Raw genomic sequence first — 56625 nt, 5'->3', positions numbered from 1 at the left:
TGAACATCCGTTCCCTCCCTTACCATCGAAACTCATTGATGACTAAGTATATTTTTATTACAGGTGGTGTCGTGTCCTCGTTGGGCAAAGGCATCGCCTCCGCCTCGCTTGCGGCCATACTCGAGGCCCGCGGTCTCAAGGTCACTCTGCTCAAGCTGGATCCGTACATCAACGTCGATCCCGGCACCATGAGCCCGTTCCAGCACGGTGAGGTGTTTGTCACCGAAGACGGTGCCGAGACCGACCTGGACCTGGGGCACTACGAGCGCTTCGTCCGCACGACGATGACCAAGCGCAACAACTTCACCACCGGCCGCATCTACGAAAACGTCATCCGCAAGGAACGTCGTGGTGAGTATCTGGGCGGCACGGTGCAGGTGATCCCGCACATCACCGACGAGATCAAGCGCAGCATCAAGGCCGGCGCCGAGGGCTACGACGTGGCGATGGTGGAGATCGGCGGCACCGTGGGCGATATCGAGTCGCTGCCCTTCCTGGAGGCCATTCGCCAGATGGGTGTGGAGCTGGGGCACGACCACGTGCTCTACATCCACCTGACCCTGCTGCCGTACATTCCCACTGCCGGCGAACTGAAAACCAAGCCGACGCAGCACTCGGTGAAGGAGTTGCGTTCCATCGGTATTCAGCCGGACGTGTTGATCTGCCGCGCCGATCGCCCGATCCCGGAAGACGAAAAGCGCAAGATCGCCCTGTTCACCAATGTCGAGGAGCGCGCCGTCATCGCCGCCTTGGACGTGGACAGCATCTACAAGATTCCCGGCCTGCTGCACGAGCAGGAATTGGACAACATCGTGGTCGACAAACTGCGGCTGAATGCCAAGCCGGCTGATCTGTCCGAGTGGAACAATGTGGTCGATGCGCTGCAAAACCCCACGGGTGAGGTATGCATCGCCATGGTGGGCAAGTATGTCGACCTGACCGAGTCCTACAAATCACTGTCCGAATCGCTGATTCATGCCGGCATCAAGACGCGCACCAAGGTGCGTATCGTCTATATCGACTCCGAGGAGATCGAGAAGAAGGGCACCGACTGCCTCAAGGGTATGGATGCGATCCTGGTGCCCGGCGGCTTCGGCGAACGTGGCGTGGAGGGCAAGATTAAGGCGGTGCGCTACGCCCGCGAGAACAAGGTGCCTTACCTGGGCATCTGCCTCGGCATGCAGGTGGCGGTGATCGAGTACGCCCGCGATGTGGCCGGTCTGAAGGATGCCCACAGCACCGAATTCCGTCCCAACACGCCGCATCCGGTGATCGCCCTGATCACCGAGTGGACCGATGCCGCAGGCAAGGTGGAAAAGCGCAGCGCCGATTCCGATCTGGGCGGCACCATGCGCCTGGGCGGCCAACAGTGCCGTTTGGCCGCCGGCAGTCGTGTGCGTGGCCTGTACGGCAAGGACGTCATCGTCGAGCGTCACCGCCATCGCTACGAATTCAATAACGGCTACCGCGAGGCGCTGGAAAAGGCCGGCCTGCAATTCGCCGGGGCTTCCATGGACGGCAGCCTGGTAGAGGTGATCGAGCTGGCGGATCATCCCTGGTTTATCGCCTGCCAATTCCATCCGGAGTTCACCTCGACGCCCCGTGACGGCCATCCGCTGTTCACTGGTTTCGTCAGCGCCGCGCGCGAGCAGCGCGCAAGGACGGCCTCCTGATGAAACTGTGCGGTTTCGAGGCCGGCCTGGAGCACCCGCTGTTCCTCATCGCCGGTCCCTGTGTCATCGAGAGCGAACAGCTGGTGCTGGACATCGCCGGCCGTATGCAGGGGATATGCACCAAACTCGGCATGCCGTACATCTTCAAGGCCTCCTTCGACAAGGCCAACCGTACTTCCAGCGGCAGCTTCCGTGGCCCGGGCCTGGAGGCCGGTCTGCGCATCCTGGAACAGGTGAAGAAGCAGTACGGCCTGCCGGTCCTCACCGACGTGCACGAAGATACCCCGCTCCATGAAGTGGCCGCGGTGGTGGACGTGTTGCAAACCCCGGCCTTTCTCTGCCGCCAGACCAACTTCATCCAGAACGTGGCGCGTCAGGGCAAGCCGGTGAACATCAAGAAGGGCCAGTTCCTCGCGCCGTGGGATATGAAGAACGTGGTGGACAAGGCGCGCGCCGTGGGCAACGAGCAGATCATGGCCTGCGAGCGTGGCGTGTCCTTCGGCTACAATACGCTGATTTCCGACATGCGCGGTCTCGCCATCATGCGCGACACCGGTTGCCCGGTGGTGTTCGATGCCACCCATTCGGTGCAGCAGCCCGGTGGCCTCGGTGGCGCATCCGGTGGCCAGCGCCAGTTCGTGCCGCTACTGGCGCGCGCAGCAGTGGCCAGCGGCATCGCCGGACTGTTCATGGAGACCCATCCCGATCCGGACAAAGGGCTCTCCGATGGCCCCAACATGTGGCCGCTGCATCTGATGGAAGAATTGCTGGAAGGCCTACAGGCCATCGATGCCCAAGTGAAACAGCGCCGCTGGCTGGAGCAAAAGATTTAATCTCGGAGGACATGAAGCGTTCATGCGCCGAGTTCATCATGAGCGTACAGCGCACTCCGCGGTTCAAACCTTTCGATTATTGACTTAGAAGAAGAGAGCACCCATGGCTGAGTTCAAGACACAAATCACTGACATCCGCGCCCGCGAGATTATCGATTCGCGCGGCAATCCCACCGTCGAGGCCGATGTAATCCTGGCTTCCGGCCACATCGGCCGCGCCGCGGTGCCGTCCGGCGCCTCCACCGGTTCGCGCGAGGCCATCGAACTGCGTGACGGCGACAAGAAGCGCTACGGCGGCAAGGGTGTGCTGAAGGCGGTGGCCAACATCCACGGCGAGATCCGCCAGAAGCTGGTGGGCATGGATGCGGTGGAGCAGGCTGCCATCGACCAGGCGATGATCGATCTGGACGGTACCCACAACAAGGCACGCCTCGGCGCCAATGCCATCCTCGCCGTGTCCATGGCCGCTGCCAAGGCCGTGGCCAATGCGCTGGAGCTGCCGCTATACCGCAACCTGGCCACCGCGCTGGAGAACAAGGATCTGCTGCTGCCCACCCCGATGATGAACATCATCAACGGCGGCGCCCACGCCGACAACAGCGTCGACATGCAGGAGTTCATGATCGTCCCCGTCGGCGCGCCCACCATGGCCGATGCCATCCGCTACGGCGCGGAGGTGTTCCACGCGCTGAAGAATGTGTTGCACGACAAGGGGCTCAACACCGCCGTGGGCGACGAGGGCGGTTTCGCCCCCGACCTGCCGTCCAATGAAGCGGCCATCGAGATCATCCTCGAAGCCATCGACAAGGCCGGCTACAAGGCGGGCGAGGACATCATGATCGCCATCGACGCCGCCGCCTCCGAGTTCTACAAGGATGGCAAGTACGAGTTGGTTTCCGAGGGCAAGAGCCTGACCTCTGCCGAGTTCACCGACTATCTGTCGGCCTGGGTGGACAAGTACCCCATCATCTCCATCGAGGACGGCATGGCCGAGCAGGACTGGGAAGGCTGGAAGCTGCATACCGACAAACTGGGCAAGCGCGTGCAGTTGGTGGGCGATGACCTGTTCGTCACCAACACGGCCATCTTCCAGGAAGGCATCGACAAGGGCATCTGCAACTCAATCCTGATCAAGGTGAACCAGATCGGCACCCTGACTGAGACCCTGGCCGCTATCCGCATGGCCCAGATCAACGGTTACACCGCCGTGATCTCCCACCGTTCCGGCGAGACCGAGGACACCACCATTGCCGACCTGGCGGTGGCCACCAGCGTCGGCCAGATCAAGACCGGCTCCATGTCCCGTTCCGATCGTATCGCCAAGTACAACCGTCTGCTGCGTATCGCCGAGTCCCTGGGCAGCAAGGCGCGATACGCCGGGCGCGCCGCGTTCAAGCGGTAATCTCGACCGTCATCGCCCCGGCCGCTGTGCGGCCGGGGCGTTCCGGCCCCCATCATGAAGCGGCTCATTGTCGCCATTCTCGTCATCCTCCTGCTGGTATTGCAGTACCGTCTCTGGTTCAGCGACGGCGGCCTGGTCAAGATGTGGCAGTTGGCCGAGTCGCTGGAACAGCAAAAACAGGAAAACGCCCGCCTGCTGGAGCGCAACCGCGCGCTGGAAGCGGAAGTCATCGACCTCAAACAGGGCCTGCAGGCCATCGAGGAGCGCGCCCGTACCGAGCTTGGTATGGTGAAAAAGGACGAAACCTACTTCCAGGTCATCGACGATCCGAAGATGCCCTCCGGGGCCGAGCAGGCCAAACCATGAGCGTACCGCGTCACTGGGTGATCATCCCTGCTGCCGGCGTCGGTGCCCGCATGAAGGCCGACCGCCCCAAGCAATACCTGCCGCTGCGCGGCAAGACCGTCATCGAACACACCCTGGCCTGTTTCACACACCATCCTGCCATTGCCGGCATCGTGGTGGCGCTGTCGCCGGATGATCCTTATTGGCCTGAGTTGCATGTCCCTGCAGCGGTGCCGCTGCACTGCGCCGCCGGTGGCCAGGAGCGGTGTCACTCGGTGCTCCATGCGCTGCGCCTGCTGGCGCAGTATGCCGACGTCAATGACTGGGTGCTGGTACACGATGCGGCACGGCCGTGTCTCTCTCGCGCCGACATCGATAAACTGTGCGCGGAACTGCGTGATGATGAGGTCGGCGGTATCCTCGCCGTGCCGGTGCGCGACACCATGAAGCGTGCCGACAGGGAAGGGCGCATCAGCGCCACGGAAGATCGCCGTACGCTGTGGCATGCGCTGACGCCGCAGATGTTTCGGGTGGGATTGCTGACGCAGGCGTTGGAGCAGGCCCTGGCCGATGGCTTCGTCGTCACCGACGAGGCCTCGGCGCTGGAGCACGCCGGCTTGAAGCCGAAACTGGTGGAAGGACGCGCCGACAACATCAAGGTGACGCGGCCGGAGGATCTGGCGCTGGCGGAGTTCTTTCTGGGACGCTGAGGATCGTGCCCCCTCCCCGTAATGTGGGGAGGGAGCAGAAGCGCGAAACACCACTTACTGGTGCCGCCCGCCCGAACGATGCTGCGGTTGCTTGTTGCCACCCTGGCCAGCGCTGCGCCCGGCCGGCTTTTGCGCCGGACGGTTGCCACCGGGACGCTGGCCGCCGCGACCACCGCCACCGGGGCGTGGACCGCGACCATTCTGGATCGGCTCCGGCTTGGCGTTCAGATCAGGTTCGAAACCGGCGACGATCTCCTTGGGCAGTTCGCGCTTGATCAGCTTCTCGATACCCTTGAGCAGCTGATGCTCATCCACGCACACCAGCGATACCGCTTCACCCTCGGCACCGGCACGGCCGGTGCGGCCGATGCGGTGCACGTAGTCTTCTGCCACATTGGGAAGCTCGAAGTTGACCACGTGGGGCAGTTCGCTGATGTCGATGCCGCGGGCGGCGATATCAGTGGCGACCAGCACTTGCAAGTCACCCTTCTTGAATTCGCTCAGCGCATGGGTACGCGCCGACTGGCTCTTGTTGCCGTGGATGGCGAGGGCTGGGATGCCGCCCTTGCTCAGTTGCTCGGCCAGGCGGTTGGCGCCGTGCTTGGTGCGGGTAAATACCAATACCTGGTGCCAGTTGTGCTCGCTGATCAGGTGCGCCAGCAGGTCGCGTTTCTTCTCGCGATCTACCAGGTACACCTTCTGCGCCACGGTGTCGGCGGTGGCGTTGCGGCGTGCCACCTCGATCAGCGCCGGCTTGTCGAGCAGACCGTCGGCCAGGGCCTTGATCTCGTCGGAAAAGGTGGCGGAGAACAGCAGGTTCTGGCGTTGTTTCGGCAGCAGGGCGAGGATGCGCTTGATGTCACGGATGAAACCCATATCCAGCATGCGGTCGGCTTCGTCCAGCACCAGGATTTCCACGTGCGACAGATCGACGGTGCGCTGCTGCACGTGGTCGAGCAGACGGCCGGGCGTGGCCACCAGGATGTCGACGCGCTTCTTCAGTTTGTCGATTTGCGGGTTGATGCCGACGCCGCCGAACATCACCATCGAGGTGAGCTTCTGGTATTTGCCGTAGTGGCGCACGCTTTCCTCCACCTGGGCCGCCAGTTCGCGGGTAGGGGTGAGGATCAAGGCGCGCACCGGCGGGAAGCCGCGTGGCTGACTCTTGGGCGGGGTGTCGGTGAGGCGCTGCAGGATGGGTAGCACGAAACCGGCGGTCTTGCCGGTGCCGGTCTGGGCACCGGCCAGCAGGTCGCCGCCGGACAGCACGGCGGGGATCGCCTGCTTCTGAATCGGTGTGGGCTCGCTATAGCCGCGCTCGGTGACGGCACGGACAATGGTTTCGGACAGGCCGAGGGTGGTAAAGGACATTGCAACTCCAGCGGTAAACATCGGCCTGTCGCCGCCGGGAAAGGGGGCGCCAGTCATAGGCGGACGGATTAGGGTAAGCCAGGAAGGCAGCGGTGCGTAGACTGGGATAAAGCACCGCAGGCGCGCAGTCTACCAGATAATGTCGACCCGCACGGCTTAATTTTCGGCTGTTGGTATTGCGCGCTACAATGCGCTGTCCTGTCTGCAGCGAGCGCCTCACCATGACCCTACGTATCGGCCACGGCTACGATGTCCATGCCTTCATCACGGGCGATCACCTCGTGCTCGGCGGCGTCCGCATCCCCCACGGCAAGGCCTTCAAGGCCCACTCCGACGGCGATGTGCTGATCCATGCCCTGTGCGATGCGCTGCTCGGCGCGGCGGCGCTGGGCGATATCGGCCGCCACTTTCCGGACAGCGACACGCAATACAAAGGCATCGACAGCCGCAAACTGCTGCGTCATGTGGTGGCGCTGTTGCGTCAGCACGGCTGGCGCGTGGGTAACGTCGACGGCACCCTCATCGCCCAGGCACCGAAGATGGCGCCGCACATCGACGCCATGCGCGCCCACCTGGCGCAGGACCTGGAAGTCGCCATCGACCAGGTCAATGTCAAGGCCACTACCACCGAGCACCTCGGCTTTGCCGGGCGCGAGGAGGGTATCGCCGCCCATGCGGTGGTGCTGCTGGAATCTTTGTAATGACCTCATCACGATGACTGTCGCCAGCATTCCACACACGGCTGCTCTGCCGCACTGGGCCTATGCCTATGGCGGGCCGGCGGTGCGCGGCGTGCTGCGCAGCGTGCTGGAAGACTTTGTGGTGGAGGAGGATCTCGGTTACGCGCCGGATGGTCGCGGCGACCATGTGCTGCTTCGGGTGCGCAAGCGCGAGACCAATACCGAGTGGCTGGCGCGCGAACTGGCATCATTCGCCGGCATCAAGCCGGCGGACGTGGGTTTTGCCGGCCTCAAGGATCGCCACGCGGTGACTACGCAGTGGTTCAGCCTGCACTTACCCGGCAGTGAGCCCGCGTGGGACCGCTTCGAGTGCGCAGGCGCGCAGATATTGGAGACACAACGCCATCGGCACAAGCTGCAACGTGGTGAACTGCGCGGCAACCGCTTCAATCTGGTGGTGCGGCAACTGGAAGGGGATATCGCCGCGTTGAGTGACCGGCTGCTCCAGGTAAACGCGCAAGGTGTGCCGAACTATTTTGGCGCACAGCGTTTCGGCATCGACGGCGGCAACCTGGTCCAGGCCGAGGCCCTGCTCCGCGGGCAACGCCAGGAGCCGGATCGGCACAAGCGCGGACTGTATATCTCGGCGGCGCGTTCGCTGCTGTTCAATACCGTGCTGTCGGCGCGGGTGGCGGCAGGCAACTGGCAGACGCCGCTGGCAGGGGAGGTGGTGCAGGTGGGGGCTACGCAAAGCCTGGTCACCTGCGAGGCGCTCAGCGCGGCGATCGTCGAGCGGATCGCCCGTGGCGAACTGCATCTCACCGGGCCCCTGTGGGGCCGCGGCCAGCCGCTCAGCAGCGGCGCCGTGCTGGCCCTGGAGAAGGCGGCGCTGGCCGACTATGCCGACTGGTGCCGCGGTCTGGAGCAGGTGGGATTGCAGCAGGAAAGGCGGGCGCTATGTCTGCGGGTACAGAGTCTGGATTGGTCACTGGATACAACGGCCGCGACGCTGACGCTGTCGTTCTACCTGCCGGCTGGGGCCTATGCCACTACCGTGTTGCGCGAGGTGGTTCACTGCGCCGAATGAGCGCGTTACATGTCGGCCCGCTTGAGCAGCACATATACCGCCCCGGTGCCGCCGTCCATCGGCCGCGCTGAACAGAAGGCCAGCACCTCGTCGCGCTGTTGCAGCCAGTGATTGACCTTGCCCTTCAGCACCGGGCGGCGTTGCAAGGAACCGTTGCCCTTGCCGTGAATGACGCGTACGCAGCGGATGTCGCGCTGACGCGCAGCGATGAGAAAGGCGGCCAGTTGCTCGCGCGCCGCGGCGGCTGTGAGGCCGTGCAGGTCCAGCTCGGCACCAATGGCGTACTGGCCGCGGCGCAGCTTGCGTAGCACGTTGTGCTGCAAGCCGGTGCGGGCGAACAGCAGCTCTTCGCCAGTCTCCAGCAGTTCGGGGTATTCCGGATCGGACAGCATGTCCTGCAATACCTGGCGTTCGTCCTCCTGCCGCTTCTGCGGCAGCGGCGGGGGCGGTGGCGGGACCAGCGGCAGGCGATCGGACTGCAGTGGGCGCACGTCGGCCACGGCAGAGCGGAACAGCTCGCTTTCCTCGGGGTTCAGTGGTGCGGGTTTTTTGCGCATGATACCGGCAAGTCTACCAGACGGACCTGCCGCCCCAGCACCGGCTTGGGGTATAGTAGGCGGGCCCGATTCGACCGGTCTCCCAGTACACCACAATGAAGATACTCATCAGCAATGACGACGGTTACCAGGCCCCGGGTATCCGCTGTCTGGCCGAGCACCTGCGCACCATTGCCGACGTCACCGTCGTTGCGCCCGAACGCGACCGCAGCGGGGCCAGTAACTCCCTTACCCTGGAAAACCCCATTCGTGCCGTGGTCATGGACGATGGTGTGATCCGTGTCGACGGCACGCCCACCGACTGCGTCCATCTGGCCATCACCGGCCTGCTCGAAGAGGAGCCGGACATGGTGGTGTCGGGTATCAATGCCGGCTCCAACATGGGTGACGACGTGATCTATTCCGGCACGGTGGCCGCAGCGATGGAGGGACGTTTCCTCGGCCTGCCGGCCATCGCCATCTCCATGGCCAGCCACAAGCCACAGCACTTTGCCACCGCCGGCCGCGTGGCCGTGTGCCTGGTACGCCAGTTGCTGGCCAATCCGCTGCCCAAGGACACCATCCTCAATGTCAATGTTCCCGACGTGCCGTGGGAAGAACTGCACGGTCTCGAGGCCACCCGTCTGGGCCAGCGCCACAAGTCCGAGGCGGTGATACGGGCGCAGGACCCGCGCGGCCGCCCGATCTACTGGGTCGGTCCGGCCGGTGCCGAGCAGGACGCCGGGCCTGGTACCGACTTCCATGCGGTGCGCAACAAGCGCGTGTCGGTAACCCCCATCCAGGTGGATCTCACCCGCCACAACGCCATCGACAACGTGGCTGACTGGCTGCGGAGCTGCCCACTGTGATGCGTGAGACCACCGGCATCGGCATGACCTCGCAGCGCACCCGCGAGCGCATGGTGACGCGGCTGATGGAACAGGGGATACGCGACCTGCGCGTATTGGAGGTGATGCGTACCCTGCCACGCCATCTGTTCGTCGATGAGGCCTTGGCCACACGGGCCTACGAGGACACCGCCCTGCCCATCGGTAGCGGCCAGACCATCTCCCAACCCTATGCGGTGGCGCGCATGACCGAGGCTCTGCTCAATGGCGGCCGGCCGGGCAAGGTGCTGGAGATAGGTACCGGCTGCGGCTATCAGAGTGCGGTACTGGCGGCGCTGGCCGGTGAAGTCTTCAGCGTGGAGCGCATCGGCGACCTGGTGCGGCGCACGCGGGAACGCCTCCAACGCCTGCAGATCCGCAATGTACGCATCCGCCACGGCGACGGTTATGCCGGCTGGGCCGAGCACGGCCCTTACGACGGCATCCTGGTGGCCGCGGCGCCGACCCAGGTGCCGGCAGCGCTGCTGGAACAGCTGGCCGAAGGCGGCCGCCTGATCGTGCCGGTGGGCAACCGCGGCAGTCAGCAACTGCTGCTGGTCAGCCGCAACAACGGCGAATTGAAACAGGAAGTTCTGGAAATGGTCTCGTTTGTGCCGATGGTGCCCGGAGCCAGTCAATGAGGTTGCGATGAAGCTGTTTTCCGCCCTGTATACGCGCGTGATGCGCTGGTCCGCCCATCCGCGCGCCGATCGCTATCTCGCCACGCTCAGTTTCGCCGAATCATCCTTTTTCCCCATTCCGCCCGACGTGATGCTGGCGCCCATGGCGCTGGCGCGGCGCGACCGTGCCTGGTATTACGCCCTGCTCACCACCCTGGCCTCGGTGGCCGGTGGCGCGGCGGGCTATCTCATCGGCTATTTCGCCTTCGAGCTGGTGGAGCCGCTGATCCGCGAGGCGGGTTATTGGGAGCGTTACGAGCGTGCCCGCATATGGTTCGATGAATGGGGCTTCTGGGCCATCTTCCTGGCCGGATTCTCGCCCATCCCGTACAAGCTGTTCACCATCTCCGCCGGCGTCATCGCCATGAACTTCCCCCTGTTCGTGCTGGCCTCGTTCATCGGTCGCGGCGCGCGTTTCTTCCTGGTGGCGGGCCTGATGGTCTGGGGCGGGGAACCCATGGAACGCAATCTGCGTCTGTATATCGATCGCATTGGCTGGGTCGTGATCCTGGCCGCCCTGGTTGGATACGTTATCGTTGCCAATGGTTAGTCTCCGGTTTCAAAACACAGCCCTTGTCGTGCTGGCGGCACTCATGCTGCTGGCGGGCTGTGGTGAGTTGGGACCGCCGCCGAAAAAGAATTATGCCGCGTACCATACGGTGCGCCCGGGTGACACGCTTTACTCCATTGCCTGGCGCTATGGCTATGACTATCGCGAAGTCGCCGCCTGGAACCGGATCGGTCCGCCCTACAGCATCTATCCTGGCCAGCGCCTGCTGGTGGTGCCTACCTCCAGCGGTGCCGCGGTCGAGGATCGCTCCATTGCCACTGCGCCGGCCAGGCCCGCCCCTCCGGCACCGGCCACGCCCACGCCTCCCGCCAGGCCGGCCCCCCCCGCAAAACCCACATCCTCCATACCGATTGAAAAACCAGCGCCGCGCCCGCATCAGACTCCTATACGCTGGCAATGGCCGACGGCCGGAAATGTGAAACGCGGCTTCAATAACACCGCCAGTAAAAAGGGTATAAATATTGCGGGTCGATTGGGACAACCGGTGTATGCCGCCTCCGGTGGTGATGTGGTATACAGTGGTAGCGGTTTGGTGGGTTATGGCAATCTGGTCATCATCAAACACGACGATGTTTTCCTCAGCGCCTATGGTCACAACCGCAGGCTGCTGGTGAAGGAAGGAGAAAAAGTCAAACCCGGGCAAATGATTGCCGAGATGGGGGAGACCGCAAAGGACGGCGCGCTGCTGCACTTCGAAATTCGCCAGGAAGGCAAACCGGTAGATCCGATCAGGTACCTGCCGAAACAGAATCGATGAAGGACGAGGGTATGGGCAAGCACAATACCAATACGGATAGCGAAGAGGAGTTTGGCCTGGAGCAGGAAAGCGAGGCACTGCTCGAGACCGAAGAGGGCGAAGAGTTTGTCGCGGCAGAGGAAGATGTGGTTGCCGAAGACAATCCGCTCGACGAATACACCCCCATGGCTGTGCCTGAACTGGAGCTGGACGCCACCCGGCTCTATCTGGGCGAAATAGGCTTCTCGCCCCTGCTGACCGCCGAAGAAGAGGTGTATTACGCGCGGCTGGCGCAAAAGGGTGTAGAGGCCGGCCGCAAACGCATGATTGAAAGCAATCTGCGCCTGGTGGTGAAGATTGCGCGCCGTTACCTGCACCGTGGCCTGCCCCTGCTCGACCTGATTGAGGAAGGCAACCTCGGCCTGATCCGCGCCGTGGAGAAATTCGACCCCGAACGCGGCTTCCGTTTTTCCACCTATGCCACCTGGTGGATCCGCCAGACCATCGAGCGGGCCATCATGAACCAGACCCGTACCATCCGCCTGCCCATCCACGTCGTTAAGGAGATCAACGTCTACCTGCGTGCGGCACGCCATCTCACCCAGACCCTGGACCACGAACCCAGCCCGGAAGAGATCGCCGAGATGCTGGACAAGCCGGTGGATGAGGTGAAACGCATGCTGGGCCTGAACGAACGCGTCACCTCCGTCGACGTGCCGGTGGGGCGCGATGCAGACCGCTCCCTGCTCGACTCCATTCCGGATGAGAACAATCTCGACCCGGTGGAGTTGTTGCAGGACGACGATATGCGCGCCAAGATCGAGCAGTGGCTGGACGAGTTGACCGACAAGCAGCGTGAAGTGGTCGAACGGCGTTTCGGCCTCAACGGCCACGACGTTACCACCCTGGAAGACGTAGGCCAGCAGATCGGCGTCACCCGGGAACGGGTGCGGCAGATCCAGATCGAGGCCCTGAAGCGACTGCGCAAGATCATGGAGGCGCAGGGGTTTTCGTCGGATACCATTTGACGGGCCGCGGCGCTGCCCCCAAACCAGCCCCTCAGCGAGCACCGCCCTCCAGCAGGATCGCCGCGACCACCTGCCGTCCTTCCGCCACCAGCACGTTGAAGGTGCGGCAGGCCGCCCCCGAATCCATCACCTCGACACCAATGCCGCGCCCGCTTAAGGGGGCGAGCAGGGCGGGCGGGGGATAACGGAAGGTCGTCCCGGTCCCCAGCAGCACCACCTCCGGGTCCAGTTCCAGCAGACGCTCGAAGTGTTCTGCCTCCAGTTCCGCATAGACCTGGGGCGCCCAGTCGCGCAGCAGCCGTTGCGGGGCGATGGCAAAGCTGAGCGTGAGCACCTCGCTGCGGGGCTTGGCGCTGTCGCCGGAGGACTCCCCGGGGCCAATGACGGTGACCGTGCCGGCAGCGTAGGCGCGGATGGCATAGCCGCCGCCGAAGGTGTCCTGCGTGAACTTCATGAGCAAAAATCCTGAGCAATGACGCGCAATTAGTACACCGTACCGCGTGTTGACAGCGGAAAACCGGGCCAGTAATGTTAGCAGCTTTATCCGGCCCGGGGTTTCCCCGGCGTCAACCTGTGCGCGGAACCACGGCTTTGATAGAAGACTTCCAAAGAATCAAGCGTTTACCGCCTTACGTCTTCGCCATAGTCACTGATCTGAAGCAGAAGGCCCGCGCACGCGGCGAGGATATCATCGACTTCGGTATGGGCAACCCCGATCAGCCGACGCCGCAGCACATCGTCGACAAGCTGGTGGAGGCGGCCCAGCGCGGCGACACCCACCGTTACTCCGTCTCCAAGGGCATCCCGCGCCTGCGCAAGGCCATCTGCACCTGGTACAAGAACCGCTTCGCCGTCGAGCTGGACCCGGACAGCGAGGCCATCGTTACCATCGGCTCCAAAGAAGGCCTGGCTCACCTGGCCCTGGCCACCGTCGGTCCCGGCGATGCGGTGCTGGTGCCCAACCCGGCCTATCCGATCCATCCCTACGGTTTCGTCATTGCCGGTGCCGACATCCGCCATGTGCCCCTGCACGAGGGCGTCGATTTCTTCGCCGAGCTGGAAAAGGCCATCAAGACCTCCTGGCCCAAGCCGAAATTCCTGGTGCTGAACTTCCCTGGCAATCCCACTACCCAGTGCGTGGAGCTGGAATTTTTCGAGAAGGTGGTGGCCATCTGCCGCGAGCATCATATCTGGATCATCCATGACCTCGCCTATGCCGACATCGCCTTCGACGGCTATGTGGCGCCGTCGATCATGCAGGTACCCGGCGCCAAGGACGTGGCGGTAGAATTCTTTACCCTGTCCAAGAGCTACAACATGCCGGGCTGGCGCGTTGGCTTCATGGTCGGCAACAAGGCTCTGGTGGGGGCGCTGGGACGGATCAAGTCGTACCTGGACTATGGCACCTTCACGCCGATCCAGGTGGCTGCTATCGCCGCGCTGGAAGGACCGCAGGACTGCGTGCGCGAGATCAGCGATATGTATCAGAAACGCCGCGACGTGTTGTGCGAGGGGCTCAACAGCATCGGCTGGCAGGTCACGCCGCCCCGGGCCACCATGTTCGTGTGGGCGCAGATCCCGCAGGCCTACCGTCACCTCGGCTCGCTGGAGTTTTCCAAGCGCCTGTTGGAAGAGGCCAAGGTCGCCGTATCGCCCGGCATTGGTTTCGGCGATTATGGCGACGACCATGTGCGCTTCGGCCTGATCGAAAACGAGCATCGCACCCGCCAGGCCGTGCGCGGTATCCGCGAAATGTTTCGCAAGGACGGTTTACATTGAAACTCATCAAACCTACATCGAGCGCCACCGTGCCCCTGTTACGTCCGGTACATAAATCCTCCAAGTTGGCCAATGTCTGTTACGACATCCGTGGTCCGGTGATGGCGCGCTCGCGCCAGATGGAGGAAGAAGGCCATCGCATCATCAAGCTGAACATCGGTAATCCCGCCGCCTTCGGCTTCGAGGCGCCCGAGGAGATCATCCAGGACGTCATCTACAACCTACCGGCCGCCTCCGGTTACTCCGAGTCCAAGGGCCTGTTCTCCGCGCGCAAGGCGATCATGCACTACACGCAGGAGAAGAGGATCGCCAATGTACAGCTGGAGGACATCTACATCGGTAACGGTGTGTCCGAGCTGATCGTGATGGCGATGCAGGCGCTGCTCAACAATGGCGACGAGGTGCTGGTGCCGGCGCCGGACTATCCGCTATGGACCGCAGCGGTGTCGCTGGGTGGCGGCATCGCGCGCCACTACATTTGCGACGAACAGTCCGGCTGGCTGCCCGACCCGGCGGATATCCGCGCCAAGATTACCCCCAATACCCGCGCCATCGTCATCATCAATCCGAACAATCCGACCGGTGCGCTGTATCCGGTGGAGCTGTTGCAGGAACTGGTGGAGATCGCGCGCCAGCATCAGCTCATCGTCTATGCGGACGAGATTTACGACAAGGTGCTGTACGACGGCGCGATGCACACCTCCATCGCCTCACTGGCGGACGATGTGTTTTTCGTCACCTTCAACGGCCTGTCGAAGAACTACCGCGCCGCCGGTTATCGCGCGGGCTGGTTGGTGGTGTCCGGTGACAAGCGCCATGCCGGCGACTACATCGAAGGTCTGACCATGCTGGCCTCCATGCGTCTGTGTTCCAACGTGCCGGCGCAACACGCCATCCAGACCGCGCTGGGTGGCTACCAGAGCATCAATGACTTGGTGGCGCCGGGCGGCCGCCTGTATCGCCAGCGCCAGTACACCTGGGAGGCGCTCAACGCCATTCCCGGTGTGTCCTGCGTCAAGCCGCAGGGGGCCATGTATGCCTTCCCGCGTCTGGACCCGAAGATGTATCCGATCCGTGACGACCGCCAATTCATTCTCGAACTGCTGGAGGATGAAAAGGTGCTGGTGGTGCAGGGCACCGGTTTCAACTGGCCGGCACCGGACCACCTGCGTCTGGTGTTCCTGCCCGGCATGGACGAAATGACCGAGGCCATGGCGCGCATTGCGCGCTTCCTGGAACACTACCGCAAACGTTACGGCAGTTAACCCTTCAAATCACTAGCAGGACTTCAGGAATCATGAAACCCGTCAAGGTAGGACTGTTGGGACTGGGCACCGTCGGTGGCGGCACCGTCAACGTGCTCAAACGCAACGGCGAAGAAATCGCCCGTCGTGCCGGTCGTGGCATCGTCATCACCCACGCCGCTGCACGTGACATCAACAAGGCGCGCATCTGCGACACCACCGGCATCACCCTCACCACAAACCCGCGTGAGGTGGTGGACAATCCCGATATCGATGTCATCGTCGAACTCATCGGCGGCGACGGCCTGGCCAAGGAGATGGTGGTGCGCGCCATTGAGAACGGCAAGCATGTGGTCACCGCCAACAAGGCACTCATCGCCCGTCACGGTAATCAGATCTTCGCCCAGGCGCAGAAGAAGGGGGTGATGGTGGCCTTCGAGGCCGCCGTCGCCGGCGGCATCCCCATCATCAAGGCCATCCGCGAGGGCCTTGCCGCCAACCGCATCGAATGGCTGGCCGGTATCATCAACGGCACCGGCAATTTCATCCTCACCGAGATGCGCGACAAGGGCCGCGACTTTGCCGACGTACTGGCCGAGGCGCAGAAACTGGGTTATGCCGAGGCCGATCCCACCTATGACGTGGAGGGCATCGATGCGGCGCACAAGCTGACCATCCTTGCCGCCATCGCCTTCGGCATTCCGCTGCAATTCGACAAGGTATACACCGAGGGCATCACCCGCATCACACGCGAGGACGTGGCCTATGCCGAACAGCTCGGCTACCGTATCAAGCATCTCGGCGTGGCCCGCCGCACCGAGGCCGGCATCGAGCTGCGCGTACACCCGACCCTGATCCCGGCGCGCCGTCTCATCGCCAATGTCGATGGCGTGATGAATTCGGTACTGGTGAAGGGCGATGCGGTCGGTCCGACCCTGTACTACGGCGCCGGCGCCGGCGCCGAACCGACCGCCTCTGCGGTGGTCGCCGATCTGGTGGACGTGGTACGCACCCTCACTTCCGATCCCAATAACCGCGTACCGCATCTGGCCTTCCAGCCCGATGCCCTGCATGACATTCCCATTCTGCCCATGGACCAGGTGGAGACCGCCTACTACCTGCGTCTGCAGGCACAGGATAAACCCGGCGTGCTGGCCGACGTCACCCGCATCCTGGGCGACCTCGCCATCAGCATCGAGGCAGTGATCCAGAAAGAGCCGTCCGAAGAGGACAGCACCGTGCCGGTGATCCTGCTCACCCGCTGCGTGCGTGAAGAGAAGATGAATCAGGCCATTACGCGCATCGAGGCATTGCAGGCCATCACTGCCCCGGTGATGCGCATGCGTATGGAAAGTTTGAAATAACCGAGGTCACCATGACATTCCGCAACCGCTATACCGGTCTCATCGACCGCTACCGTGACCGCCTGCCGGTCCATGACGACACCCGCATCATCAGCCTGGGCGAGGGCAACACGCCACTGATCCGCCTGCACAACATTCCCCGGCTGATCGGCAAGAATGTCGACATCTACGTCAAGTACGAAGGTCTCAATCCGACCGGTTCCTTCAAGGACCGCGGCATGACCATGGCGGTGACCAAGGCAGTGGAAGAGGGCTCCAAGGCCATCATCTGCGCCTCCACCGGCAACACCTCCGCAGCTGCCGCCGCCTATGCGGCGCGCGCCGGCATCACCTGCTTCGTGCTGATTCCGGAAGGCAAGATCGCCCTGGGCAAGCTGGCCCAGGCGATGATCCACGGCGCCGTGGTGATCCAGATCAAGGGCAACTTCGATGCCGGCATGCAGCTGGTGAAGGAAGTGGCCGACGAGGCGCCGGTTACCATCGTCAATTCCATCAATCCCTATCGTCTGCAGGGCCAGAAGACCGCCGCCTTCGAGATCGTCGAAGAGCTGGGCACCGCGCCCGACTTCCACTGCATCCCGGTGGGTAACGCCGGCAACATCACCGCGCATTGGATGGGGTACACCGAGTACCGTGACCACGGCATCGTCAACAATGTGCCGCGCATGGTGGGTTACCAGGCCGCCGGCGCCGCGCCCTTCATGCGCGGCCACATGGTGGACAATCCTGAGACCGTCGCCACCGCCATCCGCATCGGCCATCCGCAGAGCTGGGACAAGGCCTGGCAGGTGCAGAAGGACTCCAAGGGTTGGTTCGATGAATGCACCGACGAGGAAATCCTCGCCACGCAGAAACTGCTGGCTGAGAAGGAGGGTGTGTTCTGCGAACCGGCCTCCGCCACCTCCCTGGCCGGCGCCCTGCGCGACATCAAGATCGGCAAGATCCCCGAGGGCAGCAAGGTGGTGTGCACCCTCACCGGCCACGGTTTGAAGGATCCCGACACCGCCATCAAGCAGAGCACCTCGCCCATGCTCACCGTCGAGGCCAAGCTCGCTGCTGTGAAGAAGGCGATCCTCGACAATATGGCGTAACGGCAGATACAAGAGGAAGGCTGCAAGTGATGGATTTTTATTTCACTTGCGGCTTTCCTCTGCCGCCATGAGTCATTCCCTCACGCTGTTACTCCCCCACGAACCGTCTTCTGCGCAGCAACGACTGCCGGCGCTGGAAGCCCTGCTGGCGCGCGGTGAGCGTCGCTGCGATCAGCCTGCCGACTGGCGGCAGCGTCTGCTGCAACTCTGTGGTGTGACATCAACGGCACAACAGGATTTGCCATTGGGGCCGCTGTGTGCTTTGGGCGACGGTGTGGCTTCCCACGACGGTTATTGGCTGTGTGCCGAACCGGTGCACCTGGTTGCCGATCAGGACAAGGTGTACCTCGCTGCCCGTGCCGATACCCTGATGGTAACGGCGGAAGAGGCCGCCGCTTTGGCGGCAGAGTTCAATGCCCTGTACCGTAATGATGGGTGGCAACTGCATGTGCCTGCACCGACGCGCTGGTATCTGCGCCTGCCGCAGCCCTGGCAGCTGCGTGCAGCATCGCCGCAGGACGCCCTGGGGTGCGATATACACCCCCTGCTGCCGCAGGGAACGGATGGCTTGCGCCTGGTGGCGGCACTCAACGAAACCCAGATGCTGTTTCATGGCAGCGTGGTAAATGCGCAGCGTAGCCGTGCCGGCCTGCCCGCCATCAACAGCCTGTGGTTGTGGGGCGGGGCGGTCATGCCGGCGGTCACGGTTCCATGGCAACGCATGCAGGGCGATGATTGCCTGCTGCGCGGGTTGGCCGCATATGCCGGTATACCCTGTGTGGCGTCGGAGGATGCGGCGAGCTGGCTGCGCGGCGAGGACAGCGGTGTCGTGTTGTTCGACACGCGCCGGGATGACCTGGCGCAACTGGAGGCATCCTGGTTCGCGCCGCTGCTGGAAGCACTGCGTCGCGGCCAGCTGCAACAACTCGACCTCCAGTTGACACAGACGCAATACAACTTCCAATTACAGCCACGCACGGTACGGCGTTGGTGGCGCCGACGGCGGCCAGTGGCGGCCTTTGCCTGACAGCAGTCGCACCGATGACCAACAAACAACGCCCCATCGTCCGTCGTGCGGTACCGGAGCAGTATCACGCACTGGCGCAGGCGCTGCCCCCGCTGGCGGCGCGTATCTGCGCCAGCCGCGGCATTGCGCATCCCGATGAGCTGGAGCACACGCTCGATCGTCTGCCGCCGTTCACACGGCTGCGTGGCATCGAGGCCGCAACCGATTTGCTGGCGCATGCCCTGGTGCAAAATCAGCACATCCTGGTCGTGGGCGACTTCGATGCCGATGGCGCCACCAGCACCGCGCTGGCCTTGCGCGCCCTGCGCATGTTGGGGGCGCAACAGGTGGATTTCCTGGTCCCCAACCGTTTTGAGTACGGCTACGGCCTGACCCCGGAGATCGTCGCCGTCGCCGCCGAACGCGCACCGGATCTGATCGTCACCGTGGACAACGGCATCTCCAGTCTGGACGGGGTGGCCGCCGCACGGGGACGCGGCATCAAGGTACTGGTCACCGACCACCACCTGCCGGCAGCGGAACTGCCCGCCGCCGACGCCATCGTCAATCCCAACCAGCCGGGCGATACCTTTCCCTCCAAGGTGCTGGCCGGCGTCGGCGTCATCTTCTACGTCATGCTGGCACTGCGCAACCGTCTGCGCCAGGACAACTGGTTTGCGCGCCGCGGCATCGCGGAACCCAATCTGGCCCAGCTGCTGGATCTGGTGGCGCTGGGCACGGTGGCCGATGTGGTGCCGCTGGATCAGGTCAACCGCATCCTGGTGGCGCAGGGGCTGGCGCGCATGCGATCCGGCAATATCTCGCCTGGCCTGCTCGCCCTGCTGGAAGTGGCCGGCCGTCAGGCGGCACGGCTGGTCGCGGCCGACCTGGGCTTTGCCATCGGGCCGCGTCTCAACGCCGCTGGCCGTATGGACGACATGAGCCTCGGCATCCGCTGCCTGTTGAGCGACTCGCTGCACACGGCACGACCCCTGGCGCAGACTCTGGACCAGCTCAATCAGGAACGGCGTGGCGTGGAGGACGAAATGAAGGAGCAGGCGTTGGCCGAGTTGCGCCGCATGCACCTGGAAGACAGCGCCGCGCTGCCGGTGGGCCTGTGCCTGTACGACCCGGCCTGGCACCAGGGTGTCATCGGCATCCTCGCCTCGCGTATCAAGGACCGTCTGCACCGCCCGGTGATCGTGTTTACGGACAGCGGTGATGAGGAAATCAAAGGCTCCGCCCGCTCGGTGCCGGGGCTGCATATCCGCGATGCCTTGGATGCAGTCGCCGCCCGCCATCCCGGCCTGCTGGTCAAATTCGGCGGCCATGCCATGGCCGCTGGCCTGACGCTGCGGCGCGAGGCGCTGGACACCTTCCGCCGTGCCTTCGACGATGAGGTGCAGCGCCAGCTCGGTCCACAGCCGCCGGCTTATGAACTCCTCAGCGACGGCGAGCTCTCGCCCGGTGAGGCCGAGCTGGAGCTGGCCGAGGCGCTGCGCTTTCTCAGCCCCTGGGGGCAAGGTTTCCCCGAACCCCTGTTTGACGGCGTGTTCGACATCGTTTCGCAGCGCGTGGTGGGGGAGAAGCATGTGAAACTGGTGTTGCGCTGGGCCAACCAAGCCGCCTCGGTGGACGCCATCGCTTTCCACGCCGATCTGGCGCGGTGGCAGGGGGTTACCGGTCAGGTCCGGCTGGCCTATCGCCTGGACGTCAATGAGTTTCGTGAGCGGAAGACCGTGCAGCTTATCGTGGAATATATGGAACCTGTTGTCGGACTGTGATTTAGGCGGCGGGAGGCCGAACACGGCCGCTATTGACCTATCGACGCGGTCAGGGTTATTTTGCGAAGCGCATCACATAAAAACAACGGTCGCTACAGACCGTGACAACACCATAAAAACACCACACAGGAAGGGAAGGCTATGCAAAACATCCTCAATATCGATATTTCCCTCATCATCAGTTTCGCCGCCATTCTGGTGATGATCTTTTGCCTGATTCAGGTCTATACCCTCAAAGCCAGGATCCCGGGCGGCGTCATCGGCAAGCGCTGGAACTTCCTGGTCATGCTGGTGGTGCTGTTCAGTGTCGGTTACCTGGCCACACCGTTCTTCGGCGCCCTGCCGGCCGAGTTGATGCGTCTGATTGCATCCCTGATCTTCTTCTTCGGTGCCATCTACGTGCTGATCACGGTAAAGCTTATTTACCAGATTATTCAGGAGCTGACCGACTAACATGGACCGCAGCGCGATCGTAGCCAAGACCCCCAAGGGCGAGGAGGAGATCCAGAGCCGTAAGTACGGCCTGGATCGAAACCTGCGCTATGTGTTGATCCTCATCGACGGCAGAACGTCGGTACAACAGCTGGTGGATGAAAAGGGTGCAGCCCTGCCGGATGTGCCGGGCAGTTTGCGGTCTCTGGCGGAGCAGGGCTTCATTTCCATCGGCGGGGTCAGCATGAGCGGCTCCGACGAGGCCTGTACGGTGCCCAAGGATCAGAATATTCCTGCCATCAAGGCCGCGCTTATCGCCATCGCCAAGGAAGTGCTGGGGGCCGATGCCGGCAAGATCGTCAGCAAGCTGGAGGCCGCCCCGGACAGCCCCGAGGGCTTACAGGAGGTGGTCAATAGCTGCAAGAAACTGGTGCGCCTGCTCATCGACGAGAAGAAGGCCGACGCGCTGATGGCGCGCTGCAGTACCGTTCTCAAAGGGCTCTGAACCGGGCCTGTTGCCGCCCCCCCCTGCGGTCTGAGCCGTTGTTTGGCGAGGAAGGCGCACTGTTTTGCGCCGTCGCCGCTGGCCAAACAGTTCACCCTGCAAGGGTGGCTGTAGTATCATCGCCGTTTTCGTTTTGCCGTCCTGGAACCATGCTGGAATTCAACACACTTTCCCGTAGCATCAAAGAGATGCAGGGGCGCCTAGACGCCCTGAGGGGGTATCTTTGACTTCGCTGTCAAAAGCGAACGTCTGACCGAAGTTGTCCGCGAGCTGGAAGACCCGGAGGTTTGGAACGACCCCGAGCGCGCCCAGGCGTTGGGACGCGAACGCGCCCAACTGGAAGAAATCGTCAACACCATCGAAGGCCTGGAACGCATCCTTGGCGACTCGGAAGAGTTGCTGGAAATGGCCGGCGAGGAGGGTGACGAGGCCATGCTCGGTGAAGTGGCTACGGACCTGGAAAAGGCCGACAAGCGCCTCGGCGAGCTGGAATTCCGCCGCATGTTCTCCGGCGCCATGGACCCCAATAATGCCTATCTGGACATCCAAGCCGGTTCTGGCGGCACCGAGGCGCAGGACTGGGCCAGCATGCTGTTGCGCATGTACCTGCGCTGGGGTGAGCGCCGTGGTTTCAAGACCGAATTGATGGAAGTGTCCGAGGGTGAAGTGGCCGGCATCAAGAGCGCCACCATCCACATCCAGGGTCCCTATGCCTACGGTTGGCTGCGTACCGAAACCGGTGTGCACCGCTTGGTGCGCAAGTCGCCGTTCGACTCCGGCAACCGCCGCCACACCTCCTTTGCCTCGGTGTTTGTGTCACCCGAGGTGGACGAGAATATAGATATCGAAATCAATCCGGCGGATTTGCGGGTTGACGTCTACCGTGCCTCTGGTGCCGGCGGTCAGCACGTCAACCGTACCGAGTCAGCCGTGCGTATCACCCACATTCCCACGGGCATCGTCTGCGCCTGTCAGAACCAGCGGTCGCAACACCAGAACCGTGATACCGCCATGAATCAGCTGCGCGCCAAGCTCTACGAGATGGAGCTGCAAAAACGCAACGCGGAAAAGCAGGCACTGGAAGACAGTAAGTCCGACATCGGCTGGGGCAGCCAGATCCGCTCCTATGTACTGGACCAGTCGCGCATCAAGGATTTGCGTACCGGCGTGGAAACCGGCAACACCCAGGCCGTGCTGGATGGCGACCTGGACGACTTCATCGAGGCCAGCCTGAAAAGTGGCCTGTAACATCTGTTGACCACGGAGGGCACGGAGTTCACGAAGGTATAACCCCGTCGTCTCCGTGTCCTCCGAGTCCTCCGTGGTTTATTTGGATCTATTGCTATGAGCGATATCGAACAGAAGCAGGACGAGAACAAGCTGATCGCCGAGCGGCGCGCCAAGCTGCATGCCTTGCGCGAACGCGGCAACCCCTTCCCCAACGACTTCCGGCGCAACGTGATGACCGGCGAGTTGCATGCCCGCTATGGCGAGTTGGACGAGGCGGCGCTGGAAGCCACTCCCGTGCGTGTCAGTGTGGCGGGGCGCATGATGTTGAAGCGCGTCATGGGCAAGGTGTCGTTCACCCACATCAAGGACATGGCGGGACAGATCCAGTTGTTTGTCCAGCGCGATGCCATTGGCACCGATGCCTATGACGACTTCAAGCGCTGGGATATCGGCGATATCGTCGGCGCCGAGGGCACACTGTTTCGCACCAAGGCGGGCGAGTTGTCGGTACGGGTGGACAGCATCCGCCTGCTCACCAAGGCGCTGCGTCCGCTGCCGGAAAAGTGGCAGGGGCTGAGCGATCAGGAGACACGCTATCGCCAGCGCTATATCGATCTCATCGCCAATGACGTATCGCGCAACACCTTCCGCATCCGCTCACGCATCATCCATCTGATTCGTGAATTCATGGTTGATCACGGCTTCCTTGAAGTGGAAACGCCGATGATGCACGTGATTCCGGGCGGCGCCAGTGCGCGACCCTTTGTCACGCATCACAATGCCCTCGACATGGACTTGTACCTGCGCATTGCGCCTGAGCTGTATTTGAAGCGTTTGGTGGTGGGTGGTTTCGAGCGCGTGTTCGAGATCAACCGCAATTTCCGCAACGAAGGGCTGTCGACCCGGCACAACCCCGAGTTCACCATGATCGAGTTTTACCAGGCCTATGCCGACTATCGTGACCTGATGGACCTCACTGAGGAATTGTTGCGTTCCCTGGCACGCGACATCCTCGGTACTACCACCATCACCTACCAGGGGCAGGAGTTTGATTTTGGTTCACCCTTCAAGCGCATGACCATGAAGGAATCGATCCTGGCCTACAACCCGAAGATCACGGCGGAACAGTTGGAAAGTCTGGAGGAGGCGAGCAAGATTGCGCGCGCCCTGGGGCAGGAGGTGAAGCCAAGCTTTGGCCTGGGCAAGGTGCAGACGCTGATCTTCGAGGAAACGGTGGAGCACAAGCTGATGCAGCCGACCTTCATCACCGCCTATCCCACCGAGATATCGCCGCTGGCGCGTCTCAACGATAACGACCCGACGGTGACCGACCGCTTCGAGTTCTTTATCGGCGGGCGCGAGATCGCCAACGGTTTCTCCGAGTTGAATGATCCGGAAGATCAGGCGGAGCGTTTCCGCAAGCAGGTGCTGGAAAAAGACGCTGGCGATGATGAGGCCATGCACTTTGATGCCGACTATATTGTGGCGTTGGAACACGGTCTGCCGCCCACGGCGGGTGAGGGTATCGGCATCGATCGCCTGGTGATGCTGTTCACCGACGCACCATCGATCCGCGATGTGCTGCTGTTCCCGCACATGCGGCCGATGTAACAATTTCCTACGTCAGCTTGCCAAAGAAAAAGCCGGTTCCCTCGCGGGAACCGGCTTTTTTAATTGGTGGTTCGATACTAAATATTCAGCAACTGCTGGGTTTCGCGGATCGCGTCACCCGTCTCGTCCATTTCGATTACATTCACATCCGGGCTGAGTCCCAACTTGGCAAAGGCAGGTACTACACTCAGGTCATGTTGACCCAAGGGATGGTCGGTGCCCAGATAGGCTTGCAGGTTGGCCACGATCACCACATCGACAAAGTCTGTCGCCGCCGAGTTGTAGCCGGTGTCTTCATGCTTCTCGGCGACATCCACCAACTCCGGCGGGAAATTCCAGGAACGCAGGATGGCGCCACCGACACGGGGATGCAGTTCCCGGATAACCCAGTCCAGTGCCTTTTCGTCCTGCAGCAGCTCCGGAAAATCCTCGGCCTTGGTGAGGATCGGCATGGCGCCGATATCGTGCACCAGACCGGCCAATAGGGCCTGCTCGGGATTCAGCTTGGTGAACTGACCGGCCAGGGCGTGGCAGATGGCCGCCACCTCGGTGCTGTGTTCCCACAGCTCACGCAGGCGCTTGTCGGTCACATCGGAAGTGGCCTGGAACATCTGCTGCATCACCATGCTGGTGGCGAGGTCGCGCACGATGCGCATGCCGAGGCGGCTGACCGCCGCATCCACGCTTTCGATCTTGCGCCCGGCGCGCATCAGCGGGCTGTTCGCCACCTGAATCAGGCGCGCGCTCAAGGCCGGATCGCTGACGATGGTCTTGACCAGATCGCCGATGGACGAATCCGGGTCATCTACCACCTCGCGCACCTTGAGTGCCACTTCAGGCAGTGTCGGCAATACCAGGCGGTTGTGTTCCAGGTCGGCAAGCAGTTCGTCGTAAAACTGGCGGCTGATATCAGTCACGGTTATTCCCTATTGTTATCTGGCATTAACTTCCGGTGTCCTGCGCCTCTACCGGAAAGGCGTAGGGCAGCGATTTGAACTGCAAAGGGGCACCGGCAGCATCGCCAATGCGCACTTCGTCATTATTCTCCAGCAATGAAACCTGCACCACCACCAGCAAATCGGCGCCACCACCGGGGGCAGGCTGGGCATCGACCACCTTGCCGGCCCCCTGACCGCTGTCGGAGTTGCTGCAATACAGTTCGGTGCCGGGGACCGGTACGGTATCACCGGCGATATGGGCCAGGTACATGCGTCGCTTCAGTGTGCCGAGGTACTGCATGCGCGCCACCACCTCCTGGCCGGTATAGCAGCCCTTGCGAAAGCTGACGCCGTTGACCAGCTGGAGGTTGACCATCTGCGGTACGAAGGCCTCGACATTGGCTGGAAAGACATTGGGCAGGCCGGCATGGATGTCGAGCAGGGCCCAGGCGGCGGCACCGGCCGGTTTGGCCACCGCGCCCAGGCGCTGCCACAGCGCCTTGATGCTGGCGGTATCGCCGTAGACTTCGGCACGCGGATGGGGACCAGCGACGCGAATTACGGTCAGGCCCTTGCCGTGAGCGACTTCATCGGCCGCCTGCGGCATACGATCCAGGTCCTGCGACAGCCGGGCGTAGGCGTGCGGGCCGGAGACACCGAGGCGCAGCAGGCTGTCGCCGGCATCGGCCAGGGTCACCTTGGACATCAGCACGTATTTGCGCAGGCGCTCCAGTGCCGGCTGCACCAGTTCCGCCGGCATGCGCAGATAATAGGCGCCGTCGCGCTGGAACAGGCGAAAGACATTGAACAGACGCCCCTTGGGGCTGAGATGGCCACTGAGCTGGCTGCGGTCGGCGGTCACCTGACGCACGTCATTGGTGAACTGTCCCTGCATGAAGGTGAGGCTATCCGGTCCCTCTACGCGCAGCAGGCCGAAGTGCGACAGATCGACGATGATATCCCCCTGCAGGGCCGCCGCCTGCTCTGCCTCGGGCGCGCCGAAGTGTTCCACCCGCCCCGCGGCGAGGGTGGCGCCTGATTGCTGGAGAAATGCCTGCCATTCGCTCAACATACCCGAGTCCTCATATGCTCGTGATGGCCCATCATAGCCAAATAGGCCTGTCTTGGTAATACCACAGTGAAACGGGAAACTTTCGGGGCTGTTATTGGGGCTCTGATATACTTCTCAACCCATGACGCCCCAGAGCAAACGCCCGGTTTTCTTCCATCTGCTGCAACTCCATCTGCCGGTGACGGCGCTGATGTCTATCCTTCATCGGCTGTCCGGCATCTTACTGTTTCTTGCCCTGGCCCCGGCCATCGGGTTGCTGGAGCGCTCGCTGGCCGATGCCGACGGGTATGCTGCCGTGCAGCAACTGCTGCAGGGCTGGCCGACGCATTTTTTCACAGCCCTGATGGTCTGGGCATTGGCCCATCACCTCGCCGCGGGGCTGCGCCTGCTGCTCATTGACGCCGAGATTGGGGGGGAGCGGGGCACCGCCCGTCGTAGCGCCTGGTGGGTCGGCGCCTTCGGGTTGCTGGCCCTGCTGCTGGGGGTGCTGTGGCCATGAGTCATCAGATCACCGGCCTGCGTGCCTGGATGCTGCAGCGGCTGAGCGCCCTGTACCTGGCCGGCTACACCCTGTGGGCGCTGATATATTTCCTGCTCCATCCGGTTACCGACCATGCCGCCTGGCGTGCGCTGTGGGCGCAACCGGCCATGGGCATCGGTGCAGCGCTGCTATTCATCGCCCTGCTGGTCCATGCCTGGGTCGGCATACGTGATGTGATCCTTGACTATGTGCGCGCCCCACTGCTGCGGCTCGCGCTGCTGGCCCTGCTATGGGGCTGGCTGCTGGTCCTGGCCGTGTGGCTGCTGCGCATCCTGATCGGAGTGATGAGATGAGGCCGCTCGTCACCCGCAAGTTCGACACCCTGGTCATCGGCGCCGGCGGCGGCGGCCTGCGTGCCGCGCTGCAACTGGCGCAGGCGGAGGCCAGTGTGGCGGTGGTGTCCAAGGTATTCCCCATCCGTTCGCACACCGTGGCGGCGCAGGGCGGCATCAACGCGGCGCTGGCCAATGTATTGCCGGACAATTGGCATTGGCACATGTACGACACCATCAAGGGCAGCGATTACCTGGGCGACCAGGATGCCATCGAATACATGTGCCGTGCCGCGGCCAATATCGTGGTCGAATTGGAGCACGCCGGCGTACCGTTTTCGCGCCTGCCCAACGGCCGCATCTACCAGCGCCGCTTCGGCGGCCAGAGCCAGAACTTCGGCGGCGAGCAGGCGGCACGTGCCTGCGCCGCGGCGGACCGCACCGGCCACGCCATCCTGCATACGCTGTATCAGCAGAACATCCGCGCTCGTACCCACTTCTTCGACGAATACTTCGCCGTCGATCTCATCCGCGACGAGCAGGGCTACATCCTCGGCGCCCTGGCGCTGGAGATCGAAACCGGCGAGCCTCTGCTCATCGAGGCCAAGACCACACTCATCGCCACCGGCGGTGCCGGCCAGCTGTTTCGCACCAACACCAACGCCCGCATCAATACCGGCGATGGCATGGCGATGGCGCTGCGTGCCGGTATCCCGTTGCAGGATATGGAGTTCTTTCAGTTCCATCCTACCGGCATACACGGCAAGGGCATGCTGATCTCGGAGGGGGTGCGCGGTGAAGGCGGCTATTTGATCAACCGGCACGGCGAGCGTTTCATGGAGCGCTATGCACCGCACGCCAAGGATCTCGCCAGCCGCGATGTGGTCAGCCGCGCCATCTACACCGAGGTGAAAGAGGGGCGGGGTTGCGGCCCGCAGGGCGACCATGTGCTGCTCAAGGTGGACCACCTGGGTGAAGCGGTAGTGGCCGAGCGCCTGCCGGCGATCCGCGAACTGGCCAAGACCTTCCTCCACATCGACCCGGCGCACGCGCCGATCCCGGTCTATCCCACCGCCCACTACACCATGGGAGGGATTCCCACCGATCGCCACGGCCGCGTGGTAGTGCCGGCGGGGCAGGGCGAAGAGGTCGTGCCGGGACTGTATGCGGTGGGCGAGTGCGCCTGCGTCTCGGTGCACGGCGCCAATCGCCTGGGCGGCAATTCGCTGCTCGACATCGTGGTATTCGGCCGCGCCGCTGGCAACGACATCATCGAATTCCTGCGCGAAAACCGCTTCCACCGTCCGCCCAATCCGGCCAGTGTCGAGCAGGCCCTGGCACGCCTTGCGCGCTGGGAGCGGCGTGGTGATGGCGAAAGCGTCGATGGCCTGCGGCGTGAGCTGCAACAGGTGATGGAGGATCACTGCGGTGTGTTCCGCAGCCGTGAGATATTGGAGCAGGGATTGGATAAGGTGTTGCAGTTGCAGCAGCGCCTGCAGCAGGCTGTGCTGCGCGATCACAGCCGGGTATTCAACACCGCGCGCATCGAGGCGCTGGAACTGGAAAACCTGATGGAGTTGGCGCTGGCCACTGTCACCTCGGCCCTGGGCCGCACCGAGAGTCGCGGTGCCCACACGCGGGTCGACTATCCCGGCCGCGACGACGAGCGCTGGCTGCGCCATACGCTGTTCTTCCGCGAGGGCCGCACCCTCGACTACAAGCCGGTACGCATGAAACCGTTGACGGTGGAGTCCTTCCCGCCGCAGGAAAGAACCTACTGAAGTAGCGCCCGCCATGAAATTTCTCATCCATCGCTACAATCCGGACACCGACGTCGCACCCTATATGCAGCCCTTCGCGCTGCGCGATGTGCGGCCGGGTATGATGCTGCGCGATGCCCTGCTGGAAATGAAGGCGTCACAGGATGAGAGCCTGAGCTTTCGCCATTCCTGCGGTGAGGGCGTGTGCGGTTCGGACGGACTCAACGTCAACGGCCGCAACGTATTGGCCTGTGTCACGCCGCTGGCGGAACTGCGCGAGCCGGTAACGGTGCGGCCGCTGCCCAAGCTGCCGGTGATCCGTGATCTGGTGGTGGATCTGAGCCAGTTCTATCACCACTACCGTTCCGTAAAACCCTATCTCATCGCCCACGATCCTGAGCCGGAAGTGGAGCGCCCGCAAACGCCGGAGCAGCGTGCCCAACTCGATGGTTTGTATGAGTGCATCCTGTGCGCCTGCTGTACCACGGCCTGCCCCTCGTTCTGGTGGAATCCAGAGCAGTTCCGCGGCCCGGCGGCGCTGTTGCAGGCCTGGCGTTTTCTCGCCGATAGCCGCGATCATGCCAAGGCGCAGCGTCTCTCCGAGCTGGATGGGCCTTACCGCCTGTTCCGCTGCCACACCATCATGAGTTGTGTTGACGTGTGCCCCAAGGGACTCAATCCAACGCAGGCCATCGGGCGCATCAAGGCCTTGATGCTCACCCATCAGGTATGAGCGGCGCATACCTCATGAACCAGGCCGCGCCCGCAGAGCCCGAAAGCAGCAACTGCAAACAGCGCCGGCTCCACTGGCGTTGCCGGCGGGGAATGCTGGAACTGGATATCCTGCTGGAAGAATTCCTGCGCCACGGCTATGCGGCGCTGGCTCCCCGGCAGCACGCGGACTTCGAACGCCTGCTGGAGCTGCCGGATCAGGAGTTGCTGGAGTATCTGCTGGGGCACCGGCAGCCCATGGATGGAGACCTCGCCCATGTCATCGCATGCATCCGTCACACCGCTGTACCTTGAGCCGCAACCCTCGCACCGCCTGCTGCGCCTGCTGCGGGTAAGCCACCTGGCCAGCGCCATCCTGCTGTTAGGGATGGCACCAGACCATCTCTGGCCGGCCCTGCTGCTGCCGCTGCTCTGGTTCAGCTATCGCCATTACCGGCGCCGCTGCCTGACCCAGGTGCGGTTGGCGCGCGAAAGCGACGGCGGCTGGTTGTGGCACCGGGACGACGGCAGCGTCGTGCCGGTACGGCTGCTGCCCGATACCGTGCTCACCCCCTGGCTGGTGGTGCTCCGCGTAAGCGAGGAGGGTGGTTGCCGCCACAGCCTCACGCTGCTTGGTGACAGCCTGCCGGCAGAGCAATTCCGGGCGCTGCGGGTGGCGCTGCGACTGGAGCGGGTATGAGGGAATAACGCTCAGCGCAGCGGCGAGTTGTCCGGTGTCAGGATGGTGTCCTGCGGCTCGCCGGGGGCGGGGTCCGGGTAATCCAGGGTGTAATGCAGGCCGCGGCTTTCCTTGCGCGCCATGGCGGAGCGGATGATGAGATCGGCCACCTGCACCAGGTTGCGCAGCTCCAGCAGGTCGTTGGTGACGCGGAAATTGCCGTAGTAGTCGTGAATCTCACAGCAAAGCAGATCGACGCGGCGCTTGGCCCGTTGCAGACGCTTGTCGGTGCGTACGATGCCCACATAGTCCCACATGAAGCGGCGCAGCTCTTCCCAGTTGTGCGACACCACCACTTCTTCATCGGAATCGGTGACACGGCTTTCGTCCCAGGCGGGCAAGGCGTCCACCGGCGGCAGTTCACTCAGACGGGAGGCGATATCCAGGGCCGCGGCGCGGCCGAACACCAGGCACTCCAGCAATGAGTTGCTGGCCAGCCGGTTTGCGCCGTGCAGACCGGTGAAGGTGACCTCGCCGGCGGCATACAGGCCATGGATATCGGTACGGCCGTTGAGATCCACCATCACGCCGCCGCAGGTGTAGTGGGCGGCGGGCACCACCGGGATCGGCTCGCGGGTGATGTCGATACCGAACTCCAGACAACGGGCATAGACCGTGGGGAAGTGGCTCTGGATGAATTCCGCCGGACGATGGCTGATATCCAGATATAGGCACTCCACACCCAGACGCTTGATCTCGTGATCGATGGCGCGGGCCACGATGTCGCGCGGTGCCAGTTCGCCGCGCGGATCGAAGCGTTGCATGAAGCGCGTGCCGTCCGGCAACAGCAGCCTGCCGCCTTCGCCACGCACCGCCTCGGTGATGAGGAAGGACTTGGCCTTGGGATGATACAGGCAGGTGGGATGGAATTGGTTGAATTCCATATTGGCCACCCGGCAACCGGCGCGCCAGGCCATGGCGATGCCGTCGCCGGTGGAGATGTCCGGGTTGGAGGTATACAGGTAGACCTTGCTGGCGCCGCCGGTGGCCAGTACCACGGTGCGCGCACGGTAGACCTCCACCTTGCCCTTGTTGCGGTCCAGCACATAGGCGCCGAGCACCCGGTTGCCGCCGCGGCCCAGCTTGGCGCTGGTGATCAGGTCCACTGCAATGCGATTGGCGTGCAGGGCGATGTTGCCGCGGGCACGGGCCTGGTCGAGGAGGGTGGTTTCGATGGCACGGCCGGTGGCGTCGGCGGCATGGATCACGCGGCGGTGGCTGTGGCCACCCTCGCGGGTGAGGTGGTAGTCGTTATGGTGGTCCTCACCGTTCTCGCCGGTGAAGGCCACGCCTTCGTCGATCAGCCACTGGATGGCCTCCCGGCTGTGCTCCACGGTGTAGCGCACGGCATCCGCGTGGCACAGTCCGGCGCCGGCGTTGAGCGTATCTTCGATATGGGATTCCACCGAGTCATGGGCATCCAGCACTGCCGCCACGCCGCCCTGGGCGTAGTAGGTGGAGCCTTCGGAACTGACGGCCTTGGCCAGCACGGCGATCTCAAGCGAAGAAGGCAGATTGAGGGCCACGGTGAGGCCGGCGGCACCGCTGCCGATGACCAGGACGTCATAGTGATGCTGTTCGCCGTGCATGAAATCGCGCAAAGTGGCCTCGGGCAGGATGCGAAGGACGCTGGCCCTGGGAGGCCGGCTTGTTTATGATGCGCAACTATACGAAAAACGTAATGTTTTGGCGAACTCCCGGCAGCAAAGTCAGTCTATACCCGGTGTCCAGCAGGGTGTCGCCTCGAACGAAGGATGAAAGGGTAGGCCCCCATGGGCGTGCAACATGTTGATCAGGAACTCGTCGAGCGCGTCCAGCAGGGAGACAAGCGTGCGTTCGACCTCCTGGTGCAGAAGTATCAGCACAAGATCGTCAAGCTGATTTCACGCTATGTACGGGATCCGGATGAGTCGCTCGACGTTGCCCAGGAAACCTTCATCAAGGCCTACCGCGCCCTGGCCAATTTCCGCGGCGAGAGCGCGTTCTATACCTGGCTATACCGCATTGCCATCAATACGGCCAAGAATCACCTGGTTTCCCTGGGGCGGCGCCCGCCCGACACCGACATCGACGCCGCCGATGCCGTCCAGCTGGACATGGAGTCCTCCGGCTCCCTGCGCGAAAGCGACACCCCCGAACACCTGGCGCTCAAGGACGAGATCGAGCGCACCATCTTCCGTGCCATCGAAGACCTGCCCGAAGACCTGCGTACCGCCATCACCCTCCGGGAACTGGAGGGACTCAGCTATGAAGAGATTGCCGAGGCCATGAATTGCCCCATCGGCACGGTGCGTTCGCGCATATTTCGCGCACGCGAGGCGATAGATACGAAACTCAAGCCCCTGCTTGAGTGACTAAGCGTTATCAGGCGACAACCCGAACACGGCAAGACCCGAGGCGGTAGGACATGGCAAACCACACAAGTGAAACGATTTCGGCCCTGGTGGACGATGAACTGCGCGGTCCCGCGCTGCGCCAGGCACTGGAACGGCTGCGGCACGACACCGAGGCGCAGGGGGTGTGGAGCCGATATCATCTGATCGGCGACGCCCTGCACGCCAACCTCGCCTCGGCGCAGGCCAGCAGGCTGCACCTGCGGGTACACCAGGCGCTGGAGCAGGAGCCGACCCTGCTGGCGCCGCGCCGCAAACCGCGCCTGCCGTCTCTGGCCAAACAAGCCGCCGGTCTGGCCATCGCCGCCTCGGTGGCAGCCGTGGCCATCCTCACCGTCCAGCAGGATGACGTGCAGCCCGGCGCCGGTCCGGCCCCGCTGCAGATGGCGCAGAATGCGCGGCCGGCTCACGAGATGGTGCAGCTGGCCAGTACCGCCACTCCCGTGACGGTGGCGGAACAGGCCGCCCGTGGCCGGCTCAATTCCTATCTGGTGAACCACAACGAGTATTCCGTCTCTTCCGGCATGCAGGGCGTACTGCCCTATGTGCGTATCGTCAGCAACGAGAAGGCCAAGTGAAGCAAGCCGTTATCGCCCCCTTGGTCGGTGGCGTCCTGTTCGCTGCGACCCTGGCGTCGGACGTACTGGCCGGCGTACCAACCCAAAATCCGCGACTTTGGCTGGAGCGGATGTCACAGGCCGCCCACCAGCTCGACTACGACGGCACCTTCGTCTATTCGCACGATGGCCACATGCAGACCATGCGCATCGTGCACAGCAGCAACAACGGGACCGAAAAAGAGCGTCTGTTGAGTTTGAGCGGGCCGTCCCGTGAAGTGATCCGCGACAACGAAAAGGTCACCTGCATCCTGCCCGACGACAATGAGGTCGTGGTGGAAAACACCGGTCCCGCGCGCCGCCTGCCGCTGGATCTGCCGCAACGCCTGGAGACCCTGGAGCGCTATTACCGCTTCAGCGATGGCGGCGATGAACGCATTGCCGGCCACAATGCCCGCAAGATCGTCATCACCCCTCTGGACCGCTACCGCTATGGCCACGCCCTGTGGCTGCATCATGACAAGGGGCTGCTGCTGCGTTCCGAGCTGTATAACGAAGAGGGTGCGGTGGTGGAACAGCTGATGTTTACCGCCCTGGAGTTTTACGACACCCTGCCGCCGGCCCTGCTGGAGCCGGAAACCCGCGGCCGCGACGTGGTGTGGCAACGCAACCGGGAAAACCTGGAATGGCATGACGCCGCCGAACGCTGGATGGTCGGCGAACTGCCGCCCGGCTTCGTGCTGGAAAATCACCGTCACCACATCATCGCCGGCACCAATGCCCAGGTGGAGCACCTGCTGTTCAGCGACGGGCTGGCCTCGGTGTCGGTGTTCATCGAGCCGGAGGGCGAGGGGCGCGAAGGGTTCATCGGGGGCCTGCGCTTGGGCGCGGTCAACACCTACACGCGCAGCCATCATGGCTACTACATCACCGTGATGGGCGAGGTCCCTCCGGTAACGGCGCGCCGCATTGCCGAATCGGTCGCCCTGCGGAACTGAAACATGATCGAAGAGAGCGGACGGGTGATGCGCACGGCGGGAGATTCCGCCTGGGTACAGACCGAGCGCCGCAGCAGCTGCGGCAGTTGCTCTGCCCGCAAGGGCTGTGGCACCGGCGCCCTGGCCGGTCTGTTCGGCGCCCGTGGCCACGAGGTCGAAGTGCTCAATCCCATCGGCGCCGAGCCGGGTGACGAGGTCGTCGTAGGTATCAGCGAGTCGCTGCTGGTGCGCGGCTCGGCCGCCGTCTACCTGCTGCCCTTGCTTACCTTGGTGGCGGGCGCATTGCTGGCGGAAGGTCTGGCACCGCAGCTGGGCCTGGCCGGCAGCGATGCACCGGCCATCGTCGGCGGTTTGGTTGGTCTCGGCACAGGCTTTCTGTGGTTGCGCCGGCGCAACCGGCGCTGGAGCGGTGACCCGACACACAGACCAGTGATTCTGCGTCGTGCCACGCCCACGGCAACGGTGAATTTTCTTTCAGGAAAAACCCATGCGAATTAGTCCCATGACACGATCGACACTACACCTTTCCTGGCTGTTTCTCGTGCTCCTGTTTCTGGCCGGCAACGCCGGGGCGCGTGAGTTGCCCGACTTTACCGTATTGGTGGAAAAATACGGCCCCGCGGTGGTCAACATCAGCACCAAGCAGAAACCACGGGCGCAGCAGCCGCAACTGCGCCTGCCGCCCGGCATGCCCCTGCCCGAATTTCCGGAGGAGGGGCCGTGGGGCGATCTGTTCCGCCATTTCTTCGGCAATCCGGGCGAGATGCCCGAACCGCGGGAGCGCGAAGGCGCTCGCTCGCTGGGTTCCGGCTTTGTCATCGATGGTGACGGCTTCATCCTTACCAACAACCATGTGGTGGAGGGGGCCGACGAAATTCTGGTACGGCTGAGTGATCGGCGCGAACTGTTGGCCAAACTGATCGGCGCCGACAAGCGCAGCGACCTCGCCCTGCTCAAGGTGGAGGCCAGCGGCCTGCCGGTGGTCACGTTCGGCCAGGCCGACAGGATCAAGGTCGGCGAATGGGTCATGGCCATCGGCTCACCCTTCGGCTTCGACCATTCCGTCTCCGTCGGTGTGGTCAGCGCCCTGGGCCGCAGCCTGCCCAGCGAGAGCTACGTGCCCTTCATCCAGACCGATGTGGCCATCAACCCCGGCAACTCCGGCGGCCCGCTGTTCAATCTGGACGGTGAGGTGATCGGCATCAATTCGCAGATTTATAGCCGCACCGGCGGCTTCATGGGGCTATCCTTCGCCATCCCGGTCGACGTGGCCATGGATGTCGTTGCCCAGCTCAAGGATAAGGGTTATGTCACCCGCGGCTGGCTCGGTGTCCTGATCCAGGACGTGACCCGCGAGCTGGCCGAGTCCTTCGGCATGAAACGCCCGGCCGGCGCCCTGGTCGCCAAGGTGCTCAAAGACGGTCCGGCGGCCAAAGCCGGCATCGAAGTGGGGGATATCATCGTGGAATTCGGGGGTAAAACCATCGATTCTTCGTCGGATCTGCCCCCGATAGTAGGCCGCAGCCGTATCAATGCCGACACCAAGGTCAGCGTGATCCGCAACGGCAAGCGCCAAACGCTTACCGTGCGGGTGGAGGAGCTGCCCAAGGATGAGGAACTCACCCTGGCCGAGGGCAAGCCCAGCAGCAGCAGCGACAACCGCCTCAATGTCACCGTCACCGATCTGACACCCGAGCAGCGCAAGGAGCTGGGACTGGAGCAGCGCCAGGGGGTACTGGTACAACAGGTGGAGGCCGGGCCGGCGCAGGAAGCGGGTATCCGCCGCGGCGACGTGCTGCTCAAGCTGAACAACGTGGACGTGGACAATGTGGCACACTTCAACAAGCTGGTGCGCGAGTTGCCCAAGGGGAAGTCGGTGCCGGTCCTGATACAGCGCCGCAGCGGCCCCATCTTCCTCGCCCTGCGGTTGCCCAAGTGACGGCTGAGCGTAAATTGACGCTGTACCTGCGCTACGGCTGTTCGCTGTGCGACGACATGCTGCTGGCCCTGCGCCTGCTGCAGCAGGAATTGCAATTCAACCTGCATACCATCGATGTGGATTCCGACCCGCTGCTGGAGCAGCGCTACGGCGAGTGGGTGCCGGTGCTGACCTCCCCCCAGGGGGAGTTGTGCCACTATTTCCTGGATCAAGATACCGTCCGGCGCTATTTCGCAGCCCCCTGATTTTCTGTACAATTTCGCCCACTGTGGCGCCCGTTGTGGCGCCTCTTCGTTTTGTCCACGGATGGACTTATGCCGCGGAGGCCATGGAAGGCCGTGAGCGGCGCTTTCAACGGAACCCCCTTCAGTGAGCGACCTCGAGCACATTCGCAATTTTTCCATCATCGCCCATATCGACCACGGCAAATCCACCATCGCCGACCGTTTCATCCAGGTCTGTGGCGGCCTGACCGAGCGCGAGATGGAGGCCCAGGTGCTCGACTCCATGGACTTGGAGCGCGAGCGCGGCATCACCATCAAGGCGCAGAGCGTGTCCCTGGACTACAAGGCGCGCAACGGCGAAGTCTATCACCTCAACTTCATCGATACCCCGGGTCATGTCGACTTCTCCTACGAGGTGTCACGTTCGCTGGCCGCCTGTGAAGGCGCGCTGCTGGTGGTGGACGCCTCCCAGGGCGTCGAGGCCCAGACCGTCGCCAACTGCTACACCGCCATCGAGCAGGGCCTGGAGGTGATGCCGGTACTGAACAAGATTGACCTGCCGGCAGCAGAACCGCAGCGGGTGATCGCCGAAATCGAGGAGATCATCGGTATCGAGGCCAGCGATTCCGTTCTGGTCAGCGCCAAGAGTGGTCTCGGCATCGACGACCTGCTGGAGCAACTGGTCACCAAGATACCGGCGCCCAAAGGCGACCGCGCCGCACCGCTGCAGGCCCTGATCATCGACTCCTGGTTCGACAACTACCTGGGCGTGGTGTCGCTGGTGCGCGTGATGCAGGGCGCACTCAAGCCCAAACAAAAGGTCACCATCATGTCCACCGGCCGCAGCTATCAGGTGGACCGCGTCGGCGTATTCACACCGAAGATGAAGGACACCCAGGCGCTGGAGGCGGGCGAGGTGGGCTTCATCATCGCCGGCATCAAGGAGATCGACGGCGCGCCGGTGGGCGATACCATCACCCTGACCGATCGTCCCGCCGCGGTGCCACTGCCCGGCTTCCGTCCGGTGCAACCGCGTGTATTTGCCGGCCTGTTCCCCATCAGTGCCGAGGACTACGAAAATCTGCGCGAGGCGCTGGCCAAGCTGCGCCTCAACGATGCTGCCTTGTTCTATGAGCCGGAAACCTCGCAGGCGTTGGGCTTCGGCTTCCGCTGCGGGTTTCTCGGCATGCTGCACATGGAGATCATCCAGGAGCGGCTGGAGCGCGAATACGATCTGGACCTGATCACCACCGCGCCCACCGTCATCTATGAGGTGCTCACCACCAAGGGCGAGATCCTCAAGGTGGACAATCCGGCCAACCTGCCCGAGCCCAACTACATCGCCGAGATCCGCGAGCCGATCATCACCGCCAATATCCTGGTGCCGCAGGACTATCTGGGTAACGTGCTGACCCTGTGCACGGAAAAGCGCGGTGTGCAGAAGAACATGCAGTTCGCGGGCAAACAGGTATCTGTCAACTATGAACTACCGCTCAACGAAGTGGTACTCGATTTCTTCGATCGCCTGAAGTCGTGCAGCCGCGGCTTTGCCTCCATGGACTATCAGTTCAACCGCTTCCAGGTGGCCAACCTGGTCAAGCTGGACATCATGATCAATGGCGAACGGGTCGATGCCCTGGCGGTCATCGTGCACCGTGACCAGGCCCAGGTGCGCGGCCGTGAGCTGGCCGAGAAGATGCGCGAGCTGATCCCGCGCCAGATGTTCGATGTCGCCATTCAGGCGTCCATCGGTTCCCACATCATCGCTCGCACCAACGTCAAGGCGATGCGCAAGAATGTGCTGGCCAAGTGCTACGGCGGTGACGTGAGCCGCAAGCGCAAACTGCTGGAAAAGCAGAAGGCTGGCAAGAAGCGCATGAAGCAGGTCGGTACGGTCGAAATTCCGCAGGAGGCTTTCTTTGCCGTCCTGCACGTAGGTAAGAAGGGTTGAGCATGGATTTTCCGTTGATATTGGTGTTGGCCACGGCAATCACCGGCGTGGTGTGGTTGCTGGACATCGTGCTGTGGGCACCCAAGCGCCGTGCCAGCGCCGCCGCCGCCGGCGCCGGCGCCAAGGGGGATGCGCTGACCGAGGCTGTTGGTAAGGCCCCCTACCTGGTCGACCTGTCCCGCTCCTTCTTCCCGGTGATACTCATTGTCCTGCTGATCCGCTCCTTTGTGGTGGAGCCGTTCCGCATCCCTTCCGGTTCGATGATGCCGACCCTGCTGGTAGGCGACTTCATCCTAGTGAACAAGTTCTCCTATGGCCTGCGCCTGCCGGTGCTCAATACCCGTTTCCTGGATCTGGGTTCGCCGCAGCGCGGCGAGATCATCGTGTTCCGCTATCCGGAAGACCCGCGCGTCGACTACATCAAGCGCGTCATCGGCGTGCCGGGCGATACCGTTGCCTATCGCAACAAGGTGCTCTATATCAATGGGACCGAAGTGCCGCAGAAATACGTAACCAGTTATGTGGGCGCCGGCTCGGGCGCGGTGATGACCGGCGCCAACGTGCGCGAAGAGACCCTCAACGGCAGCAGCCACCAAATCCTGGTGGTCCCGGAAGGTTTCGAACACGGCTTTGAATACACCGTGGGTGAAGGACAGTATTTCGTTATGGGCGACAATCGTGACAACAGTCGGGATAGTCGCTTCTGGGGCACGGTTCCGGAGGGCAATCTGGTAGGCAAGGCCTTCTTCATCTGGATGAATTGGGATACGGCCGCCGGCCGCATTGACTGGGGCCGTATCGGCAGCAGCGTCAAATAAGGAGCGTAGGACATGATGAACTCGATTGCTGTGAGACGGCAGCAAGCCGGCATGACACTGATCAGTTGGGTGGTCGTGTTTGCCATTGCAGGTGTCATTGCCGTTACTGGACTCAAGCTGTTCCCGGTGTACATGGAACACTTGAGTGTCAACTCGTCCATGGACTCCCTGGTCTCGGATCAGGGCTTACGCGGTGCCGGTCCCGGCGAATTGCGCGAGGCATTGGTGCGACGCCTGGATATCAACGACGTCAAGCGCGTAAAGCGCGAAGACATTACCATTCAGCGTGACGGCAACATCTATCGCGTCAACGTCGCCTACGAGGTGGTAGTGCCATTTGTCTATAACATCAGCTTCCTGGTCAGCTTCGACGATACGGTGGAGGTTGCTGCCCGTTGAAGCCGTTGGACACGCTCTGCCGTAACCTCGGCTATAATTTCCGTGACCCGGGGCTGCTGGAAATGGCGCTCACCCACCGTAGTGTGGGCAGCCACAATAATGAGCGGCTGGAGTTTCTCGGCGATGCCGTGCTCAGTTTCGTCATCTCGGCCGAGTTGTATCGTCGCTTCGGCAACGTCAACGAGGGAACCCTGAGCCGCCTGCGCGCCTCGCTGGTGAAGGGCGATACGCTGGCCCTCATCGCACTGGACCTCAAACTGGGGGATTGCCTCAATCTGGGCTCCGGGGAACTCAAGAGCGGCGGCTACCGCCGCGAGTCGATTCTGGCCGACGCCCTGGAGGCGATCTTCGGCGCCGTCTATCTAGACAGCGATATCGAACGTGCCCGGCAGTTGATCCTTGAATTGTACGAAGAGAAGATCGACGCCGTACAGCCTGCCGCCAATCTGAAGGATCCAAAGACCCGTCTGCAAGAGTTTTTGCAGGCCCGCCGTTTACCCCTGCCCACCTATAGCGTGACTGCCATGGAAGGGGAGGCGCATGAACAGACCTTCACCGTCAGTTGTACGGTGGAGGGCTTGAGCGAACCCACTATCGCTGCCGCAGCCAGCCGCCGCAAGGCCGAGCAGGCCGCCGCAGAACTTGCCTTGCGAGCGCTGGAAAATGCCTGAATCCAAATCCTTTCGTTGTGGCTATGTGGCCCTGGTCGGCCGCCCCAACGTGGGCAAGTCGACGCTGATGAACCACCTCATCGGCCAAAAGATCAGCATCACCTCCAGCAAGCCACAGACCACCCGCCATCGCATCATCGGCATCAAGACCGAAGCCGACTATCAGATAGTGTTTGTCGACACGCCAGGCCTACACCTCAACGCCAAAAAGGCGGTCAACCGCTACATGAACCGCACGGCCAAGAGCACCCTGACCGATGTGGACCTGATCATCTTTGTGGTCGAGGCGACCCGCTGGACCGAGGATGACGACAACGTGCTGCGCCAGCTGCGTACCGCCGAGGTACCGGTGGTTCTGGCCGTGAATAAGATCGATCACATCAAAGACAAGGCGGAGTTGCTGCCGCTGTTGCAGGGGCTGGCGAAGAAGATGGATTTCGCCGCCCTGGTGCCGGTGTCCGCACTGCGCCGCGGCAACCTGGACGAGTTGGAACGGGTGGTGGCACAACACCTGCCCGAGAATGAGCCGTTTTACGCCGAAGACCAGATCACCGATCGCAGCTCGCGCTTTCTTGCTGCCGAGATCGTGCGCGAAAAGCTGATGCGCACCCTGGGCCAGGAACTGCCCTATGAATTGACGGTGGAGATCGAGCAGTTCAAGGAGGAGGATGGCATGCTCAATATCGCCGCCGTGATCTGGATCGAGCGCGACAGTCAGAAGCCCATCGTCATCGGCAAGGGCGGCAGCGTGCTGAAAAAGGTTGGCCAGGCGGCGCGCACCGACATGGAAAAGCTGTTCGACAGCAAGGTATTTCTGCAGCTGTGGGTCAAGGTAAAGGAAGGCTGGTCCGATGACGATCGCGCCCTGTCCAGTCTGGGCTACACGGACGAGTAAGCCGCATAGTATGCGGTTAACTCCGCGAATGAACGCAAATGATGACGAAAGATCAAGAGCGTAAGGCCACCGCGCTGCCTCCCACTGGATGAACGTTGGTATCCCGGCAACACTATGGGTATTTGCGTCCATTCGCGTTCATTTGCGGACTGACAGAGGTTTTCAAATCAATGCGGACCGAGCTGCGCCCTGCCTACATCCTGCACCGCCAGCCCTACCGCGAAACCAGTCTGCTGCTGGAGGCCTTCAGCCTCGATGCCGGGCGTGTTGGCCTGGTGGCGCGTGGTGCGCGCAGCGGCAAGGGCGCGGGACGCGGTCTGCTGCAAGCCTTCGTACCCCTGCTATTGTCCTGGTCCGGGCGCGGCGAGCTCGCCACGCTCACCGGCGTGGAGGGCCGCGGCGGCCTGCCGCCATTGGCGGGGCGCGCCCTGATCAGCGCCTTCTATCTCAACGAACTGCTGCTGCGCCTGCTGCAACGCCACGACCCGCACGAAGAGCTGTTTCATGCCTACGAGCTGGCCCTGCAACGGCTGGCGGCCGTGCCGCAACAGCCGGAGTGGACGCTGCGTCTGTTCGAGAAGGCGCTGTTGCAGGAGCTGGGCTACGGCCTGTTGCTGGAGCATGAGGCCCACGGCGATGTCATGATTCAACCTGCGCTGCGCTATTGCTACCATGTGCACCAGGGGCCCATGCGTGAAAATGCCACCGAACAGCCTGGCCCGTGTGTTCATGGCGCCACCCTGCTGGCACTGGCGGCGGAAGAGGGGGCCGATGAGCGTGTGCTGGCCGAGGCCAAGGTTTTGATGCGCACCATCCTGGCCCAGCATCTGGGCACCCGGCCGCTACGCAGCCGCGAACTGTTTCGCCAGACCTATGCCGGCCGGGCCGATTTGCTCGCGGCACATCAAGAGGATGAAGAACTGTGAATGCGTTGTATGAAATCCTGCTCGGCGTGAACATCGACCACGTCGCCACCCTGCGTCAGCAGCGTGGTACGCGCTATCCCGATCCGATCCAGGCGGCCATCGAGGCCGAACAGGCCGGTGCGGACAGCATCACCCTGCATCTGCGTGAGGATCGTCGCCACATTCAGGAGCGCGATGTGGAGCTGCTGGCCGGTATCCTGCAGACGCGCATGAACCTGGAGATGGCGGTCACCGAGGAGATGCTGACCATCGCCGAACGCATCAAGCCGGTGGACTGCTGCCTGGTACCGGAACGGCGCGAGGAGTTGACCACCGAGGGCGGCCTCGATGTCGCCGGTCAGAAGGAGCGCATCCGCGAGGCCTGCCAGCGTCTGGCCGACGCCGGGGTGCGCGTGTCACTGTTCATCGATGCCGATACCCGCCAGGTGGAGGCGGCCGCGGCCTGCGGCGCGCCGTGCATCGAGATCCATACCGGCCATTACGCCGACCTTACCGAGCGCGATGCGGTCGCCGCCGAACTGGCGCGCATCGAACGCGCGGTGGCCATCGGCCAGCAGGTGGGGCTGCGCGTCAATGCCGGCCACGGCCTGCACTATCACAACGTCGCCCCCATCGCGCGCATGACCGGCATCCACGAACTCAATATCGGTCACGCCATCGTCGCCCGTGCCCTGTTCACCGGCTTCCAATCTGCCGTGGCCGAGATGAAGCGCCTGATGGTGGAGGAGCGCCGGCAGGCGCTCATCGGCAGCCACTGCGGATGATTTACGGCATCGGTACCGACATCGTCGCCGTGGCGCGCATGGCGCGCGCCCTGGAGCGTCATGGCGAACGCTTTGCCGTCCGCATCTTGGCGGCAGAGGAAAAGGCGGCTTATCGCAGCGCCGTGCATCCGGCACGCTTCCTCGCCAAGCGTTTTGCCGCCAAGGAGGCGGCAGCCAAGGCCATCGGTACTGGCTTCCGCCACGGCCTGTCGTTGCAGGACATCAGCGTCTCCAACGACGAGGCGGGCAAGCCCCTGCTGCATTTCAGCGGTCGCGCGCTGGATCTACTGGAGGCGCGTGGCATAGGTGAGGGCTTTCTCAGCCTGGCGGACGAACACGACTACGCCGTCGCCTACGTGATCCTGATGCGCCGCTGAAAAATGCGGACGTGTACACTGTGTGCCGCTGTGGCGATACATTCTTACTGACCGAGACAGCCTCATGACCCAACAACGATTGACCGTCATCGGCAGCGGTTTTGCCGCCATCACCGCGCTGCGTGAGCTGCGCAAGCGCAACCCGCAGGCGCAGATCACGCTCATTGCTCCGCGCGCCGAGTTCGTATTTCTGCCCAGCCTGATCTGGATCCCGTCCGGGCAACGCCGGCCGGAGGACCTGGTTGTGCCGCTGGACAATTTTCTGCACCGCCTGCGCGTCGAGTTGCAGGTCGCCGAGGCCACCGGCCTGAAGGACGGTGGGCGCACCGTAGTGACCAGCAACGGCGAGGTCGGTAACGACGGTCTGATCATTGCCAGCGGCGGCCGCTTCATCAAGAAACTGCCCGGTATCGAACACGCCATCACCCCGTGCGAAGGTATCGCCGCAGCGACGGCGATCCGCGAACGCCTCAACGCCATGTCGGGCGGCACCATCGCCATCGGCTTCGGCAGCAATCCCAATGAACCTTCCGCCATGCGCGGTGGGCCGATGTTCGAATTCCTGTTCGGCATCGACACCCTGCTGCGCCAGCAGGGACGGCGCGAGCACTTCAAGCTGGTATTCTTCAATCCCGCCGCCGAACCGGGCAAGCGTCTCGGCGCCAAGGCCGTGGGCGGCCTGCTGCGCGAGATGCAACGCCGTGGCATCGACACCCATCTCGGTCATAAGCTCAAGGGCTTCACGCACAACAGCGTGCAGACCGAAGGCGGCGAGTTTGCTGCCGACCTGATCCTGTTCATGCCGGGCATGACCGGTAATGCCTGGTTCGACAACACCGATCTGCCGCGCTCACCGGGCGGCCTGCTGCAGGCCGATGAATTCTGCCGCGTATCCGGCGGCGAGCGCGTCTATGTAGCAGGCGACTCCGGTAGTTTCCCCGGCCCGGACTGGATGCCCAAGCAGGCGCACATGGCCGATCTGCAGGCCAAGGCCGCCGCCGCCAATCTCAGCGCGGAGTTGCGCGGTGAGCCGGTGCAGGCGCGCTTCAAGATCGAGCTGATGTGCGTGGTGGACAGCCTGAACAAGGGCATGCTGGTGTGGCGCACGCCGACGCGCAGCCTGGTGTTGCCGGCGTGCCGCCTGTGGCACTGGGCCAAGCGTCTGTTCGAGCGCTGGTATCTGTATCAGCTGCGTTGAAGCAACGATATAGCGCAAAGGTCCATCGATGCACATTCCTGCCTTTTCCATCGCTGCCCTGCCGCGCCTGGTGTTTGGTGCGGGCCGCCTCAGTGAACTGCCGCAATTGACTGTAGAGTTTGGCCGTCGTGTGCTGCTAGTCACTGGCGGCAGCTCATTCCGCAGTTCGCCCCACTGGCAAGGCTTGTTGCAAGGGCTGGAGCAGGCCGGCATGTCGCACGAGGTGTTTGCGGTCAGCGGCGAGCCTTCGCCAGAGATGATCGACACGGCGGTAACGCAATTCGGTTCCGCCGGCGTGGAGGTGGTCATCGGTATCGGCGGCGGCAGCGTGCTCGACGCGGCCAAGGCCATCGCCGGACTTCTGCCCAATGGCAATTCGGTGTTGGATCACCTGGAAGATGTGGGACGCGGCATTCCCTATAACGGTCCGTCGCTGCCGTTCATCGCCGTACCCACCACCGCCGGCACCGGCAGTGAGGCCACCAAGAATGCGGTCCTCAGCCGTCACGGCCGTGACGGTTTCAAGAAATCCTTCCGGCACGACTGCCTGGTGGCCAAGGTGGCGCTGATTGATCCGCAGCTGCTGGCCGCCTGTCCGCGCCACCTGATGGCGGCGCAGGGCATGGATGCCTTTACCCAACTGTTGGAATCCTATGTCTCGCTGCGCGCCAATCCGTTTACCGACGCGCTGGCTTGGAGCGGTTTGGAGGCCGTGGCCGGAGGTTTCTGGGCAGCGTGGGAGGGGGGAGACTCGGCGCAGGCTGCCGCCGGTCGCAGTGCCATGGCCTACGCCGCACTGCTGTCTGGCATCACCCTGGCCCAGGTAGGTCTCGGTTCGGTACACGGCCTCGCGCAACCGCTGGGCTCGTTGTTCCCCGTGCCGCACGGGGTCGCCTGCGGCACCACGGTGGCGGCCGCCACCGCCGTCAATGTGCAGGCCCTGCGCCAGCGCATGCCCGAGTCGGCGGCCCTACCCAAATATGCGCGCGTCGGCCGCCTGCTCAGCAACGATGCCACACTGGATGACAATGCGGCGACTTCGGCCCTGGTTCAGACGTTGGACAACTGGAGCATCCGGCTTGAGCTGCCGCGCCTCAGCCATTTCGGCATCGCCGCGACAGACATCCCGGCCATTGTCGCCGCCTCGCGCAACAACAGCATGAAGAGTAATCCGGTTGTACTGGCCGACGATGAGATCGCCGCCATCGTGCGGCAACGCTTGTAGGCTTTGTCTTAAGGAAGGTCTGAATAAGTTCATCCTGGACTTCTCAGCCCACGCGAATCGAAAAATGCGATTTTCGATTCGCTTCATTTTCCAACGAGTTATCGTCGCTGGAAAATGGCGGCACATTCCTGTGCCGCGGAAGCTCTGAACTTATTCAGAGCTTCCTTAAGAATGCCGGTAGTAGAAGTACTGCCACTCGAAGCCGCTGACTTCACGCAACACCTTCAGCAACGCCTCCGACGGCACCGCCTCGCCCTCGAATATCCCCCACACGCGCAGGAACAGGCGGCCGAAACCGGCACATTGCCGCCAGCGCAGCATCGGCAGCGGATACTCCTCGCCGCATAGCGGACAGCGCCAATTCTGCTCCGGCTTTGCCCGCCAGTCCTCCACCAGCGCCGGCCAGGTTTCGACGCGGAACCCGCAACCGGGACAACGCGGCGTCTTGACGTTGCTGCCACCAATGAAGCGCAGCTCATCGCTGGGACCATCGATCTGGATATGGCAGAACTCATCGCCAGTGGCGCCTGGCTCGCCCAGCGCCACCACCGGCGAACAACCGAGAAAGGTCAGCAGTTGGAGAAAATGCTCACCAGGACGGTAGTGCTGCTGTCCATTGAACATCAGTGGCGCACCGATGAATCCACACTGTTCCAGACGGTAAAGCAGGGTGCGCTTGTCCGGCAGCGTGGGCTGCAGCGTAGCCGGCAGAAGAATCAGTTGATTGACAGTCATCAGCGCATTGTACCGGACAACCAGGCATCGCAGCGCTGCTGCTGGGGAGCATCCGGGGCTTCAAGATCGGCGAGATAACAGGTATCAGCTGCGGCGGTTTGCAATACCACGGTGAAGGTCATCAATTCGTCGCGGCGGAAGGCATGGACCTGCACGCTGTCACCGGGCGCGTAACTGGTGATCACCCTGTCCAGGCTGCCGTTGCTTACCCGCAACCCGTCAACGGCAATCACTACGTCGCCTGCCGCCAGGCCGGCCTGCTGGGCAGCGCCGCCGTCGAACACATTGAGCAGTTTGGCGCCGCCGGCGTCATCGCCTGTGCGCACGCCGAGGACGATGCGGGGCTTGCCGTTCTTTCCGCCCGGCTTGCCACCCTTATCGCCGCTGCTGTCAGCCGGGCGTAGGCGGTAATCGATGCCACAGGTGGCAAGCAGTTCTGCCAGCGGCAGGTCGTCGGTACCGCGCAGCGCCTGGCGGAAGAATGCGGACAAATCGACGCCGGCCACTTCGCTGATCAAGCGTTCCAGCCCCTCCTCGGTGACACCCTGGGTCGCGTGGCGCTGCCACAGTGTGCGCATTACATCATCCAGTGACACGCCGCCGTCACCGGTATTGCGCAGGGTCAGGTCCAGCGCCAGGGCGATGAGGCTGCCCTTGGTGTAGTAGCTCACCACCGCATTGGGCGCATTTTCATCCTGCTTGTAGAACTTGGTCCAGGCATCGAAGCTGGAGTCGGCCACTGGCTGTTTGAGGCGGCCGCTGCCGCGCAGCACGCGGGTGACGGTCTGTCCCAGTAGTTCCAGATAACTGTCGCGGCTGATGAGGCCGCTGCGCACCAGGGCCAGGTCGTCGTAATAGGATGTGACGCCCTCGAAGAACCACAGCAGCGGCGTATGTACCTCGCGGCTGAGGTCGTAGGGCTGGAATACCACCGGCTTGATGCGCTTGATATTCCAGGTATGGAAATACTCGTGACTACACAGGCCGAGAAAACTGCGATAGCCCTCGCTCACCGCGTCCTCACCAGCACGCGGCAGGTCGTCGCGGCTGCACAGCAGGCTGGTGGAGCTGCGGTGTTCCAGTCCGCCATAACCATCGCCGGTGATCATCACTTGGAACAGATAGCGCGACATCGGCGCCGGTTCACCGAACAGGTGGATGTGGTATTCGCACACGGTCTTCAGATCGCGCGCCAGGCGCGCCTGGTCAGCGCGATGGCGGCCGGTGAGGGTCATGGCGTGCGGCACGCCGCAGGCCTCGAATTCGATGACATCGAAGTGGCCCATTTCCACCGGGTGATCGATGAGCTCGTCGTAGTCAGCGGCCTGATAAGCGCCGAAACCCCACAGCGCGGCGCCCGCCCGCGGCAAGGTGGTCGCCACGCGCCACTCGGCATAGGCGCCGCCCTCAGGCGGCAGGATCTGCACGCCGCAGGGCTGCCCGTCCTGGCCGTGCACACGCAGGAACACGCTGCTGCCGTTGTAATAGCCGTGGGTAGTGTCGAGGTGGGCGCTGCGCACCGACAGATCCCAGGCATAGACCTCGTAGCGTATCTCCAGCGGCCCCTGGCACGGCGCGCACTGCCAGGTCTGCTTGTCCAGCTTGCGCACCGCCAGCTCGGCGCCATCGCAGTACGCCTTGAGCCAGACGATATTGCGGGCGAAGTCGCGGATCATGTAGCTGCCGGGGATCCAGGCAGGCAACGACACCACCTGACCGTCGGCGGCCGGGCGCTGCACGGTGAGCGTGATCTCGAACAGATGGGCCTCGGGAGAGGAGGGGAGGATGCGGTAGTGGATGGCGTGAGTCATGGTCGATGTTGTTGTCTTGCGCAGGAGCGACTTTGCCTCGTTCAGGCGCCGACGACACTCGACGCCCTGCATCGCGGCAGGGCCGTTCCTACGGGTAAGGGATTATTCGACGGTATCGATGCGGATGTAGGTACGCATGCGCTGCACGTCGCGTTCCTGCGTAGAGTGGAGAATGCCGCGACTGCTCTCCTGCCGCTCATTCACCACGCCGCCCAGCTCGATCCACTCGCCGAGACGGCCGCTCACCGAAGTGTTCAGGCTGGAGGTCTCGATGGCGCCGCCACCGGTCGCCGCCGGCCGGGCACGAAACGGCCGCACGTCGACGATGACGCGTTCGCCGCTGATGCGCGGCCGCACCTCGAAGCCGCTGGAAACATCCTTGTATTCGATGCTTTCCTGCACCACCACACCACCACCGGATTGGGTCACACTGCGCTGCGGCACCGGCATCTCCTGGCCACTCTGGATGCGCGCCCACTGCCCTTCCAGCACGCGCAGACGCTGATCGCCACTGTCATCACCACGGCGCTCGGTGCGGTAGGCGCGCAGGCGCGGCGCACCGCCTTCGCCGATGATGACCTTGCCGCTGTCACCGCCGATCTCGCCGCGCGCCTCGATCCCCTGGCGCTCCTGCTCGCTCAATTCGCCACGGCGCACGGTGATCACCAGGTTGCGCAGCGCCGCATCGAGCTCGCGCACCATCTGTTCGATCTCCTTGAGGTTCTCCGGCGTGCTGCGCACCAGCAGGGTATAGCCGGTGCCGCTGATGCCGCCGCGCGGGTCCAGCATGGGGCGCAGGATGGTGATCATCTCCTCGGCACTGCGGTTCTGCAGCTTGAAGGTTTTCAGTTCCGTTTGCGCCGGTGCGGCAACGGAAAAAAGGAGGGCGAGCAGCAGGGTGATGAGGCGCAGTCGGTTCATGCTTTGCGTTTCAATTGGCTTTACAGATGCAACCGGCGCAGCTGCGAATCCTGCTGGCTGCGCTGCCACACCTCGTTGAAGAAAGTGACGAGGTCGCGCGCCGTGAGGCGGTCGCTGAAATTGGCGACCGCCTCGTAGCGGTCCGCCAGCTGGCGCGAGATATAACCGGTCTCATCGGCGACGAAGAAGGCGCGGGTGATGTCGGCATATTCGGCCACCGGCTTGCGGATTTCGATCTTGCTGCTCAGACGCTGCGCCAGGGTGACCAGGCGATGGCCACGGCGCACCGCGCTGGAGGAATCCTGCACCAGTATCTGGATGCGGGCGTACTGGCTGCCACGCGCCAGGCGTGATGCGGCCTCCTCGAATTCGGGGGTGTCGAAAATGGCATGGTCCAGATCATGGGTGAAGAGATGCAGGCTGCGCACCGCCTGCTGCGCCATGGCCAGGGCAACGGCCTGATGATCGCCGGCGGTCTCCAGCGACAGCAGTTCATTGGTCTCGCCGAGTTTGTGATGCTGGATATCCTGCATGGTGTTCTCCGTGCGCGTCTCTGTTGCGCTCCATCATAGCCCAATGCCGCCGCAAATAAGAACGCACACTTGTCCCTGGCTGGTGCCGGCCCTACAGAGCCAACCGCATGTTGCGGTGGGGGATACCGGCATCCATGAACTCATCGCCGAACGCTGCGAAACCGAAGCGCTCATAGAATGTGAGGGCATGGGTCTGGGCTGCTAGTTCCACCGTGGCAAAACCGGCGTTGCGGGCCGCTGCCAGCACCTGGCGCAGCAGGGCAGTTCCGACGCCGCGGCGGCGCCAGAACTGCAGCACCGCCATGCGGCCGATATGGCCGTCGGGCAACAGGCGGGCGGTGCCGATGGGATGCCCCTGGACATCTTCGGCCAGGAAGTGCCGGGAGACCGCATCCCACTCGTCCCATTCCAGTGCTGCCGGCACGCCCTGTTCCTGCATGAACACCACGCGGCGGATATGTGTCAGCGCCAGGCGGTCGTCATCCCAGTCGGCAACGCGGATGGTGAAGAGTGGCTTGGGCATAGGAACAAAGCATGGACCCGCGGGACGGGATTGGCCAGCGATCCACCAAAACAGGGCCGTGCCAGACGACGAATCAATCCTCCGGGAAATACAGCGCCCCGAGGTTGTACAGGTCGGTGAGCAGCTCCAGCAGGTCCTTGTCTTCCAGGTAGGGCATCAGCTCCTTGTAGCGGAACACGCGCTGGCCGGCGAGCATCTGCGCCACCTTGGGGCCGTCGCCGTACATCTCGTATTCCTCGCCGGCCACGTACAGGCGGGTGACGCCCGCCGCGTCGGTGTAGTGGGCGTAGCGGGTGTATTCGCTGCGCCACAGCTCGCCGTGTTTCTTGAACATATCCTTGAACTTCTTCGGCCGCAGCTCCTCTTCCGGCTCGGGCACGTAATGGCCGGGGCGCACGTCGGTGATGTAGGAGGCGAACCAGCGGTCGATGCTGTCATCGTCCATGGGGATGGAACGGATCAGTTCGCGGAAGGCCTCGCGGGCGTCGAGGGCGATCTCGCCCGGCCACTGTTGGGGCTTCAGATCCGGATCGCGGTAGAAGGCATCGAGATCGAAACGGTTCAGCGCGTCATTGCAATACCCGGAGACGATCGAGCCGACGGTGGGCGCCCGGTAGCCGACCGAGATGGTGATGCAGTCGCTGTCCAGCGCCACGCCGTGGTGCGCCACGCCCGGCGGCAGGTACAGCATGTCGCCCGGTGCCAGCACCCATTCTTCTTCTGCCACGAAGTTCTTCATGATCTTGAGCGGCAGGTCGGGTAGCAGGTCGTCGTCGGTGGGTTCCTGGCGGTTGATCTGCCAGCGGCGGCGGCCAGCACCCTGAATCAGGAACACGTCGTAGTTGTCGGCGTGCGGGCCGACCGTGCCGTGCTCGGGCGCGTAGCTCACCATCACGTCGTCCAGGCGCCAATTGGGCAAGAAGTTGAAACGATCCTGCAACAGGGCGAACTCGGGCACATGCTTGTTGATCTCCTGCACCAGCACCGTCCAGTGCGTGGCGGGCAGGGCAGTGAAGCGCTCCTCGGCGAAGGGGCCGTGCTCCACCTGCCAAGGCGTCGCGCCGCCCTGTTCCATGATCAGGCGCGATTCCACATCTTCCTCGCAGGCGAGGCCGGCCAGTTCCTCCGGCGTGATGGGGCACTGGTAGCCGGGCAGGGCCTGACGGATCAGCAGCGGCTCCTTCTGCCAGTATTTTTCGAGGAACTCCTCGACCGACAGCCCGCCGAGCAGGGTTTTGACGTCGTTCATTCGGGAACTCCTTGTCGCAGAGGCGCAGAGACGCGGAGATTATTGGCGATAGGAAACTGCCTGCTTACCCCTGCCGCAGGCTGCATTGAACAAGCGTTCATATTCTCTGTGTCTCTGCGTCTCTGCGGCAGGTTTGGAAGTCAAATCTTTTTGGCCTGCGTTACCGCATTGCCAATGTACGACGCCGGCGTCATGGCCTTCAGCCGTGCCTTGGCCTCGGCCGGGATGTCCAGGGTATCGATGAAGGCCTGCATGCCGGCCTGGTCGACGCGGCGGCCGCGGGTCAGTTCCTTCAGTTTCTCGTAGGGCTTCTCGATGCCGTAGCGGCGCATCACGGTCTGGATCGGTTCGGCCAGCACTTCCCAGTTGGCGTCCAGGTCGGCAGCGATGGCCACCGGATTGGCCTCCAGCTTGCCGATGCCGCGCAGGGTGGCGTTGTAGGCGATGAGCGAGTGGGCCACGCCGACGCCGAGGGTACGCAGCACGGTGGAGTCGGTGAGGTCGCGCTGCCAGCGCGACACCGGCAGTTTGGCGGCCAGGTGATCGAACAGCGCGTTGGCGACGCCGAGGTTGCCCTCGGAGTTCTCGAAGTCGATGGGGTTGACCTTGTGCGGCATGGTGGAGGAGCCCACCTCGCCGGCCACGGTCTTCTGCTTGAAGTAACCGATGGAGATGTAACTCCAGATGTCGCGGTCGAAGTCGAGCAGGATGGTGTTGAAGCGGGCGATGGCGTCGAACAGCTCGGCGATGTAATCGTGCGGCTCGATCTGGGTGGTATAGGGGTTCCACTCCAGGCCCAGCGAGGTGACGAACTCCTCGGCGAACTGGCACCAGTGGATGTCCGGATAGGCGCTGATATGGGCGTTGTAGTTACCCACCGCGCCGTTGATCTTGCCCAGCAGAGGCACCGCCTTGACCTGCTCGCGCTGGCGCTTCAGGCGCGCGCACACATTGGCCATCTCCTTGCCCAGGGTGGTGGGGGAGGCGGGCTGGCCGTGGGTGCGGGAGAGCATCGGCTGCTCGGCGTGGGTGTGGGCCAGGCCCTTGATGGCGTCGACCACCGCATCCATCGCCGGCAGCACCGCCTGGGTGCGCGCCTCGCGCAGCATCAGGGCATAGGCCAGGTTGTTGATGTCCTCGGAAGTGCAGGCGAAGTGGATGAACTCGGACACGGCCTCCAGCTCGGCATTGCCGGCGATCTTCTCCTTGAGGAAATACTCCACCGCCTTGACGTCGTGGTTGGTGGTTTTCTCGATGTTCTTGACCCGTTGCGCGTCCTCGACCGAGAACTTCTCCACGATGGCGTTGAGCAGGTTGTTGGCATGCTCGGACAGGGCCGGGACTTCGGGAATGTCCTTGTGCGCCGCCAGCTTCTGCAGCCAGCGCACCTCCACCAGCACACGGTGACGGATCAGGCCGTACTCGCTGAAGATGGGGCGCAGGTCCACGACCTTGCTGCCATAGCGGCCATCAACGGGGGAAATCGCGGTAAGTTCGGTCAGGTCCATGCCGGCTCCAGAGGGGGGTCATTCGGGGAAGCGCGCATGATACACCAATCGACCGGAAAACCTTACCCGATGGGGGCGCACAGAACCGTTGCGGCCGGCGTCAGCCGATCCCACACACCATCCATCCCGACATCGCCATAACCGCCAAAGCCCAATCCGCCTCAAGCATTCCGGCAGCGCCATGGATTGGAGTATGCTTTAGCCCATTCGCGCCCAGCCCGCGCAGCAGTTTTTACTTTAAATATCAAATACAGGTTATTGAGATGCTTAAAGAATATAGAGAACACACCGAGCAGCGCGCCGCCCAGGGCCTGCCCCCGCTGCCCCTGGATGCCAAACAGGTCGCCGAGCTGGTGGAACTGCTGAAGAACCCGCCCAAGGGCGAGGAACAATTTCTGGCCGATCTGATGACCCACCGCGTACCGCCCGGCGTGGACGATGCCGCCTACGTCAAGGCCGGTTTCCTCACCGCCCTGGCCAAGGGCGCGGCCAAGTCCCCGGTCATCGACCGCAAACATGCCACCGAACTGCTCGGCACCATGCTGGGTGGCTACAACGTCCGCGCCATGATCGACCTGCTGGACGATGACGACATGGCGCCCATCGCCGCCCAGGGCCTGGCCAAGACCCTGCTGGTGTTCGATGCCTACCACGACGTCATCCACAAGGCCAAAACCAACAACTGGGCCAAGCAGGTGGTCGATGCCTGGGCCGCCGCCGAGTGGTTCACCAGCCGCAACAAGCTGCCCGAGTCCATCACCCTGACCGTATTCAAGGTCCCCGGCGAGACCAACACCGACGACTTCTCACCGGCCTCCGAGGCCTGGAGCCGCCCGGACATCCCGCTGCACGCCAAGGCGATGCTGGTCTCCAAGATGCCCGAGGGCCTGGCCACCATCGAGCAGTTGAAGAAGCAGGGCCGCCCGCTGGCCTTCGTCGGCGACGTGGTCGGCACCGGTTCCTCGCGCAAGTCCGCCATCAACTCCGTGCTGTGGCACATGGGCGAGGACATCCCCTACGTGCCCAACAAGCGCCAGGGCGGCGTGATCCTGGGCGGCAAGATCGCCCCCATCTTCTTCAACACCGCCGAAGACTCCGGCGCGCTGCCCATCGAGTGCGACGTGTCCAAGCTCAACACCGGCGACATCATCACCATCAAGCCCTACGAAGGGAAGATCGTGAACGCCAAGGGCGAAGTGGTCTCCACCTTCGAACTGAAGCCCACCACCATCGCCGACGAGGTACGCGCCGGCGGCCGCATCCCGCTTATCATCGGCCGCTCGCTCACCGACAAGACCCGCGAGGCGCTGGGCCTCAAGCCCTCCGACCTGTTCACCCGCCCGGTCGCCCCGAAAGACACCGGCAAGGGCTACACCCTGGCGCAGAAGATGGTCGGCAAGGCCTGCGGCGTGACCGGCGTGCGCCCCGGCACCTACTGCGAGCCGCGCATGGCCACCGTTGGCTCCCAGGACACCACCGGCGCCATGACCCGCGACGAGCTGAAGGAGCTGGCCTGCCTCGGCTTCTCCGCCGATCTGGTGATGCAGTCCTTCTGCCATACCGCCGCCTACCCGAAGCCGGTGGACATCAAGCTGCACCACAGCCTGCCCGCGTTCTTCACCACCCGCGGCGGCGTCTCCTTGCGCCCCGGCGACGGTGTGATCCACTCCTGGCTCAACCGCATGCTGCTGCCCGACACCGTCGGCACGGGCGGCGACTCCCACACCCGTTTCCCCATCGGCATTTCCTTCCCGGCCGGCTCCGGCCTGGTCGCCTTCGCCGCGGCCCTGGGTGTGATGCCGCTGGACATGCCCGAGTCGGTGCTGGTGCGCTTCAAGGGCCAGATGCAGCCCGGCGTCACCCTGCGTGACCTGGTCAACGCCATTCCTTTTGTTGCGATCCAGCAGGGTCTGCTGACGGTGGCGAAGGAGGGCAAGAAGAACGTCTTCAACGGTCGCATCCTCGAAATCGAAGGACTGCCCGACCTGAAGGTGGAACAGGCCTTCGAACTCTCCGACGCCAGCGCCGAACGTTCCGCCGCCGCCTGCACCGTGCGCCTCAACAAAGAGCCGATCATCGAATACCTGCAGAGCAACATCACCCTGCTCAAGTGGATGATCGCCAACGGCTACGAAGACCAGCGCACCCTGAGCCGCCGTATCGAGGCGATGGAGGCGTGGATCGCCAACCCGCAGCTGTTGGAGCCGGATGCCGACGCCGACTACGCCGCCGTCATCGAGATCGACCTCAACGACATCAAGGAACCGATCCTGGCCTGCCCCAACGACCCGGACGACGTCAAACTGCTGTCCGCCGTCGCCGGTACCCCGATCGACGAGGTGTTCATCGGCAGCTGCATGACCAACATTGGCCACTACCGCGCCGCCGGCAAGGTGCTGGAGAAGGTCGCCAACGTGCCGACCCGCCTCTGGATCGCACCGCCCACCAAAATGGACGCCCACCAGCTCACCGAAGAGGGCTACTACAGCATCTTCGGCAAGGCCGGCGCCCGCACCGAAATGCCCGGCTGCTCCCTGTGCATGGGCAACCAGGCGCGCGTCGCCGACAACGCGACGGTGATCTCCACCTCCACCCGCAACTTCCCCAACCGTCTGGGCAAGGGGGCGAATGTCTATCTGTCGTCGGCGGAGCTCGCCGCTGTGGCGGCGATGCTGGGGCGGATTCCGACTGTGGCCGAGTATATGGAGGCGGTGAAGGGGTTGGAGCCGATGGAGGGGGAGATTTATAAGTATTTGAGCTTCGACCAGATTGCGGAGTATAAAGAGGTCGCGGATAGGGTGATTCCAATTCGGGCGGCTTAAGGGGGAATACCACCATGACTATTAATTCCGCGGCAATAAAGAATATAGTGAATTCAAGTGAAAACGATCCTGATTCATTGTCAGTCCTATCACTCGCGGAACGCTGGAGTGACATAATTAGGCTTATCAAAGAGGAGTATCTTTCGGAGGTGCAAGCTTACCCGTGGATCGTCGGGTTTTCCGGAGGAAAGGATTCGACAGTCGTCGCGCATGCGGTATTCGAAGCGCTTCTCAGCATACCGCCATCAAAGCGGAAACGTCCCATCCACATCGTGTCAAATGACACTATGGTAGAAAGTCCGTTAGTTATAGCTCATTTAAATGAGGTAGCTAGCCAAATACAAAACGCTGCTGGAAGTATGGGATTGCCAATTGTGGTCGCCCGGACCACACCCGATGTCAATCAAACCTTTTGGGTACTTCTTATCGGCAAAGGATATCCCTGGCCTGCCCCAGGTTCTGCGTACACCCGCCTAAGCTAAATTAGCTTGCCTCTCGTACTCCATCGGACTCAGGTAGCCCAAGGTCGAGTGCCGCCGACGGGGATTGTAGAACAGCTCGATGTAGTCG

Annotated in this window: 59 protein-coding genes; 45 read left to right on the top strand and 14 right to left on the bottom strand. The window is 63.1% G+C overall.

Going from position 1 to position 56625, the window contains the following annotated elements; translation table 11 throughout:
• The first annotated feature begins 38 nt into the window (after positions 1 to 38).
• From pyrG to ispD, 5 genes are all read left to right on the top strand, one after another.
• Positions 39 to 1673 (top strand): CTP synthase, encoded by a 1635-nt coding sequence (gene pyrG / locus ACMV8A_RS07800; RefSeq protein WP_495325205.1) that lies wholly within the window; start codon positions 39 to 41, stop codon positions 1671 to 1673.
• On the top strand, positions 1673 to 2506 hold the full coding sequence (kdsA, locus tag ACMV8A_RS07795; protein WP_495325204.1) for a 3-deoxy-8-phosphooctulonate synthase: 834 nt from the start codon (positions 1673 to 1675) through the stop codon (positions 2504 to 2506). The genes pyrG and kdsA overlap by 1 nt, the downstream gene beginning before the upstream one ends.
• A gap of 103 nt (positions 2507 to 2609) precedes the next feature.
• Positions 2610 to 3908 carry a phosphopyruvate hydratase gene (gene eno, locus ACMV8A_RS07790; RefSeq protein WP_495325203.1) on the top strand — a complete coding sequence of 433 codons (1299 nt, stop codon included), beginning with the start codon at positions 2610 to 2612 and terminating at the stop codon, positions 3906 to 3908.
• A 54-nt stretch (positions 3909 to 3962) separates the two neighbouring features.
• Positions 3963 to 4274, top strand: coding sequence for a cell division protein FtsB (ftsB, locus tag ACMV8A_RS07785; protein ID WP_495325202.1), 312 nt, complete (start codon positions 3963 to 3965; stop codon positions 4272 to 4274).
• A complete protein-coding gene (gene ispD, locus ACMV8A_RS07780; RefSeq protein WP_495325201.1) occupies positions 4271 to 4963 on the top strand; it encodes a 2-C-methyl-D-erythritol 4-phosphate cytidylyltransferase in 693 nt (230 codons plus the stop codon). Before ftsB ends, ispD begins: the two co-directional genes overlap by 4 nt.
• 54 nt (positions 4964 to 5017) lie before the next feature.
• Here the strand turns inward: ispD and ACMV8A_RS07775 are convergent, their stop codons facing one another.
• Complete coding sequence (locus ACMV8A_RS07775) at positions 5018 to 6334, bottom strand: DEAD/DEAH box helicase (protein ID WP_495325200.1); 1317 nt, start codon at positions 6332 to 6334, stop codon at positions 5018 to 5020.
• 221 nt (positions 6335 to 6555) lie between these two features.
• Here ACMV8A_RS07775 and ispF point away from each other — a divergent pair, with 221 nt between their 5' ends.
• Together ispF and truD are read left to right on the top strand one after the other, a co-directional pair.
• Entirely contained in the window at positions 6556 to 7035 is a 480-nt protein-coding gene (gene ispF, locus ACMV8A_RS07770) for a 2-C-methyl-D-erythritol 2,4-cyclodiphosphate synthase (protein ID WP_495325199.1), read from the top strand.
• A gap of 13 nt (positions 7036 to 7048) precedes the next feature.
• Entirely contained in the window at positions 7049 to 8101 is a 1053-nt protein-coding gene (gene truD, locus ACMV8A_RS07765; protein ID WP_495325198.1) for a tRNA pseudouridine(13) synthase TruD, read from the top strand.
• Positions 8102 to 8106: 5 nt separating this feature from the next.
• Here the strand turns inward: truD and ACMV8A_RS07760 are convergent, their stop codons facing one another.
• Positions 8107 to 8658 (bottom strand): Smr/MutS family protein, encoded by a 552-nt coding sequence (locus ACMV8A_RS07760; RefSeq protein WP_495325197.1) that lies wholly within the window; start codon positions 8656 to 8658, stop codon positions 8107 to 8109.
• 95 nt (positions 8659 to 8753) lie between these two features.
• On the opposite strand from ACMV8A_RS07760, the gene surE reads away from it, so the two are divergent.
• Genes surE through rpoS form a run of 5 tightly spaced genes read left to right on the top strand, consistent with a single transcriptional unit; the run spans position 8754 to position 12539 of the window.
• Entirely contained in the window at positions 8754 to 9506 is a 753-nt protein-coding gene (gene surE / locus ACMV8A_RS07755; protein ID WP_495325196.1) for a 5'/3'-nucleotidase SurE, read from the top strand.
• Positions 9506 to 10165: a protein-L-isoaspartate(D-aspartate) O-methyltransferase gene (locus tag ACMV8A_RS07750; protein WP_495325195.1), complete on the top strand. Its 660-nt coding sequence runs from the start codon at positions 9506 to 9508 to the stop codon at positions 10163 to 10165. Before surE ends, ACMV8A_RS07750 begins: the two co-directional genes overlap by 1 nt.
• Positions 10166 to 10172: 7 nt before the next feature.
• Positions 10173 to 10754: a YqaA family protein gene (locus ACMV8A_RS07745; RefSeq protein WP_495325194.1), complete on the top strand. Its 582-nt coding sequence runs from the start codon at positions 10173 to 10175 to the stop codon at positions 10752 to 10754.
• Between the two features lie 43 nt (positions 10755 to 10797).
• A complete protein-coding gene (locus tag ACMV8A_RS07740; protein ID WP_495325193.1) occupies positions 10798 to 11532 on the top strand; it encodes a peptidoglycan DD-metalloendopeptidase family protein in 735 nt (244 codons plus the stop codon).
• An 11-nt stretch (positions 11533 to 11543) separates the two neighbouring features.
• Positions 11544 to 12539 carry an RNA polymerase sigma factor RpoS gene (gene rpoS, locus ACMV8A_RS07735; RefSeq protein ID WP_495325192.1) on the top strand — a complete coding sequence of 332 codons (996 nt, stop codon included), beginning with the start codon at positions 11544 to 11546 and terminating at the stop codon, positions 12537 to 12539.
• A gap of 31 nt (positions 12540 to 12570) precedes the next feature.
• On the opposite strand, the gene ACMV8A_RS07730 is transcribed toward rpoS, so the two are convergent.
• A complete protein-coding gene (locus ACMV8A_RS07730) occupies positions 12571 to 12993 on the bottom strand; it encodes an Mth938-like domain-containing protein (protein ID WP_495325191.1) in 423 nt (140 codons plus the stop codon).
• Positions 12994 to 13133: 140 nt separating this feature from the next.
• Between ACMV8A_RS07730 and alaC the strand changes: the two genes are divergently transcribed.
• The 10 genes from alaC (at position 13134) to lysS (ending at position 24585) form a co-directional block, all read left to right on the top strand.
• On the top strand, positions 13134 to 14318 hold the full coding sequence (alaC, locus tag ACMV8A_RS07725) for an alanine transaminase (protein WP_495325270.1): 1185 nt from the start codon (positions 13134 to 13136) through the stop codon (positions 14316 to 14318).
• Positions 14315 to 15583 (top strand): pyridoxal phosphate-dependent aminotransferase, encoded by a 1269-nt coding sequence (locus ACMV8A_RS07720; RefSeq protein ID WP_495325190.1) that lies wholly within the window; start codon positions 14315 to 14317, stop codon positions 15581 to 15583. Before alaC ends, ACMV8A_RS07720 begins: the two co-directional genes overlap by 4 nt.
• 32 nt (positions 15584 to 15615) lie before the next feature.
• On the top strand, positions 15616 to 16926 hold the full coding sequence (locus ACMV8A_RS07715; RefSeq protein ID WP_495325189.1) for a homoserine dehydrogenase: 1311 nt from the start codon (positions 15616 to 15618) through the stop codon (positions 16924 to 16926).
• A gap of 11 nt (positions 16927 to 16937) precedes the next feature.
• Entirely contained in the window at positions 16938 to 18017 is a 1080-nt protein-coding gene (gene thrC / locus ACMV8A_RS07710) for a threonine synthase (protein WP_495325188.1), read from the top strand.
• Positions 18018 to 18084: 67 nt separating this feature from the next.
• Positions 18085 to 19044, top strand: a complete 960-nt coding sequence (locus ACMV8A_RS07705; protein ID WP_495325187.1) for a hypothetical protein — start codon at positions 18085 to 18087, stop codon at positions 19042 to 19044.
• 14 nt (positions 19045 to 19058) lie between these two features.
• On the top strand, positions 19059 to 20807 hold the full coding sequence (gene recJ / locus ACMV8A_RS07700; RefSeq protein WP_495325186.1) for a single-stranded-DNA-specific exonuclease RecJ: 1749 nt from the start codon (positions 19059 to 19061) through the stop codon (positions 20805 to 20807).
• Between the two features lie 141 nt (positions 20808 to 20948).
• Complete coding sequence (locus tag ACMV8A_RS07695) at positions 20949 to 21260, top strand: hypothetical protein (RefSeq protein ID WP_495325185.1); 312 nt, start codon at positions 20949 to 20951, stop codon at positions 21258 to 21260.
• 1 nt (position 21261) lies between these two features.
• Positions 21262 to 21744, top strand: coding sequence for a hypothetical protein (locus tag ACMV8A_RS07690; RefSeq protein ID WP_495325184.1), 483 nt, complete (start codon positions 21262 to 21264; stop codon positions 21742 to 21744).
• A gap of 149 nt (positions 21745 to 21893) precedes the next feature.
• Positions 21894 to 22992 (top strand): peptide chain release factor 2 gene (prfB, locus tag ACMV8A_RS07685; RefSeq protein WP_495325183.1). Its coding sequence is split into 2 segments (ribosomal slippage): positions 21894 to 21968 and positions 21970 to 22992, totalling 1098 coding nucleotides; the frame shifts between segments, so codons are not numbered across the junction.
• Between the two features lie 96 nt (positions 22993 to 23088).
• Positions 23089 to 24585: a lysine--tRNA ligase gene (gene lysS / locus ACMV8A_RS07680; RefSeq protein ID WP_495325182.1), complete on the top strand. Its 1497-nt coding sequence runs from the start codon at positions 23089 to 23091 to the stop codon at positions 24583 to 24585.
• Between the two features lie 77 nt (positions 24586 to 24662).
• Here lysS and ACMV8A_RS07675 read toward each other — a convergent pair whose 3' ends face one another.
• Positions 24663 to 25502, bottom strand: coding sequence for an HDOD domain-containing protein (locus tag ACMV8A_RS07675; RefSeq protein ID WP_495325181.1), 840 nt, complete (start codon positions 25500 to 25502; stop codon positions 24663 to 24665).
• Between the two features lie 25 nt (positions 25503 to 25527).
• The gene (gene ygfZ, locus ACMV8A_RS07670; RefSeq protein WP_495325180.1) at positions 25528 to 26595 is read right to left on the bottom strand and encodes a CAF17-like 4Fe-4S cluster assembly/insertion protein YgfZ; all 1068 of its coding nucleotides are present in this window, start codon (positions 26593 to 26595) and stop codon (positions 25528 to 25530) included.
• A gap of 121 nt (positions 26596 to 26716) precedes the next feature.
• Here ygfZ and sdhC point away from each other — a divergent pair, with 121 nt between their 5' ends.
• The 6 genes from sdhC to ACMV8A_RS07640 all read left to right on the top strand — a co-directional run bounded on the left by sdhC (position 26717) and on the right by ACMV8A_RS07640 (position 30579).
• Positions 26717 to 27094, top strand: coding sequence for a succinate dehydrogenase, cytochrome b556 subunit (sdhC, locus tag ACMV8A_RS07665; RefSeq protein WP_495325179.1), 378 nt, complete (start codon positions 26717 to 26719; stop codon positions 27092 to 27094).
• Positions 27091 to 27429, top strand: a complete 339-nt coding sequence (gene sdhD / locus ACMV8A_RS07660) for a succinate dehydrogenase, hydrophobic membrane anchor protein (RefSeq protein WP_495325178.1) — start codon at positions 27091 to 27093, stop codon at positions 27427 to 27429. Before sdhC ends, sdhD begins: the two co-directional genes overlap by 4 nt.
• On the top strand, positions 27426 to 29189 hold the full coding sequence (sdhA, locus tag ACMV8A_RS07655) for a succinate dehydrogenase flavoprotein subunit (protein WP_495325177.1): 1764 nt from the start codon (positions 27426 to 27428) through the stop codon (positions 29187 to 29189). The genes sdhD and sdhA overlap by 4 nt, the downstream gene beginning before the upstream one ends.
• A 13-nt stretch (positions 29190 to 29202) precedes the next feature.
• Positions 29203 to 29901 (top strand): succinate dehydrogenase iron-sulfur subunit, encoded by a 699-nt coding sequence (locus ACMV8A_RS07650; protein WP_495325176.1) that lies wholly within the window; start codon positions 29203 to 29205, stop codon positions 29899 to 29901.
• A gap of 92 nt (positions 29902 to 29993) precedes the next feature.
• Positions 29994 to 30194, top strand: coding sequence for an FAD assembly factor SdhE (locus tag ACMV8A_RS07645; protein ID WP_495325175.1), 201 nt, complete (start codon positions 29994 to 29996; stop codon positions 30192 to 30194).
• Positions 30157 to 30579 carry a protein YgfX gene (locus ACMV8A_RS07640; protein WP_495325174.1) on the top strand — a complete coding sequence of 141 codons (423 nt, stop codon included), beginning with the start codon at positions 30157 to 30159 and terminating at the stop codon, positions 30577 to 30579. Before ACMV8A_RS07645 ends, ACMV8A_RS07640 begins: the two co-directional genes overlap by 38 nt.
• Positions 30580 to 30590: 11 nt before the next feature.
• Here the strand turns inward: ACMV8A_RS07640 and nadB are convergent, their stop codons facing one another.
• On the bottom strand, positions 30591 to 32207 hold the full coding sequence (nadB, locus tag ACMV8A_RS07635) for an L-aspartate oxidase (protein WP_495325173.1): 1617 nt from the start codon (positions 32205 to 32207) through the stop codon (positions 30591 to 30593).
• A 183-nt stretch (positions 32208 to 32390) separates the two neighbouring features.
• Between nadB and rpoE the strand changes: the two genes are divergently transcribed.
• The 16 genes from rpoE (at position 32391) to ACMV8A_RS07555 (ending at position 45953) form a co-directional block, all read left to right on the top strand.
• Positions 32391 to 32972: an RNA polymerase sigma factor RpoE gene (rpoE, locus tag ACMV8A_RS07630; protein WP_495325172.1), complete on the top strand. Its 582-nt coding sequence runs from the start codon at positions 32391 to 32393 to the stop codon at positions 32970 to 32972.
• A gap of 53 nt (positions 32973 to 33025) precedes the next feature.
• Positions 33026 to 33589 (top strand): sigma-E factor negative regulatory protein, encoded by a 564-nt coding sequence (locus ACMV8A_RS07625; protein WP_495325171.1) that lies wholly within the window; start codon positions 33026 to 33028, stop codon positions 33587 to 33589.
• Positions 33586 to 34566 carry a MucB/RseB C-terminal domain-containing protein gene (locus tag ACMV8A_RS07620; RefSeq protein ID WP_495325170.1) on the top strand — a complete coding sequence of 327 codons (981 nt, stop codon included), beginning with the start codon at positions 33586 to 33588 and terminating at the stop codon, positions 34564 to 34566. Before ACMV8A_RS07625 ends, ACMV8A_RS07620 begins: the two co-directional genes overlap by 4 nt.
• A 3-nt stretch (positions 34567 to 34569) precedes the next feature.
• Positions 34570 to 35064, top strand: coding sequence for a SoxR reducing system RseC family protein (locus ACMV8A_RS07615; RefSeq protein ID WP_495325169.1), 495 nt, complete (start codon positions 34570 to 34572; stop codon positions 35062 to 35064).
• A complete protein-coding gene (locus ACMV8A_RS07610) occupies positions 35054 to 36505 on the top strand; it encodes a DegQ family serine endoprotease (RefSeq protein WP_495325168.1) in 1452 nt (483 codons plus the stop codon). Before ACMV8A_RS07615 ends, ACMV8A_RS07610 begins: the two co-directional genes overlap by 11 nt.
• Entirely contained in the window at positions 36502 to 36750 is a 249-nt protein-coding gene (locus ACMV8A_RS07605) for a glutaredoxin family protein (protein WP_495325167.1), read from the top strand. Before ACMV8A_RS07610 ends, ACMV8A_RS07605 begins: the two co-directional genes overlap by 4 nt.
• A gap of 124 nt (positions 36751 to 36874) precedes the next feature.
• Positions 36875 to 38680 carry a translation elongation factor 4 gene (gene lepA, locus ACMV8A_RS07600; RefSeq protein WP_495325166.1) on the top strand — a complete coding sequence of 602 codons (1806 nt, stop codon included), beginning with the start codon at positions 36875 to 36877 and terminating at the stop codon, positions 38678 to 38680.
• Positions 38677 to 39498, top strand: coding sequence for a signal peptidase I (gene lepB / locus ACMV8A_RS07595; RefSeq protein WP_495325165.1), 822 nt, complete (start codon positions 38677 to 38679; stop codon positions 39496 to 39498). The genes lepA and lepB overlap by 4 nt, the downstream gene beginning before the upstream one ends.
• Positions 39499 to 39549: 51 nt before the next feature.
• Entirely contained in the window at positions 39550 to 39897 is a 348-nt protein-coding gene (locus tag ACMV8A_RS07590) for a DUF4845 domain-containing protein (protein WP_495325164.1), read from the top strand.
• Entirely contained in the window at positions 39894 to 40568 is a 675-nt protein-coding gene (gene rnc / locus ACMV8A_RS07585; RefSeq protein WP_495325163.1) for a ribonuclease III, read from the top strand. Before ACMV8A_RS07590 ends, rnc begins: the two co-directional genes overlap by 4 nt.
• Positions 40561 to 41463 carry a GTPase Era gene (gene era, locus ACMV8A_RS07580; protein WP_495325162.1) on the top strand — a complete coding sequence of 301 codons (903 nt, stop codon included), beginning with the start codon at positions 40561 to 40563 and terminating at the stop codon, positions 41461 to 41463. The genes rnc and era overlap by 8 nt, the downstream gene beginning before the upstream one ends.
• Positions 41464 to 41633: 170 nt before the next feature.
• Entirely contained in the window at positions 41634 to 42389 is a 756-nt protein-coding gene (gene recO / locus ACMV8A_RS07575; protein WP_495325161.1) for a DNA repair protein RecO, read from the top strand.
• Positions 42386 to 43153, top strand: a complete 768-nt coding sequence (gene pdxJ, locus ACMV8A_RS07570; RefSeq protein ID WP_495325160.1) for a pyridoxine 5'-phosphate synthase — start codon at positions 42386 to 42388, stop codon at positions 43151 to 43153. The genes recO and pdxJ overlap by 4 nt, the downstream gene beginning before the upstream one ends.
• On the top strand, positions 43150 to 43530 hold the full coding sequence (acpS, locus tag ACMV8A_RS07565) for a holo-ACP synthase (RefSeq protein ID WP_495325159.1): 381 nt from the start codon (positions 43150 to 43152) through the stop codon (positions 43528 to 43530). The genes pdxJ and acpS overlap by 4 nt, the downstream gene beginning before the upstream one ends.
• Before the next feature lie 64 nt (positions 43531 to 43594).
• The gene (locus ACMV8A_RS07560; RefSeq protein ID WP_495325158.1) at positions 43595 to 44728 is read left to right on the top strand and encodes an NAD(P)/FAD-dependent oxidoreductase; all 1134 of its coding nucleotides are present in this window, start codon (positions 43595 to 43597) and stop codon (positions 44726 to 44728) included.
• A 28-nt stretch (positions 44729 to 44756) separates the two neighbouring features.
• Positions 44757 to 45953, top strand: a complete 1197-nt coding sequence (locus ACMV8A_RS07555; RefSeq protein ID WP_495325157.1) for an iron-containing alcohol dehydrogenase — start codon at positions 44757 to 44759, stop codon at positions 45951 to 45953.
• Between the two features lie 165 nt (positions 45954 to 46118).
• Here the strand turns inward: ACMV8A_RS07555 and ACMV8A_RS07550 are convergent, their stop codons facing one another.
• From ACMV8A_RS07550 to purB, 7 genes are all read right to left on the bottom strand, one after another.
• A complete protein-coding gene (locus tag ACMV8A_RS07550; RefSeq protein ID WP_495325156.1) occupies positions 46119 to 46688 on the bottom strand; it encodes a hypothetical protein in 570 nt (189 codons plus the stop codon).
• Positions 46688 to 48499: a M61 family metallopeptidase gene (locus tag ACMV8A_RS07545; RefSeq protein WP_495325155.1), complete on the bottom strand. Its 1812-nt coding sequence runs from the start codon at positions 48497 to 48499 to the stop codon at positions 46688 to 46690. The genes ACMV8A_RS07550 and ACMV8A_RS07545 overlap by 1 nt, the downstream gene beginning before the upstream one ends.
• 102 nt (positions 48500 to 48601) lie before the next feature.
• Positions 48602 to 49420 (bottom strand): secretin GspD/PilQ domain-containing protein, encoded by an 819-nt coding sequence (locus ACMV8A_RS07540; RefSeq protein ID WP_495325154.1) that lies wholly within the window; start codon positions 49418 to 49420, stop codon positions 48602 to 48604.
• 20 nt (positions 49421 to 49440) lie between these two features.
• A complete protein-coding gene (locus tag ACMV8A_RS07535) occupies positions 49441 to 49953 on the bottom strand; it encodes a DUF7931 domain-containing protein (protein WP_495325153.1) in 513 nt (170 codons plus the stop codon).
• A gap of 91 nt (positions 49954 to 50044) precedes the next feature.
• Entirely contained in the window at positions 50045 to 50476 is a 432-nt protein-coding gene (locus ACMV8A_RS07530) for a GNAT family N-acetyltransferase (protein WP_495325152.1), read from the bottom strand.
• 73 nt (positions 50477 to 50549) lie between these two features.
• The gene (locus tag ACMV8A_RS07525; protein WP_495325151.1) at positions 50550 to 51725 is read right to left on the bottom strand and encodes a JmjC domain-containing protein; all 1176 of its coding nucleotides are present in this window, start codon (positions 51723 to 51725) and stop codon (positions 50550 to 50552) included.
• A gap of 140 nt (positions 51726 to 51865) precedes the next feature.
• On the bottom strand, positions 51866 to 53233 hold the full coding sequence (gene purB, locus ACMV8A_RS07520; RefSeq protein WP_495325150.1) for an adenylosuccinate lyase: 1368 nt from the start codon (positions 53231 to 53233) through the stop codon (positions 51866 to 51868).
• Between the two features lie 263 nt (positions 53234 to 53496).
• Between purB and acnB the strand changes: the two genes are divergently transcribed.
• Entirely contained in the window at positions 53497 to 56055 is a 2559-nt protein-coding gene (gene acnB / locus ACMV8A_RS07515) for a bifunctional aconitate hydratase 2/2-methylisocitrate dehydratase (protein WP_495325149.1), read from the top strand.
• A gap of 473 nt (positions 56056 to 56528) precedes the next feature.
• Here acnB and ACMV8A_RS07510 read toward each other — a convergent pair.
• A partial coding sequence (locus ACMV8A_RS07510; protein WP_495325269.1) for an IS3 family transposase occupies positions 56529 to 56625 on the bottom strand: 97 nt, incomplete at its 5' end.

Source organism: Sulfurivermis sp. (assembly GCF_059410345.1).
This window is presented reverse-complemented; position numbering and strand designations above follow the sequence as displayed.

Coding starts and splice junctions, on each gene's coding strand:
- lysS (WP_495325182.1), top strand. CDS start 23,089: ATGAGCGATATCGAACAGAAGCAGGACGAGAACAAGCTGATCGCCGAG.
- ACMV8A_RS07745 (WP_495325194.1), top strand. CDS start 10,173: ATGAAGCTGTTTTCCGCCCTGTATACGCGCGTGATGCGCTGGTCCGCC.
- ACMV8A_RS07560 (WP_495325158.1), top strand. CDS start 43,595: ATGACCCAACAACGATTGACCGTCATCGGCAGCGGTTTTGCCGCCATC.
- ACMV8A_RS07730 (WP_495325191.1), bottom strand. CDS start 12,993: ATGAAGTTCACGCAGGACACCTTCGGCGGCGGCTATGCCATCCGCGCC.
- ACMV8A_RS07775 (WP_495325200.1), bottom strand. CDS start 6,334: ATGTCCTTTACCACCCTCGGCCTGTCCGAAACCATTGTCCGTGCCGTC.
- ispD (WP_495325201.1), top strand. CDS start 4,271: ATGAGCGTACCGCGTCACTGGGTGATCATCCCTGCTGCCGGCGTCGGT.
- era (WP_495325162.1), top strand. CDS start 40,561: ATGCCTGAATCCAAATCCTTTCGTTGTGGCTATGTGGCCCTGGTCGGC.
- sdhC (WP_495325179.1), top strand. CDS start 26,717: ATGACGCCCCAGAGCAAACGCCCGGTTTTCTTCCATCTGCTGCAACTC.
- rpoE (WP_495325172.1), top strand. CDS start 32,391: ATGGGCGTGCAACATGTTGATCAGGAACTCGTCGAGCGCGTCCAGCAG.
- truD (WP_495325198.1), top strand. CDS start 7,049: ATGACTGTCGCCAGCATTCCACACACGGCTGCTCTGCCGCACTGGGCC.
- eno (WP_495325203.1), top strand. CDS start 2,610: ATGGCTGAGTTCAAGACACAAATCACTGACATCCGCGCCCGCGAGATT.
- ACMV8A_RS07625 (WP_495325171.1), top strand. CDS start 33,026: ATGGCAAACCACACAAGTGAAACGATTTCGGCCCTGGTGGACGATGAA.
- kdsA (WP_495325204.1), top strand. CDS start 1,673: ATGAAACTGTGCGGTTTCGAGGCCGGCCTGGAGCACCCGCTGTTCCTC.
- purB (WP_495325150.1), bottom strand. CDS start 53,233: ATGGACCTGACCGAACTTACCGCGATTTCCCCCGTTGATGGCCGCTAT.
- ygfZ (WP_495325180.1), bottom strand. CDS start 26,595: ATGTTGAGCGAATGGCAGGCATTTCTCCAGCAATCAGGCGCCACCCTC.
- ACMV8A_RS07715 (WP_495325189.1), top strand. CDS start 15,616: ATGAAACCCGTCAAGGTAGGACTGTTGGGACTGGGCACCGTCGGTGGC.
- ACMV8A_RS07690 (WP_495325184.1), top strand. CDS start 21,262: ATGGACCGCAGCGCGATCGTAGCCAAGACCCCCAAGGGCGAGGAGGAG.
- ACMV8A_RS07530 (WP_495325152.1), bottom strand. CDS start 50,476: ATGCCCAAGCCACTCTTCACCATCCGCGTTGCCGACTGGGATGACGAC.
- ACMV8A_RS07525 (WP_495325151.1), bottom strand. CDS start 51,725: ATGAACGACGTCAAAACCCTGCTCGGCGGGCTGTCGGTCGAGGAGTTC.
- ACMV8A_RS07740 (WP_495325193.1), top strand. CDS start 10,798: ATGCTGCTGGCGGGCTGTGGTGAGTTGGGACCGCCGCCGAAAAAGAAT.
- ACMV8A_RS07555 (WP_495325157.1), top strand. CDS start 44,757: ATGCACATTCCTGCCTTTTCCATCGCTGCCCTGCCGCGCCTGGTGTTT.
- ACMV8A_RS07750 (WP_495325195.1), top strand. CDS start 9,506: ATGCGTGAGACCACCGGCATCGGCATGACCTCGCAGCGCACCCGCGAG.
- ACMV8A_RS07535 (WP_495325153.1), bottom strand. CDS start 49,953: ATGCAGGATATCCAGCATCACAAACTCGGCGAGACCAATGAACTGCTG.
- recO (WP_495325161.1), top strand. CDS start 41,634: ATGCGGACCGAGCTGCGCCCTGCCTACATCCTGCACCGCCAGCCCTAC.
- thrC (WP_495325188.1), top strand. CDS start 16,938: ATGACATTCCGCAACCGCTATACCGGTCTCATCGACCGCTACCGTGAC.
- rpoS (WP_495325192.1), top strand. CDS start 11,544: ATGGGCAAGCACAATACCAATACGGATAGCGAAGAGGAGTTTGGCCTG.
- ACMV8A_RS07550 (WP_495325156.1), bottom strand. CDS start 46,688: ATGACTGTCAATCAACTGATTCTTCTGCCGGCTACGCTGCAGCCCACG.
- ACMV8A_RS07705 (WP_495325187.1), top strand. CDS start 18,085: ATGAGTCATTCCCTCACGCTGTTACTCCCCCACGAACCGTCTTCTGCG.
- ftsB (WP_495325202.1), top strand. CDS start 3,963: ATGAAGCGGCTCATTGTCGCCATTCTCGTCATCCTCCTGCTGGTATTG.
- ACMV8A_RS07540 (WP_495325154.1), bottom strand. CDS start 49,420: ATGAACCGACTGCGCCTCATCACCCTGCTGCTCGCCCTCCTTTTTTCC.
- sdhD (WP_495325178.1), top strand. CDS start 27,091: ATGAGTCATCAGATCACCGGCCTGCGTGCCTGGATGCTGCAGCGGCTG.
- ACMV8A_RS07615 (WP_495325169.1), top strand. CDS start 34,570: ATGATCGAAGAGAGCGGACGGGTGATGCGCACGGCGGGAGATTCCGCC.
- nadB (WP_495325173.1), bottom strand. CDS start 32,207: ATGCACGGCGAACAGCATCACTATGACGTCCTGGTCATCGGCAGCGGT.
- ACMV8A_RS07610 (WP_495325168.1), top strand. CDS start 35,054: ATGCGAATTAGTCCCATGACACGATCGACACTACACCTTTCCTGGCTG.
- ACMV8A_RS07590 (WP_495325164.1), top strand. CDS start 39,550: ATGACACTGATCAGTTGGGTGGTCGTGTTTGCCATTGCAGGTGTCATT.
- ACMV8A_RS07760 (WP_495325197.1), bottom strand. CDS start 8,658: ATGCGCAAAAAACCCGCACCACTGAACCCCGAGGAAAGCGAGCTGTTC.
- surE (WP_495325196.1), top strand. CDS start 8,754: ATGAAGATACTCATCAGCAATGACGACGGTTACCAGGCCCCGGGTATC.
- pyrG (WP_495325205.1), top strand. CDS start 39: ATGACTAAGTATATTTTTATTACAGGTGGTGTCGTGTCCTCGTTGGGC.
- ACMV8A_RS07695 (WP_495325185.1), top strand. CDS start 20,949: ATGCAAAACATCCTCAATATCGATATTTCCCTCATCATCAGTTTCGCC.
- ACMV8A_RS07650 (WP_495325176.1), top strand. CDS start 29,203: ATGAAATTTCTCATCCATCGCTACAATCCGGACACCGACGTCGCACCC.
- ispF (WP_495325199.1), top strand. CDS start 6,556: ATGACCCTACGTATCGGCCACGGCTACGATGTCCATGCCTTCATCACG.
- recJ (WP_495325186.1), top strand. CDS start 19,059: ATGACCAACAAACAACGCCCCATCGTCCGTCGTGCGGTACCGGAGCAG.
- ACMV8A_RS07545 (WP_495325155.1), bottom strand. CDS start 48,499: ATGACTCACGCCATCCACTACCGCATCCTCCCCTCCTCTCCCGAGGCC.
- sdhA (WP_495325177.1), top strand. CDS start 27,426: ATGAGGCCGCTCGTCACCCGCAAGTTCGACACCCTGGTCATCGGCGCC.
- acnB (WP_495325149.1), top strand. CDS start 53,497: ATGCTTAAAGAATATAGAGAACACACCGAGCAGCGCGCCGCCCAGGGC.
- ACMV8A_RS07645 (WP_495325175.1), top strand. CDS start 29,994: ATGCTGGAACTGGATATCCTGCTGGAAGAATTCCTGCGCCACGGCTAT.
- acpS (WP_495325159.1), top strand. CDS start 43,150: ATGATTTACGGCATCGGTACCGACATCGTCGCCGTGGCGCGCATGGCG.
- ACMV8A_RS07640 (WP_495325174.1), top strand. CDS start 30,157: ATGTCATCGCATGCATCCGTCACACCGCTGTACCTTGAGCCGCAACCC.